Origin of the sequence: Rossellomorea aquimaris (assembly GCF_020172085.1) — a bacterium.
In the GTDB taxonomy this organism is placed as follows: Bacteria; Bacillota; Bacilli; order Bacillales; family Bacillaceae_B; genus Rossellomorea; species Rossellomorea aquimaris_E.
Genome location: NZ_JAIVAT010000003.1, coordinates 1 through 57,671, shown reverse-complemented (window position 1 = coordinate 57,671; position 57,671 = coordinate 1). Strand labels below are relative to the sequence as shown.

Here is a 57,671-nt window from a genome sequence, read left to right as displayed (position 1 = left end):
CACAATCCTTATAATGATTCTTAGCATTGCGGATCATATGCTTAATCGTGCCTTCTTGTTCCATTCCATTTTTACGCATAATCTTTCCAGAGGCTGGATTGTCAATATTATGTGCTGCTGATATTTTGTGAATGTTCATATGTCTAAAAGCAAAATCAATGACAGCTCTCAATGCCTCTGTTCCGTACCCCTTGTTCCACCAGTTATAACCGATTGAATAACCTACTTCACAATTCTCAGTGAGACTATCAAATTGGAAGAGATCAATCGCTCCAATCAATTCACCACTTGTTTTTAGTTCGATACCCCAGTAACAGAACTCTTCTGAATCATACTGACTTACGATTTCTTTTACCCTCTCAATGGTTTCCGACACAGACTTGTGTGCACCTTTAATCAGATTATCCATTACACGATCATCACAAAGCCAATGGTCAAATACACTTTGTGCATCTGAAAGTTCAACCTTTCTTAAAACTAATCGATCTGTTTCTAGTATTGGAGTTCCTAGGTAATGAATCATTTTCTCACCTGCCTTCAACCTACTATTCATTTCTTCATCTTACATAAAAAACCCTTTTAATAATAAGAAAGGTGTACAGCTGAAGATTAGCTGTACACCGTTAGAAAATAGCCGTTGCAATGAAACTAGATTATGATGTCAAAGCATCACGTTTGACTGTAATGTGCAGATCATCTATAACATTGCTCTTCATCTTCATGTTTGGATTTAGTAAGATCGTTCCATCCTGAGACAACTTGTTTACTTTTGACCTTGATATACCTAAGATTTCTGCAATCAGTTTATCTATTCTAAGACCAAAATCATATTTATAGGAAAGTCTAAACGTAACCTCGTTAGATTGTGAATCAAGCTTTTCTTTCTTTAACTCGTATCGTATATCTGTCATGACATCATTACATAGCTTTCTTAATTTGTTGATTTGAAAAGCATAGTTCCAAATGGTCTCTATATCATTATTCATAAACTTTTGAATGAGCACTGAATCAATTTTATTAATATTGACTCTGGATAAAATGGGGTAATTCCAAGTTCCCTCACAATGCGTACAGTTATAAATAAGCCAAATATCCATTATTTTTTGATTCGCATTTACTCTGAATTTTTCACTGCAATAGAATTCTGTGTTCGTTTTACATTTACTACAATTTCGTTTTACAATAGGTGTTTCCTGAGCAATGATCTCATACGTGAATTGATTGTTTACACTCATACACCAGTTCCTCCTATTCATTCAGAGGAACGCAAAAAAACGGTTGAATGGAGAACGATTTCCCACTAAAAAAGCGGAATACCATATAGGTATCCCGCTGGAATGAAAACAACTGACTATCCTGCGTTCCCTGTAATGGTTAAAAATAGGCACACTTCTCCCGTCACTGAACAATGATGTTCAAAAAAGAAATGCACTATTGAGTTGCTTCAACCATTACAAGTATGTTGGCAAAACCAATTCCACCTTCCAAATTTCTCCTGCAACTTTAATATACCTTGTTTTATCAATCATTACCATTATTTTAATGATTTTTTAGTATTACGGTTGCTTCATTCGGTTTTATAACGATTCAAACACCTATTACTTTTATAAAAAATGTTTCTCAATGATATAACGCGCTTTATCCACTAGATTGAAAGGTAAATCTTCCAAAGGGAAAAATTCTAGATTCCTACTCTCATGGTCATTAATAGATAATATTCCACTACTATGGGATGTAGTAAAAACAACCGTTACACCAAATATTTTATCTCCGTTAGGGTAGGTGTGACATTCATTTTTACCCGATAAAATATCAATTAACTTGAATTCTTCTGCTCTTAAGCCCGTTTCTTCAAATAATTCTCTACTGGCGGCTTCCTCTAACGTTTCCCCATATTCCATAACCCCACCAGGCAGTCCCCATATGCGACGTTCAGACCGTTCTTGAAGCAAGACTTCCCTTTTGTCGTTCAAAATAACAACCGTTGCCCCAACGACCATAAGAGGTTGTGTTCCAATTTGTTTTCTCATTTTTTTTACATAATCACTCAAATGAACTACCTCTTTCTTCGTTTCCGCTATTTCAGCGTTATGTACTATTTACTTTGACCTACTAAAAACTCTTCTAAATTAGGAGATTGATTATATTTCATTGCAGCTTGTTTATCCTTATTAAAAATGGCATTTGTTAAATCAATCCCATTAATGCTCGCGATTGCCACTGCGTAGTGGATCACATCCACTAACTCTTTTTCTAATGACGTATTCCCTTCATTTGCTTTTCGACCTTCTAATTGGTTCAGTACTTCTGCTACCTCACCCAATTCTTCTACCAGTTTCATAAATAAAGCAGATGACGAGCGTCCTTCTTTATATTTTAATGCCAGGTAGCTCTGTAACTCATGGAATGTCAGTTGTTTCATATGGAATGCTCTCTTTTACTATTATTAACTCTGATTCTCATAAAAGTTTGATTAAGGTAATTAAACATATAATCGGAATCAATGCGATCCCGAAATATAGGATACTAATCATTTTTCTACCTTGTTTATATCTCATCATTCCGAAATTTACGATCATGCAAATCGATATGACGACAATACCTATAAACATTTGGCCCGTATATTCTCCACCAGGACCTTGAAGAAGGAAAAAGATGAACACCGTAAGCGATATGATAGTCAAAATCGTGTGAATATATAAACCTGATTTCGTGAAATTAGATCTGAACATAAAAGCGCTCCTACCAAAGAAAAATTTTCCAATTACTAACACCTATTATTTCAAAAATCTTCATTTTGAGCAATTCTCATTTCATCCATAAAAAAGACCCAAGAGAGATTAACCCTCCTGAGTCCATTATCCAATCATGTAAACAAATCCATCAACAATTCCCAAAATCCTTTTTCCTTCTTTGGCTCTGCTTTCTTCTCTTTCTTTTCTACCTTTTCGATGCTTTCCGTCTTGATGACGAATTGCACAGATGAGACTTTTTCGTTTTTGGACGAAACGAAGGATACTGGTTTGAAATCGGATTTGTCGTATTCGGACATCATCTTATTGATTTCTTCCTGCATCTTGTCCGGAAGATTTTTCGTTTCCTGATGCAACTTGCTTGTTCCGTCGTGAAGGTCTGCGACGCCGCCTTCCAGTTGATTGGTTCCTCCTGCGAATTCAGCCATTCCCGCATGAAGTTTTCCATATGAAGAGGATAACTGACCTACGCCTTCTGTGTACTTGACCAATCCAGAATGGAACTCACCATAGTTGGCGGAAAGTTCGCCCAGCCCTTTTTGTAGCTTCGCAAGTCCGCTCATATCCGTTTTCTGCAAGGATGCAGACAGATTAGTCGAAATGGAAGTCAGTTGACTGCTCATTTCGTTCACAGAACCACTCACCTGATTCAAGGTCGGTCCGACTGCAGCAAAGGCTTCCTTGACGTTTGCATAGGTCCCTTTTACTTTTTGTGCCGCTTTATGGGACGCCACGAGTTTATCCACGACCTTTGGATCGGCTCCGCTTTTGTATAGTGAGGCAATCTCTTCTTCTGTCAGATTGTTGGCTGGTATTTCGGCCATTGCTCCGTCCAGTGCACTGTATGCTTGAGCGTAATTTGCCTGCAGAGAGGTTAATCCACTTGCTGCTTGGGTCAGGCCATCCGCCAGCTGGTTGAGTCCATCCGGCAGTTCATTCAGTGCGGATAGATCCATGTCAACAGGATTCGCCGACAAGGACTGATTGATGGTCCGCAGTGCTTCGCCGATGGAGTTTGAGGCCCCGACGATTTGAGACGATGAACCATTTAATTCATTGATGCCGTTTTTATACTGTGCTGAACCGTTACGAAGCTGGGCTGCTCCGTTGTTCAATTGGGAGACCCCGCTTTTCAGATCGGCCACCCCGGTATTTAATTTTCCAATGGCATCGGATAGTTCGGACATGTCATCGGTCATATTTTCAGTTCCCGTCGTATCAATGGGAAGTGTGGACGGGACAGCGGCGATTTGAACTCCCTTGAACTCAAAGTCCTTCACATCCGCTTCCACGCTCATCTTTTTCTCTTTACCCGGCATGACGGTAAAGGTGATCTGTTTATCCTTCCCGGCACTAGCTACCATTCCGTCTGCTGCCTCGATGTTTTCATACGTATTCGGCAGGTTCAGGGAAACCTGAAGCAGATAATTATCATAGAAGACAGACCCCGTATGTTTATTTTCAGCGGTATCGATGCTGATGTCGATGTGCCCGCTTTTTCCTGCAAGCTGGGACGGATCGATTTTCTTCCCATCCAAGCTATAGGTAACCGCCACATCCCATGGCAGTTCGGTCTCTTCCTTCATATTTCCTTGATACGTGAACTTTCCTTCAGGGGCGTCCATTTCCACCTTCTGGCCCTCTTGCTCAAGCTTCTTCAAATCCGTCAGATTCTTGACGCTGCTGAAATCCCCGTAATCGAGGATCTTTCCTCCATGTGTCACTTCAAACGTATTCACGACATAAATGTCGTTCAAGTCACCAGCGGCATCAAGGGTCGCGTAAACGACTTCATCCTTCGACGCCACCTTTCCTTCTGTTGCCGCCTGAGCCGGAACAGCCAGAAATGAAGGCAAGAACAGCATCAATGCGAGTGCACTATATGTGAATGTTGTTTTTCTCATCATCATTTCTCCTCATAAAAGTTTGCTTTGATCGTTGTTTTCTTGATCCATCTATCGCATACCAATAACAGTGCCGGCAGGACAAGGAGAACCATGATAAAGGCTAATAATGCCCCTCTCCCCATCAATAAGCCGATGGATCCCACAATCGGATTGGAAGACGTGATCCACAAGATGAATCCGACACTTGATAGGATCGCTGCCGAAATCGAAATCGAGAATGTCTTTTCATCCAGGGTCCGTATCATGGCTGCTTTAGCAGGCATTTCCTTACGATAATGGGTGTAGGCCTCGGTGAATAAGATGCCATAATCCACCGTCGCCGCCAGCTGCACCGTACTGATAATCAAATAGCCGACAAACACGAGAGATGTATTGGTGAAGTATGGGATCGATAGATTGATCCATACCGCCGCTTCAATCGTGATCAGAAGCACAATCGGAATCGAAATCGAGCGGAAGCTGAATAGTAGCACAAGGGCAATCGTCACGACCGTCAGTACGTTTACAACGATATTGTCTTTGTTTACGGTATTTTTTATATCATACAGTGTCACGCTTTCCCCCAGTGCCAATGCTTCATCTCCATAATAATCACTTGCCGCTTTCTCCACCTTTTCAACGATGGAAAACGGAGCGTCGCCTTCCGTCCCTTGATTCGTGTTGATAACGATACGGCTGTAGCTTTCAGAATAAAATTCATCCGTGATGGATTTGTCGAGATACTCAGGTGGGATCTCTGCCCCCACCTGGTTGACATACGCCATGACCCCCGTCACATAGTCAAGGGACTCAATGTCCTCCACGAGCTTCTCTTCCTTTGCCATATCCCCTTTAGGGACCAGCAGGACGATGGGCGTCGTTTCCCCGAACGCCTCCTCGACCTTTTTGAAATCACTTCCGACACGGGTGTTTTCGGGCTGTTCCCCCGTCCCGTAAATGAAGGACGTATTGGTTTGCCCCAGAAATGCCGGGACCAGAATGACCAACACGAAGATCAGGCTTGGAATCTTCAGTTTCAATACTTTGTTCCCGATACCAGTGAAGCTCGGAACAAAACTCTTATGTTTCGTCTTATCCATCCATTTATAAAGAATAAGCGTTAGTGCAGGCAGGAATACCATCACACTGATGAAGCTCAGCACGATCCCCTTCACGAGGTTCACCCCGAGATCCGAACCGATTTGAAATTTCATGAATGTAAGGGCGATGAATCCGAAGAAAGTGGTTGCCGCACTTGCTGTGATCGCCGGGAACGACTTCTTCATGGCAAGCTTCATTGCTTCTTCAGGATCGTCCGTCTCCTTCCGGTAATCGGAGAAGCTGTGAAGCAGGAATACCGCATAATCCAGTGACACCGCGAGCTGCAGGATCGGTGCCACCGATTGGGTGACGAAGGAGACTTCCCCGAGGAAGATATTCGTCCCCAGATTGATAAGGACTGACACCCCGATCGCTGTCAGGAAAAACAATGGTTCGATCCAGGAAGTTGTCGAAACGACCAGGATTAGAATGATGAGGGGAACAAGGAGCATTCCGGCATACATCGATTCATTCCCTGCCATCTTCTGAGAACTTGCCGTATTGGCTGCCTCACCTGCAATCGCACCATCTTCACCGATCAACTCGTAAATCTCATCAGTGATTCGCACCTCATCCCCGGTCCGAACACTGATGGAAAACAGGGCGTTCCTTTCTTTATAGTAATTCTCCACCGTTTCTTTATCCGCCACTTCCAAAGGCGTCTTCAGATCGACCATATCATCTAGCCACATCACATCCGTGACCCCGTCAATGGCTTCCAGTTTCTCTTTATAGGTGAGTGCTTCCTGTATGGACACATCCGTCACCATGACCCTTGTATCCGGAACGGCCCCGGTAAACTCCCTTTCCATGACGTCCAAAGCCTGTGTCGACTGGGCATCATCCGGGAGATAATCGACCATATTATAATTGACCTTCACAAAAAACTGCGCCACCGTTGACAGAACTGTCGCCAGAATAAACGCAATCAATACCGCTTTTTTATGCTTTATGATCCAAGAAGCAATCTTTATCATCCTTCAACCTCTCTTGTCTGTTTCACTTTTTCACCTTATCATTATAATAAACACAGTGTTGGATATTCAACGGACAGTTGTGTAAAGAATGTTCAATACTCAACACATCTTTCACGTGTGTTGGATAACTCGAAGGAACCTGGGAAGGAAGTGGTTCTTTGAACTCGAAAATGGACCGAAGAAAAAAATATACACGCATGGTTTTAAAAGACAGCCTGCTGAAGCTCTTACAGGATAAAACCATTTCAAGCATCACCATCAAAGAAATCTGTGAAACAGCAGACATCAACCGATCCACCTATTATGCCCATTATGCCAATCAGTACGAACTACTGGAAGAAATAGAAGAAGAATTCATCGAAGACCTGACCGTAACACTAGGCCAATACAACTTTTCAAAAGAAGAAGAAGCCCTGCAGATGACCGAGAAGCTATTTGAATACCTTGCAGAAAAACGAGGCATCTGCGAAACGCTCCTCAGCAAGAACACGGATATGTATTTTTTGAAAAAAGGCATGGTAATCACGCATGAATTCATTTTTAAAAACTGGCACACCGATGACAGAATCGACCAGGAAACCTATGACTACATCAACATGTTCATGGTGAGCGGAAGCATTCATGTGATAAAAAACTGGTTGGAAAATGGAATGGATAAGTCGCCTGGTGAAATGGCGGGGATTCTGCACCGGTTCATCAATCGGGGGTTGTCAGGGGTAAAGTAAAAGAGCCTGTTTGAAAACAGGCTCTCCCATTCAGGCTCTTATCAAAACTTTCCCCTCATACTCACGACTCTCGATTAAATCGTGAGCCTGTGCTGCCTCACTCAAATCAAAGATCTTCGCAATAGGTAGTGTGACTTTACCCGATGCAAATAAGTCTATGACCTTTTCAGCTGCCGGCGCCAACACTTCCGGGCGATGTTTCCTCGTCGTCCCAAGACTGAAGCCTTTAACATTTCGGCAGGAGGAATGTACATCGCTTGTTGTAAAATGACCCGCACTGCCGCTGCTGTTGCCGAATTGGACGAGGGTTCCATACAGAACGAGGCATTCCAGGCTGCGGGAGGTGACATCCCCTGCAACGGAATCGAAAATGACATGTGCCCCTTGGCCACTTGTGTGTCGGAGCACTTCATCTGCAAACACGTCATATGTACAAACATGATCTGCTCCCAGCCTCTTTACATAGTCTTCTTTGCTCAAGTTTCCAACTGTTGCGATGATAGTTTCGACTCCGGCTAGCTTTGCTAATTGAATGAGCATAGAACCGACACCCCCGGCTCCGCTATGGACAACGATTGTATCACTCTTTCTCACCTGACCAATTTCATGTAACAGAATATAGGACAAAATCGATACGGTCGGCATGGCAGCCGACTGTTCAAAAGATAGGCTCTCAGGAATTTTATATGTCAGCTGTTTATTGGCTTTCACATATTCAGAGTAGGAACCACCTATAGGAAAAGCGATGACACGGTCCCCGACGTCAAATCCAGTGGATTTCCCTGCTTCAACAATGGTCCCCGCTACATCAAGACCAAGTGTGAAAGGGAATTTCCCCTTCCCTTTGTTCCCTTTCCTTGATTTGATATCGGCATAATTCACACTGGTATATGCCGTTTGAATCAACACTTCATCTTCATCGATTTTCGGACTCTCGACATCCACCAATTGGAGTACCCCAGAATCGCCAAACTCATTTTGAATCACTGCTTTCATGAATAGCCCCCCTCTTCCGATATCTACCTTTCATTTTACTGTAAAAGTGGTAGGGGAGGATAATAGTAAAATCGAAAGGTAGATGATAACCATCGCTTATGTTGACATGGTACTCTAATCTGTGATAGTTTGTACATACAAATGAAAGGGTGTTAATTCAATGAACGAAGAAGAAAGCGTTCTGATTCACTGCTTATACTTCACGGCGAGCCGGTTTGCCAGGAGCATCACCAAGCTTGCGGAAAAATACCTGGATGCCGGAGGACTTGCTCCATCGTATTTTTATATGATTATGGTCATTCACTTTAAACCAGGGATCACACAGAAGGAACTGTGCCAGAAACTGGCCATTGCCCCTTCCACCAGTACACGTTTCATCGATAAACTGGAAAAGAAAAATATCGTCCTGCGGAAAATGTCCGGCAAGCAATCCTTCATTTCTTTAACCGATGAGGGAGAAGAATTGTATCGGGAGTTCCGTGTTTCCATTAAAGAGATGTACGATGATTATTCCCAAACACTTGGGAAGGATTTCAGCCTGGATTTAAGCCGGATGCTGCATGAAGCAAGTTTGAAGCTTGAAAAAGAGTGATCGTAGGTAGGCGCTCTTTTTTTACCCTTTCATTTGCATATACAAATATTAATCATGGAGGAATTCTTTATGAATAAAACGATCGTAATCATAGGCGCTGGAAAAGGCATCAGCTATGAGGCAGCGAAGAATTTTGGGTTAAAAGGATACAAGGTGGCACTCATTTCACGGACACTTTCATCCCTGCAAAAGCTTGAAAATGAGTTGGCAGCTCAAGGTATTACCGCTAAAGGATTTCAAGGAGATGTCTCGTCTGTATCATCCTTGAAGGACGCCCTTTCTGCAGTCAGGGAAGAATTCGGTGATGAAATTGAGATTCTTCTGTACAATGCCGCATCCATCCGACCGGGTCAACCAACGACTATCCTTACGGAAGATTTCATCTTTGATTTTAAGGTGAACGTAGCCGGAGCCCTTTCAGCTGTTCAAGAAGTCCTTCCTTTCATAAAGAAAGAAACAGGATCGATTCTATTGACGGGTGGCGGTTTAGCCCTGCACCCAAATGCTGATGTCGCCTCGCTTTCAGTCGGGAAAGCAGGACTCAGGAACCTGGCTCACAGCCTTCATCAGGAATTGACTCCAAAAGGCGTATATGTTGGGACTCTGACCATCAACGGTTATGTTCAGGAAGACACCTATTTTTCAGGAGATAAGATAGCTGAAGCATTGTTTATGATGCATGAGAATAAAGGCGAGGTTGAGGTGGTATACAGAGAGGCGTGACGTCAACAATGTAAAAAGCCATCACCAGACACGGTACCGTGCTAGTGATGGCTTTTTATACTATCTACTTATCGTATTCTTCGTTTTCATATGTCCCGTACTGACCATTTTCCGTATCGATGACACCGCTCGTATACGAATCCATGATCTGCTGGCTTACCTGCTGATTCGCATTCTCATCATACGTGAACTGTTCTTTCGGATCCCTCTTCTTCATGGTGATGCCCCCTATAAAAATAAGTAGTCTATTCCCCTTTATTGTTCGAAAATTAGCTACAGATATAAGTGGGAAAATATAGTATGATAACTGTAAGGAGGGGATCACAATGAGTTTAAAATATCACAACATATTAGTAGCTGTAGATGGATCAAGGGAAGCAGAATGGGCCTTCAAGAAAGCGATTGCCATCGCCAAACGGAACGACGCAACTCTGTCCTTGATCCACGTCATCGACACCCGCTCTTTCGCCGCCATCGAATCCTATGACCGCACCGTAGGAGAAAGAGCCATCAAGTATGCTGAAGAATTGTTAAACGAGTACAAAGAAGAAGCGACCGAAGCCGGATTGACCAAAGTCAAAACCTATGTCGAGTACGGCTCCCCGAAAGTGATCATCCCAAGAGAAGCAACCAAAAACGTCAAAGCAGACCTCGTCATCTGCGGAGCCACCGGCCTCAACGCCGTCGAACGCTTCCTCATCGGTAGCGTATCAGAACACATCACCAGAGCTGCACACTGCGACGTTCTGGTTGTAAGAACGGAAGAAGTGGAAGATTGATTTATTAACTTCCACAAAAAAAGAACGGATGAAGGAGAATGACCTCCCTTAACCGTTCTTTTTTATGCTTTAAATCAAAACTTTTCAAGTTGATTGAAGCGGAAGGTGCTCGACTCCTTCGGGAAACAACGAAAAGCTGAGGCGGCTTGCTCAGCCCCGACAAGCATAAGATGAATGGGTCGGGAAGGCGTTTTTTGCCTTATTGGACCATTTAGCTTATGACCTCGAGGGGATAGCCGCCGGAGCTGGACAAGGGTAGGACACCTCTTGTAGCCGAGGAGGCTCACCGCCAGCCCCGCGGAAAGCGAGCACCTGAAGCGAAAATCAACAAGCACTCGCTAATCGTTTTGGTTTTGAAATTTTTACGGTTGCGAAATAGCTAAAGACCCCAACTGAGCCTTCCCCTTCCCAATCTGCACCTTCACCTGCTCAAACCCAGTACCGCCATACGAATTCCTTCTCTCAACTGCCGAATAAGGAGTCAAAATCGAATAAATATCCTCCTCAATCAGCGAAGAAAACTCACCATACGTCTCCAAAGAAACATCCTTCAGATAACAGCCCTTCTCAATACAATACAACACAAGCTTCCCAACGATTTCATGTGCCTGTCTAAAAGGAATCCCCTTCGTTGCCAAGTAGTCAGCAAGCTCCGTCGCATTGGAGAAATCATTCCCGACCGCTTCCTTCATCTGTTCACTGTTCACTTTCATCGTCGAAATCATGCCAGTGAAGATCTTAAGAGATCCCACCACGGTCTTCACCGTATCGAACATCCCTTCCTTGTCTTCCTGCATGTCCTTGTTATACGCAAGCGGCAAACCTTTTAACACAGTAAGAAGGGAAATGAGATTTCCATTCACTCTGCCCGTCTTCCCTCTGACAAGCTCCGCCATATCAGGGTTCTTCTTCTGCGGCATGATACTGCTTCCCGTCGTGAAACTATCATCAAGCTCGATGAATCGAAACTCTTCCGTAGACCACAGGATCATCTCTTCCGCAAGGCGTGAAAGATGAGTCATCATGATTGAACTGTTGCTCAGGAATTCCAGGATGAAATCACGGTCACTTACGGCATCTAGACTGTTTTCATAATACGAACCGAAGCCAAGGAGCTCGGCTGAATATTCACGATCGATGGGGAATGTTGTTCCTGCCAGTGCACCGGCACCCAGTGGAGAAATGTCGATTCTTTTGAGCGAATCTTGCAGTCTCTCCTTATCACGGTTCAGCATCCAAAAATAACACATTAAATGATGGGCAAACGAAATCGGCTGGGCACGTTGAAGATGCGTGTACCCCGGAATGATCGTTTCCACATTTTCTTCTGCCTGAACGATGATGGCTTTCTGTAAATCTTCAACGAGCTTAACGACTTCCTCCACTCGTCTTTTTAAAAATAGATGCATGTCGGTCGCAATCTGGTCATTACGGCTTCTTCCTGTATGAAGTTTACCTCCGACCTCTCCAATCAAGTCGATCAGCTGCTTTTCCAGATTCAAATGAATATCTTCATACTCCACGGAAAACTGAAGCTCATTTTTTTCAGCCTTGCCGTACAGCACATGAAGTCCATCGAGAATCTGATCGGCTTCACTTACCGTCAGAATTCCACACTTCTTTAACATCTTCACATGTGCGACGCTGCCTTCAATATCTTCTAACACTAGCTCCTGATCGAATGAGATGGATGCATTGAATTCATCCACCCATTCTTCAGGCTTTTTGGTAAAACGTCCTCCCCACAGCTTGCTCATAGGGTCACTTTCTCTTTCTTTTCAGCATTGACCATGGAAGATACCTTTGTCGGAAGACCCCATAGTTGAATGAATCCAACGGCAGCATCATGATCGAATTCATCTGCTTTTGTATACGTTGCAAGGTTTTCATCATATAAGGAGTTCGGTGATTTCCTTCCTTCCACGATGGCATGGCCTTTGAATAACTTCACGCGTACAACACCATTCACATACACTTGCGTTTGATCCAGAAATGCCTTCAATGCTTTATTTAATGGAGAAAACCATAGTCCCTCATAGATTAATTCAGTCATTTTTTTCTCGATCACCGGTTTGAAATGAGCAATCTCTTTCACCAATGTCAGATCTTCCAGTTCTTTATGTGCCTTCAATAGGGTCATGGCAGCCGGGCATTCATACACTTCACGTGACTTGATTCCAACCAGGCGGTTCTCCACATGGTCGATACGTCCGACTCCATGCTTACCAGCCAACACATTCAGCTTCGCAATGATTTCATCCAGAGAATACGCCACGTGATTCAGTTCCACAGGCACCCCTTTGGAGAACGTGATTTCAACTACATCCGCTTCATTCGGTGATTCTTCAATGCTAGCTGTTAGATCATATGCATCTTCCGGTGGTGCAGCCCAAGGATCCTCAAGGACACCGCACTCATTGCTTCTGCCCCAAAGATTCTGGTCGATGCTGTATGGGGAATCCAGATTGATCGGGATTGGAATCCCCTTCTCTTTCGCATATTCAATTTCCTCTTCACGTGACCATTTCCATTCACGTACCGGGGCGATTACTTCTAAAGATGGATTCAATGCCGCGATGGACACCTCGAATCTTACCTGATCATTTCCTTTTCCCGTACAACCATGTGCCACAGCCGTTGCATTTTCCTGTTCCGCAACCTCCACAAGTTTTTTCGCAATCAACGGTCTTGATAGAGCGGACACCAGTGGATATTTCCCTTCGTACAGTGCATGACTTTGGAGAGCGATAAGCGCGTAATCATTCGCGAATTCTTCTTTCGCATCAATCACATAGCTTTTGGAAGCTCCCACTGTCAATGCCTTTTCTTGTACAAAATCAAGGTCCTTTCCTTCACCCACATCCAGGCAGCATGCAATGACTTCATATCCTTTTTCCTTTAACCATTGAACCGCAACTGACGTATCTAAACCACCTGAATAAGCTAAAACCACTTTTTTACTCATCCGTATCTCCTCCTGTTGATTTTCTATATAAATGAATATTTATTCTTTAAGATGAATTTATATTAGCAGTTTACAAGAAATACATCAATACTTATTCATCAATTTGTATAATTATTTTATGGACAAATTGTGAGATTCCCTTCGGACTGGGCTTACGGGCATAATTGTTGTAGGATGAAAGAAGAATGAAACGTAAGGAGCATCCAGAAAGATGAGGAACGAATTTTTTTCATATGATCGAAGACTTGGAATCCACCTTCCCATTATGCTGAAGGAATGGACGGTGTATTCTTCGGAGGAACAGGAAGTGATTCTCCTTGAGTGGGAGCGTGTACGGGGAACGATTCCGGACCGGATTGGGGAAATCGATGTGGAGATCGAACGCCTACAGGAGGAGTTGGCTCAGGAAGATGATTTTGAACGTTCCTGTAAAATCAACAACGAAATCTCTGAACGGGCTTCGGAAATCAATGATTTATGGCTCTGGTACCGAACTAATCCTGAAAAAACAAAAAGGGAATGATGTGATGACCACATCATTCCCTTTTTATTATTGTTCATTTTTCTTATCACGCAAATAGCGATACTGATAGTACTTTTCCGCAAAATCAGTGATCTTTCTCGAAAGCTGATAATTGGATCCCGCTCCAATAGCAATACTGACGAGAGGCAGACCCGACCACTTCTTTCCTTTAAACATGGTGATCGCCATCGCTTTCAGCGCCTGCTTCATGGACCCTTCCAGCCACGTGTAATCCGTCAGCTGCTCCGATCCATCGTAGAAGTAATTGGAATCCTTCTTGTTCAAGTCTTCCATCAGGTCATCCCACGCAAGGGCCCGCAGTCTTGCCGGCAGGGTCGCTGCATGAAACACCTTCAATGACGTCATCATTTCAAACGGTGTCTGAACATCAAACCCATAGGTAATCGCGATAAGCTGCACCGAACGAAGATTGATGACAAGCATCGCCGGCAAATCCGACCCTAGTGCCACTAAGCCACCGGTCCCCGTCACCCCTCCTTGAAGCAGGGAGTAGATGCGGTGTCGTCCCGCATGCTGTTCCGCTATGTAATGAAGCTGATCAATCGTTAAATAATGCAAATCCTCCACTGTCTGAATGTCCTGATTAAATGCCCGCGCCGTCACCAGAATGCGCTCACGTGCATCATTTTGCATCTGTGAACCTTGAATCAGAGAGTGCATGTGAAACAACCAGCCATCCAGCCGCTGAAAAAATTGCTCCTGAACATCTTCAGGAATCGATTCAAACGCGTAATCCAACCACTTCACATATGTATGCTCCAAATCATTCGCTTCATATTCATATAGTTCATCTCTCCACGCTTTGATCGACTGCCATACCTGCTTATCCCGTTCTGACCAGTTCACTTCTCCCCACTCCTTACATTCCTTGAATTACGTATAGTATATCATATGTGGGTGGGAGAATTCTTTGATTGTGGGGTGAGTGGTGGGAATAGTCTGTAAATTATAATTGTGAGGTAATAAAATCTATTTTTATCCGTTGCATTCGTCTGATTTTGATAAAAAGAGTTTTTTTATAACTAATATACCCCAATTCCATACCCCTGACCCTATACCGGACGTGTGAATACTATTATATAAGCCAGTTTTAAACATTTATAAGCCACTTTTTAAAATTATAAGCCAGAATTTTAATATATGAGCCGGAATCCTAATATATAAGCCGGATATCGATTATTTAAGCTCTTTGTCGAAAAATCTCACTTAGTTTAAAACCACTGACTAATTAATACTAAAAAAAACAGGACCACCATCCAAGGCGGCCCCGTTTCATTTATTAGATATTCCCTTTTTCCACAACATCACGAGCAATCATGACTTCTTCATTCGTAGGAATGATCATAACTTTAACTGGTGAATGTGGGTAGTTGACGAATGCTTCTTTTCCACGTACTTTGTTGCGAGCAGGATCCCAGTATACGCCCATGAATTCCAAGCCTTGAAGGACTTTTTCACGGATTAATGTACTGTTTTCACCGATACCCGCTGTGAAGACAATCGCGTCTACACCATACATACGAGATGCATACGAACCGATGTATTTGTGGATACGGTTGGCGAACACTTCAAGAGCCAGTTCAGCACGCTCGTTACCTTCTGAAGCCTGCTGCTCGATGTCACGAAGGTCACTTGAGAATCCAGATACACCAAGCATACCGGACTTCTTGTTCAGGATGTTTAATACTTCGTCAGCTGTTGATCCCGTTTTCTCCATAATGAACGGGATAAGAGCCGGGTCAATATTACCTGAACGAGTTCCCATGGCAACCCCAGCTAAAGGAGTGAAGCCCATTGACGTATCGATGGATTTACCGCCTTCGATAGCAGCGATACTCGCACCATTTCCAAGGTGACAAGAAATCAGGCGCACTTGCTCTTCCGGACGGCCAAGCATTTCAGCAGCACGCTGAGATACATACTTATGGGACGTACCGTGGAAACCATATTTACGGATTCCGAAATCTTCATAATACTCATAAGGAAGGCTGTATAAGAATGAGCTTTCCGGCATAGATTGGTGGAACGCCGTATCAAACACTGCAACCGCAGGAACATTCGGCAATACGTTTTGGAATGCTTTGATTCCTGTTAAGTTTGCAGGGTTATGAAGTGGAGCCAGGTCAGAAAGCTCCTCGATTTTTGTCACGACTTCGTCTGTGATTAGAACGGAATCATTGAAAACCTCTCCGCCGTGTACAACACGGTGACCGATTCCATCGATTTCATCAAGTGACTTGATGATGCCAAAGCCTGTCAGCTTTTCAAGCAGCATTTTAACGGCTACTTCATGGTTCGGGATATCCGTTACTTCTTCACGTTTTTCATCGTTCACTGTAATATTGAAAACCGCATCGTTCAATCCGATACGTTCAATCAAACCTTTAGTAATGACCGTTTCTTCAGGCATATCAAAAAGCTGAAACTTTAATGAAGAGCTTCCAGCATTAATTGCAATCACTTTTTTTGCCACGTTGTATCGCTCCTTTTGTATTCGATCTATCGACTCTTACTTTATTCTGTTCATTGAATCGTTTTTTATCTCTCAATTCCCCATTAAATCACTGACTCCACCCTATTTCAAGAAAAAGCTTGAAATGACATCGTTTTCATGTTAAATTAAATATTTTCGCAAAAGTTTGAATACGAAAAGCGGAAGGGCTTTGGTCAGAGGCGACAAGCATAAGGCGAGAACACCGGAAAGGCGGCCTTTTGCCTTTTTGGTGTTCTTGACTTATGACCTCGAGCCTCTAAGCCCTGGAGCTGGACCTTCGAAAGGCGGAGACGGCTTGGTCAGGCCCGACAAGCATATGATGAATGGGCCAGAAAGGCGTACTTTGCCTTTTTGGTCCATTTAGCTTATGACCTCGAGGGACTAGCCGTCGGAGCTGGACATGTCGTGGTGTAAGAATCGGTGCAGATTTTGTCGCTTTTCGTAAAACGGTCGATATATTGAAAATACGGTTGATAAAATGAAAAAAAGGTTGATATATTTCTCAAAAGGTCGATAAATCCAGATAACGGTTGATAAATCCAAATGAGAGGTCGATAAACTCCTCATTCTCTGCATACCCCCATCCCCCCTCCAATAAAACACCAACAAAAAAAGACCGCCCAAAGGCAGTCTTTATTTATTCTGTACCAACCATTGATCGATCTTCGATAGGATGTCCTGAAGGGCTCTCTGATTCGAAAGGCTTGGTAGTTGCGCAAGCAGTACCTCTTTAGGAGGCTTGATTCCTTCTTTTTTCTTCTGAAGGATCAGGATGCTCTTCGCCGAGTTTTTATTTTTAAACAGGGAAAGCGGCAGCTGCAGGAAGCCCTGGATGTCAACTTTCTCTTTCAAATACCCTTGAAGCTGTGCGCTGTGCGGGGATTCAAATAATCCGTTTGGCACGATGAAGAACAAGAATCCTCCGTCTTTCGTATGCTTCAGGCTTTGCTCGATGAACAGGTGATGGGCGTATGAATGTCCTTCTCCCGCTTTCAGCTCATAGTCCTGGGCACGCAGGTCATTCGGATAATACCCGATCGGCAGGTCGCAAAGGACGAGGTCGACGGGATCGATGAACAACGGTTCCAGTGAGTCCTGATTAAAGAGCTGCAGTGGATGCTTCTGAAGATCCGCTCCCACATACGCGAGCTTGATGAGCACTTCGTCAATTTCCACACCAATGGACTGGGTTTCTTTTCCCGGCATTTGGTTTAAGACCGTCGTCAAAAGGTTCCCGGTTCCGATCGCAGGGTCCAGTACAGTCAGCTTATTCATATCGGCTGTGAATTTATTGACGAGATAGCTGATGAAAAGTCCAAGTGAGTCCGGCGTCATTTGGTGATTTGGCTGAACGTTTTCTTTCATTCCTTTTAAAATCGCGAATTGAAAGGCTTTGCGGATATTTTCATTCTCAAGTTGAGGAAGATTCACTTCATCATACTTTTTGTTCAGGCGTTTCTTGGTCAGTTCACTGACTTCTTCCTGGAGGACATCCCCCTGAAACAGGTTTTCTCCCGTTTCGGCAACGGCTTCTAAATAACTGCAGGCAAGTTCCTCTTGCAGTAATGTAGCCGTTTCATCTATTATTCCAAATAATGATTCGACTGGCGAATTAATCATCGGCATTCATTCCTTTATCTCAATTTCATTCATCTATTGTACCGTTGTCCCTTGTGTTTGTAAAAAAAACAATGCTGACCATGGGAAAGTCAGGTCAGCATGTCGTGAGAAATATTCTGATTGGACAGGATTATTTCGCGTTTTTCACCGCTTCAACGGCAGCATCGTAATCCGGGTGGTTTGTTGCTTCACTTACATATTCCACATAAGTTACTTCATCATTGCTGTTTACAACGAATACAGCACGTGCAAGAAGACGAAGCTCCTGGATGTGTACGCCGAATGCTTCACCGAATGAAAGGTCGCGGTGATCGGATAACGTTTGGACATTTTCGATTCCGTTCGCTCCGCACCAGCGCTTTTGAGCGAATGGAAGGTCCACTGAAATCGTCAATACTTCTACATTATCAAATTTCGTTGCTTCTTCATTGAATTTACGTGTCTGTGCATCACAAACACCTGTATCGATCGAAGGAACGACACTGATTAAACGTACCTTGCCCTTGGAATCATTCAGTGTGACTTCTGATAGATCATTAGCTAATACTGTGAAGTTGGGTGCTTTGTCCCCTACTTTTACCTCATTACCTAAAAGAGTGACAGGGTTGTTCTTAAACGTGATATTTGCCATTATTTGTTCCTCCTCTATAAATAGTATGTACATTTTCATAGTACAGAAAAAGTCAGGGGGAAAGCAAATCATAGGGGTCACTTCTACAAAAAAAGATGAGCTCACTCATGACGAGTAAGCTCCTTATCCTTTATAGATCCAGCTTATGATTTTGATTGTGTTGACCGTTGTTATCCTGCTTGTTGTCGTCCTTTTTCATCATGCCCTGAATCTTCTCAATGGCACCTGGAGCCAGGTCCAGCAGGCGATCAATCAAGTGAGTGCTTTCATCTAAATGAAGCATTTTGATTCCTTTCGAGCTGACGATCAGGAACGCGATCGGCGTAATGGAGACACCGCCCCCGCTACCTCCGCCAAACGGCTGCTGCTTCTGGGAAGATTGATTGCTTCCGCCATTGCCTCCATCTCCGCCTTTGCCGCTGTCGTCCTTACTTTTACCGTCGATGATAAATTCACTACCACCTGCAGCAAATCCAAATCCTACCTTTGAAACGGTCAGGATGACGCTTCCATCGGGTGTTTCAACGGGATCACCGATGATCGTATTCACGTCGATCATTTCTTTTAAATTTTCCATTGCCGTGGTCATCAGACCTTCAATCGGATGTTCTGACATGTGAAGACCTCCTAGTTAAACTGAATGTTTTTCTCCAGAAATGGTGGAAAGGGGCTTTGTTTTAAACCTGGCCCTGCCGCCTCTCCAGTACCGAAGTATCTTTAAACCTACTAGGATAGCATTCCCTATGCGAAACTGGATAATACATGAAAATTGCGTTTGAATTACCGCATGCTGAAACGTCGGTGTCACTTCGATGACAGGCATGGATTGAAGGCGCATATACCCGCTTAAGATTCCGATGATGCTCCCTTTCATTCCCCAGATCATCCCGGTTAACGCCCCCGTCGATGCTGCATCCCCACTGCCAAATAGAGTCTTCCAATGGACATGGTCCAACTTGACTTTCTTAAGAAAGCCCCTGATGATCCGGTGCATGGACTGGACGTGAAGAACGACTTCCTTTGTATCATTTAAACTCGCAATAAAATCATGGGGCGTAATTTTCTTTTTGGAAGCCTTTTCCTTGGAAGGATTGCTCTCGTTCCCTTTCTTCGTCTCTTGTTCGACGACAACATTCGGGCCATCATCATCAAGCTTCACTAGCGGAATGTCGATGGTATATTTGATCAAACCGAACCAGGCCCTCAGCTTCACCTTGAAATGATCATTATCATTTCCATGGTATAAGGAAATCGTGATGGTCAGCTTCGTGATAATAAGAATGAATAATAGAAAAATAATAAGTGCCGCAATAATGATTAACGTCCAAATCCACCAGCTCATAAATTCACACCCTTCAACCTCTTATTATGGCCTTTGTGGGGGAAAATAAACTTGGTGGGGTGGAATTTGCAGTGAAAAGTGGTTCTTGGGGCAGGGTCCTGAGGAGGATTGCGTCATTTTGGGTGGTGATTGCGTCGTTTTTTGATTAATTGCGTCATTTCGTCCCTTGTTTGCGTCATTATTTCATTAATTGCGTCATTCCACCACGTAATGGCGTCTTTTTCCACATAAAGGTAAAAAAACAAACCCGCCTCATCAGCAGGTTTGCTTCTCTTCCTTACACAGCCGGAGTAAACTCCAGCTTCTTCTTTTCCTGAACCACAGTGGTATCCGCAAACAAATCATGGATTCCTTGCTTCTTATTCGTAAACGCCACGACCACGTATAAAATAAAGACGGTCGTGGAGATGAACCTGCCGATCAGTTCCCTGAACAGGATGGTTCCCCATGAGGGTTTTGCTCCATTCAGCTGAATGACCCGGATGCCAAACACCATTTTCCCGATCGTCTGACTGAAGAATTTCGTCATTAAAACGAAATACCCGTAGAATACGATGCTCGTCAAAATGGAGATCGGGGCAAACATCGAGCCGTCGGATAAGGAAATGTCCAATAGTTTAAAAATCGGATTCACGATCAGTCGCGTTATGCTTCCGATGACGATCAGATCCACAAGATAGGCCCAGAAGCGGATCCAGAATCCTGCCAGGTAATAGCCGTCACGCGGAATTGTGCCTGAATAGTCAGGTGAAGGCGACTGGACTTCTATATGTTCCCGTGTTTCGTTTTGTTCAAAGCTTTCACTCACTTCATTCACCTTCCTTATTCAGAGTATAGATACATCAATCGTGGAGAATTCGGATGCGAAAGAAGCTTCATCAGTGCCGCTGCTTCCATATCCTGACCCATCATTTTTTTTGCACCCATACTGAAGAACTCAGAGAAAGGGTCACCTGCACTATATTCAAATACTTGTGCATCTTTTAGCTTATAATCCTTCTTCATTGCGGCGATGGTATCTTCCACATAACCGAATTCATCAATCAAATTGACTTCCTTCGCCTGGATCCCATCATACACACGTCCGTCTGCGATCTTCTTGACATCCGCTTCCGACATATCACGGCCTTTCGCAATGACATCCACGAAGCCTTCGTAGGAATTGTCGATCATCGATTGAATGATCTTCCGTTCTTCGTCGGTCATTTTACGGGTTGGACTCATGATATCTTTATACGGTCCACTCTTGATCGTGACAAAATCAACTCCGTATTTCTCAGCAAGTTCCGAGTAGTTGATGCTATGCATGATCACACCAAGAGAACCTGTCAGCGTTTCTTTACTGGCGAAGATCTTTGTAGCCGGTGCCGATATGTAATAGCCTCCGGAAGCTGCCGTGCCGCCCATTGATACATAGATCGGCTTCTTCGTCTTTTCCATGATCTCGACCAGCTTCGAGTGGATTTGTGCACTTTCCACCACGCCGCCACCTGGGGAATTCACTTTCAAAATGATCCCTTTAACAGATTTGTCTTTTTCAACGGCATCGAGCTTATCCATAAAAAGCTCATGGTTATAACCCGGGCTTTCAAATAAGGAACTTGCCCCGCCCGTATCCTGGATGACACCTTCCACTTCAAGGACCGCGATCCGTTTGTTCGCATTTCCTTCATCGATGATTTTTTCAGAGAAAGGGGTGTCCGTCCCTCCGAACATGTCTTCAAATGCTTGATTTACATCACCTGTCACAGCAGAGGTCGCAAAGTTGACGATTACTGAAACAAAGAATAATCCACCAGCGATTCCTAATGCCGTCCACCTTTTTGCATTCATCTGTATATTCCTCCCTTGTTTACCCTATCTTATGTAAGGATATGAATATCATTCTCACGCGTAAACATGATAGAATATTCACTAAGTTAGATTCTAGCAAAACTTGATGGAAATTGGAAAAATTATCTTTTATCTATCTGGGAGGTACATACTATGAGTAACCGTCGAAATATTTATTTCTATGCACTGCATCAAGAAGGGATGCAGACAAAACTCGATCAATTGTTTGAATTGGCAAGGCGTTATGATTTCAATATTGTCGAATCTCCAAAAACCGCTAATATCATTGTCAGTATCGGAGGCGACGGAACCTTCCTGCAGGCCGTCCGTCAAACCGGTTTCAGACAAGACTGCCTGTATGCGGGCATTTCAACAGGCGGCACCTTGAGTATGTACTGTGACTTCCATATTAATGACATATCCAAGATGATCGAAGCCATGACAACCGAGCAGATCGAAGTACGCAAATATCCGACCATCGAAGTGACCGTCGATAATCAGACATCCTTTCACTGCCTGAATGAATTCAGCATCCGCTCCGGTATCATCAAGACCTTCGTCATGGACGTCTTCATCGACGACAAACATTTCGAAACATTCAGAGGCGACGGCATGATCTTCGCCACCCCGACGGGAAGCACCGCTTACAATAAATCCGTCAACGGTGCCGTCGTCGATCCGATGCTCCCTTGCATTCAGGTGAGCGAAATGGCTTCCCTGAACAATAACCGTTATCGTACCCTTGGGTCTTCCTTCATCGTGAGCGGTCAGCGCCGCCTGGTTTTGAAGATCGTCCAAGACGGAAACGATTATCCTGCAATGGGAATGGACAATGAAGCGTTAAGCATTCAGCACGTGGAAAAAGTCGAAGCCAAATTGAGTGATAAGATTATTAAAACGGTGAAATTGAAGGATAACTCGTTCTGGGAAAAAGTGAAGCGTTCGTTTTTATAGGTTTTGAGGGGATTGGAGGTTGTGAATGAGTAAGTATGTGCTGAATTTGGGTTGGATTGCGGCAGTTTGAACGGGTTTTGCGGCACTTTGGACTGATGTTGCGGCACTTCGGCTTATTGTTGCGGCACTTTGAATGAGTGTTGCGGTACTTTAATCTTTTGTTGTGCCACTTTCGATCAAACTTGTGCCACTTAACGCCAAACTCGTGCCACTTTCCACCAAACTTGTGCCAGTCTGACCGAAACTCGTGCCACTTCCACCATCTCCCATTAAATCCCACACCAAAAAAGCGCTCCAGTTCTAAAACTGGAGCGTTCTTCATTATGCCGACAACCTCGCCTCTCTTCTCCGCTTCCTCGCATACTGCACCCGCGAAACGGTAAAGATCGTCAATGCCAGCCAGATAAACATGAATGAAACGAGATGGGTCATCGAAAACTCTTCGTGATACATCCAAATGCCGAGGATCAAGGTGATCGTCGGTGCGATGTATTGTAAGAAGCCCACCATATATAAAGGAATCTGCTGGGCGCCTTTTGAAAAGAACAATAATGGGATCGCCGTTGCAGCCCCTGCTCCCATGAGTAAGAGGTCCGTCCCTCCCGATACATGGAACAGGGAAAGGGTTCCTTCATTGTACATGTAGCCAAGGTAGATGAGTGATACAGGCGCGATGGTCATCGTTTCGAGTGTGAGTCCGATGGATGATTCTACCTGGATGAGCTTTTTGGCTAAGCCGTATAGTCCGAATGAGAAGGCGAGTCCGATGGCAATCCAGGGGAATTCGCCGTATGAAATCGTCAGGATCAGAACCCCGATGGCTGCTAATCCGAATGAAACGATTTGAGCCTTGGACAGGCTTTCCTTCAGGATGAATACGCCCAACAGGACGCTGACTAGAGGATTAATATAGTAACCTAGACTTGCTTCGACCATCTGGTTTGTATTCACGGCCCATATATAGATGAACCAGTTCGTACTGATCAATAATGAAGCAAGCAGCAGGGCGAACAGCTGCTTCTTTTTGGTCAGAGATGTTTTTAAATAGCCCGTAAAGTCCTTCCAACGCTTGCTGACAAACAAGAAGAGAAGCATGAACCAGAATGACCAGAAGATGCGATTGGCGAGGATTTCATCTGCCGATACATGATTCAGCCATTTCCAATAGATCGGCAGGATCCCCCACAGAAAATAGGAAAAGGCCGTATACAGGATTCCGGCTTGATCTTGCTTCATAAAAAAACACCCCCAAAACTATTTCTATTTCCGAAATAACTCCATTATATCGGTGAATAGTTTTGGGGGCAACGATTATTTATTTTTTATATACGATGGTTTCGTCCACAATGGTCATGTCGACGACTTTGCCGAGTAATTGATCCTCTTCCACTTGGAATGGATCGATATCCAATACGGTAAAGTCGGCCGTGTAGCCTTCTTTGATTTCTCCACGATCGTCTTCGTGGTGACAGGCATACGCGCTTCCCTTTGTAAAAAGGGATATTGCTTCATACATGGTGAGCTTTTCCTCAGGTCTATACTCGGTTTTCTCAGGATCCAGCGGGTTGGTACGAGTGACGGCTGCATGAATGCCCCATAGCGGGTTGATCGGTTCGATTGGTGCATCCGATCCGCCGGCGCATGGGATCCCTTCTTCCAGGAGGGTTTTCCATGCGTAGTTAAACCTCATATTTTCTTTCCCTAACCGGTCGATCACCCATGGGAAATCCGACGCCACAAATCTCGGTTGGATATCAAGGATGAGTGGCAGCCCTTTGATTTTCTCAATCAATTCTTTACGAAGGATCTGGGCATGGATGAGACGGTCGCGTCTATTATGAACGGATGGCGCCTCTAGTATTGCACCCACAACATTTTCAAAGGCTTGATCCCCGATTGTATGGACCGCGATCGGCAATTCGTACTTTCTTGCCTTTTTCACAAGTTCCAGAAGCCTTTCGTTTGTGTGGATGCTGACACCGTGCGTACTTGGATCATCGGCATACGGATAGCTCAGGAGCGCCGTTCTGCCACCTAAAGCTCCGTCTGCGAAAATTTTCATGGCACCGAATTCAATGAATTCATTTCCTCCAAGGAAGTGATGGCCATCTTCCTTCCAATCTTCAATCACTGCATGATGGACAAGGAGATGGGCCCTGAACTTCTTATCGCTGACGGTTTCAAGAAAAGCATTATACGTTTTCTTGAAGTTTCCGTAGTAACTCAAATCCTCGGTGTGGCCACCGACCAATCCATGTTCCCAGCAGCTTTCGATCCCTTTTGTCAGGGCTTCGACGAGATACTCGGATGAGATGGGCGGCAGGGCATCGATCATCAGGTCCTGTGCCTTATCCTTTAATAATCCATTGAGCGTCCCGTCATCATGTTTTTCGATTAGCCCCCCTGCAGGATTCGCAGTGTGTTCATCGATTCCGGCATTCATCAGTGCCAGCGAGTTTACGACCATGGCATGGCGACAGATCCGCTTCAATAGAACCGGATGATTCGGGACGACTGCGTCAATCTCCTGTTTCGTCAATACGGCCGCATCACTCCACAGGTTTTCATTCCAGCCTTCCCCAATGATCCATTTCCCCTTTTCCAGTCCATCAGCTTTTTCCGTAATAGCGTCCAGTACTTCACGCTTGCTGTTCATACTGGAAAGATCCAGCCTCATCAACGTTTCACCGTGCCCGATCAGATGCATGTGACTATCGACAAATCCAGGGAACATCACTTTCTGATCTAGATCCACCACTGTATCAATCGTAAACTTCTGCTCCAATTCATCAGAAGTGCCTAATCCTTTGATATGGCCATTTTCCGTATAGACCGCTTCCACTTGATGACCTTCTTGCTGCATTGTATAGATGGTTCCGTTTTTCCATAAAGTACCCATGATGCATTTCCTTCTTTCATAAAAGTCTATTGCTCAAATGTATCATATTATAGAAAAATTCTGAAATGGAAAAAACCATAAAAATAGAGAGCCTTATAGGCTCCCTATCGGTGATCAGTTTTTCACTGAACTTAATTCCTTTTGTCTCAGCTCGATCCTTCTAATCTTACCGGACGTCGTTTTCGGCAGTTCCTTCACAAATTCAATCTTACGCGGATATTTATAAGGTGCCGTCAAGCTTTTCACATGCTCTTGAAGGGAAGGGATCAGTTCGGGATCTCCTTGATCCACATCTTCGCGCAATACGACGAATGCCTTTACGATCAATCCCCTTACTTCATCAGGGCTTCCAACAACGGCACATTCCTGTACGGATGGATGCTTGACCAGTGCATCTTCCACTTCGAATGGTCCGATCGTGTAACCTGAGCTGATGATGATGTCATCTCCGCGGCCTTCGAACCAGAAGTAGCCGTCTTCATCCTTCTTAGCTTTGTCTCCAGTAATATAATAATCTCCCCTGAACTGCATGGCCGTGCGTTCAGGATCTTTATAGTAATTTTTGAACAGGGCAGGTGTTTCTACGTGAACCGCGATGTCCCCTACTTCACCGACTTCACATGGATAGCCTTCCTCATTGATGATTTCAACACGGTTTCCTGGTGTCGGTTTCCCCATGGATCCCGGCTTCAGTTCCATGCCCTTCATAATTCCAACAAGGAGCGTGTTTTCGGTTTGCCCGTATCCATCACGGACTTCGATCTGGAAATGTCGCTGGAATGCATCGATGACTTCCCTGTTTAACGGCTCTCCTGCCGAAACGGCGCTGTGCAGGTGATCAAGGTTATAAGTTCCCAGGTTATCCACTTTTGCCATCAGACGATACTCCGTCGGGGTGCAGCACAGAACATTGACTTGATTATCCTGAAGCATCTGAAGGTATTTATTAGGGTCGAACTTCCCTTGATAGACAAGCCCGGTAGCTCCTGAACCAAGGACAGACAGGAAAGGACTCCAGATCCACTTCTGCCAGCCAGGACCTGCCGTCGCCCATACTGTGTCACCTTCTTCAATGCATAACCACTCACGAGCTGCTGTTCTTAAATGAGCGTATGCCCATCCGTGGGTATGTACAACTCCTTTGGGATTCCCCGTCGTTCCTGATGTGTAAGAAAGGAACGCCATGTCATCACGTTTTGTATCAGCAAAGGATAATACGTCAGAAGCGGATTTCATCTCTTCTTGAATCGCAATCCAGCCCTCCTGTTTTTCACCCACTACGAACTTCTTCAGGTTTTCCATACCCCTTACGTTCTCGAACTGTTCTACGAATGGCGAATAAGCTACGATCCCCTTTACGTCTCCATGGTCGATGCGGTATTCCAGATCTTTCGTACGAAGCATTTCAGAGCTAGGAATCACCACGAGCCCGGATTTTAATGCGGCCAGATATACGGCGTACGCCTCGATCAGACGTGGAACCATGACAAGGATGACATCTCCCTTTTCAAGGCCCGCCCCCGAGAAAACGTTTCCAACTTTATTTACATTTTTCAATAATTGCGCATATGTAATGTCTTCTTTATTTCCTTCTTCATTCTCCCATTTGATTGCAAGCTTCTCTTGATCGCTTGCAAACTTCTCTACTTCCTCTACCAGATTGTATTTTTCCGGTGCAATCAATTCTTCCCTCTTCACTTCTGACTCCCCCTTGTTTGTCGATTCTTCTCTATTATACAAAACAATTTAAATTTTTTAAATTGTTTGGTTATATTCGATTACCTTCAAAATGTGAGTTTATTCGACAAAGGGAGCATATCTATATGGGTATGGTGCAATTATTTTCAGCTTTTTAAAAAAAACAATAAAGAAAAAAGCATTAGTACAAGTAGCTAACACAGATCACTTCAATCTCTAAAAATGATGTAATTGGAGTGAGTATAAGAATACACTTGGAAAGTTGATTGGAGCGGAAGGTGCTAGTCCAAGGAGGATCAACGCACGCTCCGCGGAAAGCGAGCACCTGCAGCGGAAATCAACCACTACTCGCTGCTTTAAAGTATTTTGTATAAAAAATAGAAAAGGAGCGGGAATCCCGCTCCTTTGTAGCCATTGTATTTAATTATTTAGAGTATCCGCCACCGATTTGTTGTTCAGCCATTTGAACTAAACGTTTAGTGATTTCACCACCTACAGAACCGTTAGCGCGTGCTGTTGCATCTGGACCAAGTTGTACTCCGAATTCAGAAGCGATTTCGTATTTCATTTGGTCGATTGCTTGTTGAGCTCCTGGAGCTACTAATTGATTTGAACTGTTGTTTGCCATGTGTTTTCACCTCCTTGTTGAATATAGAATGTGTAAAAACACATGGCTTCATACAAGGAATATCGTTGGTAAATTATCCTAAATTTTTAGAGTAATTCGTCAAAGGTTTTTTCTGACTCTGAACCCGTTGAACCGTCGATTGTGATCGTTTCTGTACCGTCTACTGCTTCTTTAAGTAGAGATTCGAAATCAACGAAGCTTTCATAATACTCCACTTTTTCTTTTTTTGGTCTCGTTTTTGGAGCCGGCGGTGTGAAGATCGTACAGCAATCTTCGTATGGAAGAATGGAAATGTCATGGGTATCGATTCTTTGGGCGATATCGATGATTTCCAGTTTGTCCATGGCAATGAGCGGTCTTAATACGGGTGTATTGGTGACAGCGTTGATTGCTTCCATGCTTTCAAGGGTTTGACTTGCCACCTGACCGAGGCTTTCGCCGGTGATCAGCGCGCGTCCTTCATTCTTCTCACGAATGGCGTCCGCGATCTGCAGCATCATTCGTCTCGTCGACGTCATGGTGTAATTTTCCGGGACCTGATCATGGATCGTTTGTTGCACCTTCGTAAACGGGACGATGTGCAGCTTCACTTTTCCACTAAAAGCAGACAGCTTCTTCGAAAGATCGATGACCTTTTGTTTTGCCCGTTCACTTGTAAATGGCGGGCTGTGGAAATGGACCGCTTCGATTTCCACTCCCCTTTTCATCGTAAGGTAACCGGCTACGGGGCTGTCGATTCCTCCAGAAAGCATAAGCATCGCTTTCCCGCTGGCACCGACTGGCATCCCGGTGGATCCCTGGTAAATTTCAGAGGAAAGATAGACTCCCTCTTTTCTTACTTCTACATTGAGCTGGATATCGGGATTCTTCACGTCCACCTTGAGTCCGTCCAGGTTGCGAAGAATGTAGGATCCAACCTCATAATTCAGTTCATTGGTATCCAGTTCAAACTTTTTATCGGCTCTACGGGCAGAGACTTTAAAGGTTGTTCCGGGTGAAAAGCTCTTTTCGACGAGGGCCAGTCCCGCTTTCTTGATTTCCTCTATGTCCTGAGGGACTTTCACGACAGGGCTGAATGACTGGATTCCGAAGATCTTCTGGAGTCTCGGAATGATCTCCTCCCCGTTTTCGTCTCCCAATTGGATATGAAGGCGATCCCTGCTCGCTGAAACGGAAATCGTCGGGAAATCCTTTAATGCTTGAAGTATGTTTTCACGAAGCTTGGCCGTGAACATTTTACGGTTTCGTCCTTTGGTTGAAATTTCACCATATCTTACGAGTATGCGATTATATTTCATCTTGATCTCCTCATTGTGTGTTGTAATAAATCTATTTCATTTTTGAGTAATATAATAAATTCTCTGCATTCTTCTATTGTATTATGGAACGACAGGCTGATCCGGATGGAATTGCTTGCAAGGCTGTCCGGTACTCCCATGGATAAAAGCGTCTGACTCGGTTTACTTTGCTTTGATGAGCAGGCACTTGTTGTCGAGACATACACCCCATGACGATCCAGGGCATGGATCAACACTTCGCCTTTAAAATCCCGAACTGAAAAATTCAAGATGTGTGGAGCATGATCATTTATTGGTGTATGAATCGTCACACCCTCGATTTTCTCCAATTCTCTCCTAAGAAATTGTTGGTTTTCTTCCATTATAACCAACTTCTGTTTACTTTCTTCTGTATGCATCCTGAGTGCCTTTGCAAAGGATACGATCCCACCTGTGTTTTCCGTACCGCTGCGAAGGTTTCCTTCCTGCTCCCCACCAGAAAGGATTGGCGAGAGCTCAAGCCCTTCCCTTACAAATAGCATACCGGTCCCTTTGATACCATGGATTTTATGAGCGGAAATGCTGCATAAATCGATAAGCTTTTCGTCGAGAATAAGAGGGACTTTCCCACATGCCTGAACAGCATCGACATGAAAAAGGACCCTTGGATGTTGTTTAAGGATGTTCGCAATTTCCCTGATGGGCTGAACGCTTCCGATTTCATTATTGACCTGCATGACCGAAACGAGGATCGTATCTTCCTGTATTGCTTTTTCCACGTCGGAGGGACGGACCTTGCCTTGGTCATCCACATCCAGATACGTCGCGCTATACCCGAATGCTTCCAATTGCTTAAACGCGTTGATGACGGAAGGATGCTCGATATTGGTCGTAATGATATGTTTCCCTCTGTGACCGTATTGGAGAGCCGTTCCTTTTATTGCAAGATTATTTGATTCTGTTCCTCCAGAGGTGAAAAATACTTCTTTTCCCTTTATACCTAATAGAGAAGCGACCTGCTCCCTTGATTGTTGAATTAACTTTTCCACCCGGCCACCGAATGAATGGATGGAAGATGGGTTGGCATAATAGCTTTCGTTTACCTTTAGGAACGTGTCCAGGACTTCCTTATATGGTTTGGTTGTCGCACTATTATCAAAATAAATCAACGTATACACCTTCTTCTACATGACACTGACTTTACTCAATCACTAATCTTACCATAAATCATCCCTATCCCAAATGAAATTCATTTCGGCTGGGGGATAAATTATAGTAGAAACAGAATCCAACAAATGGTTCACAATAAATTATTTTTCATTTTCCAAAAATTATTATTGAAAAGTGACAGAATTTTTGCGAGAATCTAAAAGGAAATAAGAGCAGAAGTTATTTAAATATACTAAATTGCAAGACTATTTAGTATTTCGACATTTTTCTACACACTTATGATACGATATCTTTTGCTTATGATAACGATTACAAACGGAGGGGTATATATGAACGAGAAAGCGCTATCATTTAGCCAGATCTTAACGATCGGATTAATGCTCTTCGCTCTATTCCTAGGCGCAGGGAATATGATTTTCCCACCATTTCTGGGACAGCAGGCAGGAGAACATGTATGGACGGGGATCCTTGGCTTTCTTATAACGGGAGTAGGCCTTCCTTTACTTGGCGTCATCGCCATTGCGAAATCCGGAGGTGACCTCCAAACCCTTGCCAACCGGGTACATCCGCTTTTCGGACTTATTTTTACCATTGTTATGTATTTGGCAATTGGGCCGTTCTTCGGAATACCACGTACGGGTACTGTGGCCTATGAAATCGGGGTTATTCCCTTCTTACCAGAAGAGACAGCGAAATACGGCGCTCCTTTACTGATTTACACGATCATCTTCTTTGGATTGACGGCATGGCTTGCGATGAATCCATCTAAGCTCGTGGACCGAATCGGGAAGATCCTGACACCATCCCTGATTGTGATCCTGACCATCTTGGTGGTTAAAAGTATCATTAGTCCGATGGGGGATTTCGGTGCACCTCACGAAGCGTATCAGGATGGGCCATTATTCAAAGGATTCATTGATGGATACCTTACGATGGATACGATCGCAGCCCTTGTGTTCGGGATTGTGGTCATCAACTCCATTAAAGACCGCGGCATCACAAGTAAATCCAGCTTGACTCGCATCACGATCATCGCTGGATTCATCGCGGCTGCCGGACTTGCTCTTGTTTATTTATCCTTAAGCTATATCGGTGCAAGCAGCACAGATTCCATCGGTGCCCAAGCCAACGGTGGAGCGATTCTTTCCGCTGCAGCAAGCCATTTATTCGGATCGATGGGTACGATCATCCTTGGACTGGCGATTACGTTTGCATGCATTACGACATCCGTCGGACTTGTTTCTGCATGTTCACAGTATTTCGCGAAGATCCTTCCAGTATCTTATCCGAAACTGGTCATCATCATCTCTGTATTCAGTATGATCATTGCCAACATCGGATTGACTCAGTTGATTGCGGTATCTTTACCTGTGTTGATCTTCATTTATCCATTGGCCATCGTCTTGATTCTTCTATCGTTCATGCACAATGGATTTAACGGCTACTCCCTCGTTTATGTGGGTGCATTGATCCCAACTGGACTGATCAGTTTGATCGATGGCATCAAAACGGCTGGCGTCGATGTGACAGCTGTCAGTCAATCACTAGAATTCCTGCCATTCTATACACAAGGAATCGGTTGGATCGTTCCGGCCATGATCGGGGCCATCATCGGATTCATCATTGCCGCACTTGCAGGACAAACGAAACGGACAATCGAAGCAAGCTGATTTCCGTCACTTCACGAAAAAAAAGGACTGATGTAGATAAAACTACATCAGTCCTTTTATTTATCATTCACTCTCAAGATCCATCATTTTCTCGATCTTCTTCAAAGCGCCCGGCTCCACTTTCTCAATGGTTGTGGCCGCTTCTTCCAGTGCTTTTCGATAATCATATTGACGGAATGCTTCTTCAGCCGTCTGAAGCCCTTCACGTACGGAGCTGTATTTGCTGCGGTAGCGATTGCCGTATTGAATGATTTTCTCCGATAGGAGGACATTCTCGATCAGGTCTCCTGTTTTCGTATAGAAATGATCGACGGTATCTTCGGCCCCTAGTAATGTTTCCTGTACGAACTTCATATTTAAAGGCTTTTCCGTCAGGCTCGCATTCACCTGTTCGATCTTTCGGTGTACCTCATCCAGAAGATCTTTGTAATCAGCCGGTAATCCAGGTACATTGCTCTTTGAGAGCATGCGGCTTGCTTCCGCAACCTTCTTCTTGAGTTCCTGGATTTTCTCCCTAGTGGCCAATTCATCTTTCCGGAGATTCTGCAGATAGCCGGAGAATTCACTCTGCTGCTGATTCAGCTCTTCGAGTCCATTTCTGATTTCCTTCAGCTCATCACTCAGATTCGAAAACGCGGTAGCATTCGTTTCTTCTTTTTGCATCAGCATTTCATGACGCTTAGAAAGCTGGATGATTTTCTTATCGATCTCATTCGGCGTACTAAGGTCTGTATCATGAAGATGATACCCTTGTTTCACAATACTTACTTCCGATTGAATGTCATCATTATCTTCTTTGGCCTTGATCAGCCCTTCAGTCGTTTGGTCTCTATATTGCTCTACAAAATGCTTGGCATGAACTTCTTTCTCCAGTAAATCATAGAGGTTCTCGACCTTGACTTTGATTTCCTGTATGCCCGCTTCTACTTCTTCTACCTGAAGCTCTTCAAGATTCTTGTTGAATTGTTGCAGCGTTTCATTTAAGGATGCCACTTCTTTGTCCACTTCAATATGGTCAAGGATATAGCCCTGATCTTTCATTTCAATATATCCAGCCTCAAGCTCGGACAGTTCGGAAGGTAGGACATTTTCACAGTCGGTGATCAGTTTCGGCACTGTCTCCATCTTGTAGGAAACTGTTTTTAATTCCTCTGCAAGGCTAAGGACGATTTCCCGTGCATCAAGATAATTCCCCTGTTCAGTCAGATCATTGAATTCATTGATTTGTTCAGAAAGTTGATCGAGGAGATTTTCTATGTGCTTAGCCGTTTGACCGTATGTATGTCGATACGCGAGGAGCTGCTTCTTGCTGTTTCGGAATTCTTCCTGAAGAGCCTGAATTTCTTCACGGTTCTTTTCTTCACTGCCGACCAGTTCATTCAGTTCTTTCAGGATCTGTTCGATCTTCTCTTCGGTTTCGGTCAGAACCTGATCGATTTTGGCGAGGACCTCTTTGGTTTTAGTAAATCGAAATTTATCGGTGTACTCTTCTGCATCGAATAGTAGTTCTTCAACCTCAGGAAGCTGCACAGCAACAATCTCATCCCATCCCTGTCTCCAGCCGTCAAACAATTCTTCTGTCTGACCCGTCATATTCAGTTGCTTTACTCTGGAAAGCTCGTCTGAAACCGGTTTGTTCATAATATCGATTTTCCAGGCTTCATAGCGATCAATTTCAGCGTAATATTTCTTTCTAGAGATAAATCCGATAAGGAATACGATTAAGATAAGTATTATTCCAGCGATGACGTATTGCATCTTAAGCCCCCTGTTCAACTATTCAGTAGACATCTATATGAATGTGAATGTTTCATTAATAATTTGTCATTGTTATAATGATACCATGTTAACGACATTTTTTGACTATTAATTTCTAATTTTTCAGTGATAAAACGTCAATTTTAGCAAATTCAAAAGAAAATGGACATGATTATTTTGTTTGATGCCAAATGTTCACCTTTTTATTAGCAAGTGCTGGTTGATTTCCGCTGCAGGTGCTCGCTTTCCGCGGGGCTGGCGGTGAGCCTCCTCCTGCTTTCAAGATGTCCAGCTGCAGGGCTTAGGGGCTCGAGGTCATAAGTCAAGTCTGTCAAAAAGGCAAAAAACGCCTTTCCGGCAGACTCGTCTTATGCTTGTCGCCCCTGTGCAAAGCCCTTCCGCTTTTCTATTTTCCCGCAGGAGTCGAGCACCTTCCGCTTCAATCAACTCAATTAGAATCCATGATTTCTTTAATACTAAGTTAGTTATCGATAGACGTATTATGAGAGTCTATTTTCTATCAAATTCATTAAGTCTCTGTTCGTTTTCCTTTTAACAGAATAAATTTATAGCAAAAGGAAGTGAAGTCTCATGATAAAAGTCGACGGGCATGTTCATACGCCTTTTTGTCCGCATGGAAGTACGGATTCTTTTGAGATGTATGTTGAGAGGTCGATTTCTCTTGGTTATACTGCCATAACGTTTACGGAGCATGCTCCGCTGCCTGAAGGTTTCTCGGATACGACGCCTGATCAGGACAGTGGGATGGATTTGACCCGCCTTACGGATTATTTCGATGCACTGGACATGTTGAAGGAAAAATATAAAGACAAGATCATCATCCGCTCGGGGCTTGAGGTTGATTATATTGAAGGATTTGAGCATGAAACAAAGGAATTCCTTGCAACCTACGGAGCTCGGATGGATGATAGCATTCTTTCTGTCCATTTTTTACAGCATGAAGGAAAGTGGGACTGCCTGGATTTCAGCCCAGACGTGTTTCATTCGATGATTGGTTATTACGGGTCGGTTGATGCGATTTATTCACGTTATTATGAGACGGTACTGAAATCCATTCGGGCCGACTTAGGCGAATTTAAACCTAAGAGAATCGGGCACATGACCCTTGTAAAGAAATTTCAGCAGCTATACCCAGCTTCCCATTCGTTCTCGGATGAAATGTCGATCATCCTTCGGGAAGTGGCCGATAGAGATCTTGAGCTAGACTATAATGGGGCAGGATTTGTAAAGCCTTATTGCGGTGAGTCCTATCCGCCACTGGAAATCGTGAAAAAAGCCCGTGCGTTGGGAATCAAAACGGTCTATGGTTCTGATGCTCACACTGCGAACGGCCTTGATCAGGGTCGAACCGATATGGATCTATAAAGTGAAAGAACTCTTCTTCAAACGGAGAAGAGTTCTTTTCATTCAAATGATAAGCTCTTTCTTCATGACCTCTTTCGCTTCAGATACGAGGAGGAGATCAATCCATTGATCAATGTTCTTATAATATTGATCGATAAAGTAATATTCCTGCGGGAACATCTGCCACACTTCCCTTAATTGCTGACTGTGAAGAAACGGCATCGTCAGCATCGACTTAAGCTGGATCACGAGAAAGCTCACCGGCTGTTTCTTCAATGCATGGTCCTTCATTCCTTGTTCAAACAGACGTTTCATATAGTGCCTTTCTTTCATTAAATAGGAAGAAATGATTTCACGAACAACCTGTGAATCGATAGACACTTCCCTCCAGATGAAACGTGCCAATTGGTGATTTTCACTTTGGAATTTCAGTATTTTGTAGACCGCCCGTTTCAGGCAGAGATCGGCACTGACATAATTCAACGCTTCCACCTCTTCCTGCAGAAAGCGTAAATACGGCTCGAAGAAATGGGTGAAGCACGCTTCCAATATCCCCTGCTTACCCTTGAAATAATAGGAAATCGTTGCTGGATTTACGTTCGCCCTCTTCGCAATATCCCTGACGGACGTCCCATCAAAACCATGATCATAAAAAAGGTACACTGCCGCTTTAAAAATGGACTCTTTCGTCGACTTGGAGGTATCTAGTTTTTTCATATTTCCCCTTCTTTCGAATATAATAGGCGAATGAAAAAAACAGTGGCGAGAGTGAATATATAAAAACTTCATCAGAAAAAAGAAACGAAATCATTGAAGGTTATGAAGAAATATGCTAAAAATGGTTCAATAGATATTTCTATTATCATTTGTTTACACAAAGAATTCGTGTTTTCGCATGGATTTCCTTTAAGTATTTCTCGACAGGATTTGTTGCTCGGAGGCTTTGCGGAAACATTTTGACATGAAATAACTCACATTTTGTAGAATTGGGGGAGTTTATAGTGTTTCAAGCAGAAAAATATCAAGGTACAAAGGAACAGGGCTTTGGACTTGTTACAAAACAATTGAAGGCTTTATTAGAAGGTGAGCCAAATCAAATCGCGAATTTGAGCAATGCTTCCGCCCTTTTGAATCAATTTATGGATCGCATCAACTGGGTTGGATTTTATTTATATGAAGAAGAAAGCAATCAACTGGTACTCGGGCCTTTCCAAGGACTCCCTGCATGTGTAAGGATTCCTTTAGGAAGAGGAGTATGCGGTACTTCTGCAGGTGAGCAAAAGACGCTTCGAATCGAGGATGTCCATCAATTCCCTGGCCATATCGCATGTGACGCTGCCTCACAGTCGGAAATCGTCATTCCTCTTGTGAAGGAAGGGAAACTGATCGGCGTCCTGGATATCGACAGTCCCGAAAAAGCTAGATTTGATGAAGAAGATCAGAAATATTTAGAAATCTTTGTGGACGAGCTGTTAAGACATATTTAATTTAGATGTTTTTTAAGAAAGACCCCGCCGGGATACAACGTTACCGGCAGGGTCTTTTTTCACTGGGAGAAATTCGGTGACTTGTTAAAAAGTTCACGTTTTCCTCCTTCCATAATAGGGAAAAGAGTAACGTACATGAGAACTTTACACTGGATTATCCCATACAATATCCAGAATAGAGTACGGGTAAAAAGAGGTGTAGTATGAGTGAAAAGAAAAAAGACTTACCCTATTTATTATTTCTGCTGGTGATGCCGGCATTAGGCTATCTGTACACACTATTGAATACGGATGCCCGTGAAGCGGTCATTCTGTCTACAACACTCGACGAATGGATTCCGTTCGTACCGGCGTTCATTGTGCCGTATATTTTGTGGTACGCCTTTATTTTAGGATACCTTTTTTATTTTTGGTTTAAAGACGTCCATACGTTCCTCAAAACACTTGGCATCATTGTCATCGGTGAATTGATTTGTTTTGTGATCTATTTTTATTTTCAGACCACGGTCCCCCGCCCGGAACTTGCGGGAAACGGCTTATTTGTCGACCTCGTCCGGATGATTTACAGTCATGATCAGCCGTATAATGCGTTTCCAAGCATCCATGTCTTAACGACATTTGCCATCATTCTCGGCAATTTCAACATTAGGGATAAACACCTATTCCACTCTGTCTTTGTGCCGATCATGGGATCGTTGATCATCCTGTCGACCCTTTTTGTAAAACAGCATTTCGTTCTCGACATGGTCAGCTCGATTTTCTTGACGGTGTTCATTTACGGTATGATGTTTGAGCTTTATGGGGTCAGTGCGAAGAAATCAAAGCAAGCCTATCTAGAAGAATAAAATTCAAAAACAGGGAGGACCCATTCCATCGGGGACCTTCCTGTTTTTTATCGACTATTCAATTTTGATATAAAACTCTTCCACATATGGATTCTCTGGCTGTTCGACTTTTTCAAACACCGGATTCGTAATGACCGGCATGGTTCGACCATTGAAATCCACGGCATCAATGATTCCACTTACATTTACCCACGTATCTGGTTCCAATGCTGCCATGTCCTGATCTTGAACCAATAAACCGTAGACAGATGCATCCGCTACACAGCAAGATACAACATATCTTGAAATGACCGCCTGGTTCTTCTCAAAGCCCTCATCTTTATAAATGAATCCTGTCAGTTGCACTTCTTTTCCAACATACTGATCGAGCTTTTCATCTACTATACTGAGCGTTTGAACATACTGTTCATCCCGCACGATGATTTTCTCTTTACTCCTGACAATGTCTTTGAGCTTATCAAAGTCTTTCTCAACCGGGAAGTCTTCATATGAATCCAGCGTTGGCTGCAAACCTTGCTTGGAATCTTTCTTTGGCTCCTCGCTATTTTCGGATTGATCTCCAATCGCTGGTGGCGTAGAAAACATCGTATTTCCGATCTTTACCCCTCTTTTCGCCGCTGCAGCACTGTCGAGGACATTATCAGGCAGTAGGAAACCAAGAACGATAGGGAAAACAAACAGGGTGTAGATCATGAAAGACTTCATGACCCCTCTTGGCATCTCATGTCCTTCACAATCACATGAATGACTCTTCATATTCGAGGACGTTCCACGAATGACCTGAATGGCCCCCAATAAAAGAAACACTCCCAATGCAAAATACAGATACCCATTCATTTTCGGGGCTATGAAGTACTGAAGATTGAAGGTTAAAAATAGTTTAAGCAGCAGTAATGCATAGCCAAGTAATATAATTCCCCGTAAATACGTATGAAATCGAACGGATGAATTCACTTACTATCCCTCCCTATAACCAAAATTGAGTAACCAATATACTGAGATAAACGGTAACGGTGACGACTACAATAAATAATAGGACAAATCGCTTTTTAAAATAGGCAAGCATCAATAAAGTATTTTTGAAATCGATCATCGGACCGTATACAAGAAACGCAAGGAGGGACGTAGTTGAGAACAGGTTACCAAATGAAGAAGCAACGAATGCATCGGCTTCAGAGCATAGCGACATAACATATGCAAACCCCATCATAACCCCAGGTCCTGCCCAATCGTTGGAGCCTAATGCCACAATGGCTTCACGATCGATATACGTTTGAAACACGGCTGCCAATAAAGCACCGATGATTAAGAATTTACCCATATCAAAAAATTCATCACTGGCATGAACCAGTGTTTCCATTAATTTATTGCTTGAATGGTCATGATCATGGTCGTGATGATGGTGCTCATGATCGCGGCTACTTTGTTTAAGAGGATTCTGCCTGCCAAATAGCTTGTACAATAATGCCCCAATGATAAGCGCTACGACGAACGCAATCAACATTCTTCCAATCACAACGGTAAGATTATGTTGAAACGCATAGTAGGTCGAAATCAGAACGATCGGGTTCAAGATCGGAGCCGTCACCATTATGACGATGGCGAGGTGTGTCGGCATCCCTTTCTTGATCAGCCTTCTGGCCACTGGTACGATGGCACACTCACAAACCGGCAGCAGGGCACCTACTAAAACCGCAGGGAACAGGGCCAGGTACGGATACCTCTTCGGAACCAGCCTTTGCAATAAACTCTCAGAAACAAATACTTGTATCAGTGCCGATGCAAAAACTCCAATTAATATAAACGGAATGGCCTCTAATAGGATGCTTAAGAAGATCGTGATGACATTAACCAAAGAACTTCCTAATAAAGCATCCGGTACCCACCCTTTAATCCATTCACCACCTAAAAACAATCCGATGATCAGAGTAAAAAGGAAAAGACCCGTCAGGTCCTGTCCTACCTTTTTTAATTTATTCAAAGAACATAAAACCTCCTCTCTCACTAAACGTAATCATTCCGTTTTAACTCTTGCATTACTTCTATTCTTTCTTGATTTACTTTATGATTCATATTTTGATGTTTTTATAAAATCCGTACATTTTTATGTAACTGAAGATCAACTTCAACATAATGGCACGGTGAATTTCAATTAACCTTCTACTATAAATGCAGGAATCGGATCTTTGAATGCAGTCCAATCCTCTTCCATTTCCCTTTCCGTTAACAAACAATGATCTAATGACTTCTCTATTTCTTCTTTGTTCATCTCTAGACCGATAAAAACGATTTCGTTCATTCGATCGCCATACTTCGGATCCCATTTTTCCGCTAATTCTATTTCTTCAGCCAAAATTTCTTTCCTTTCCTGTTCAGGGTAAGCAGCCACCCACTCCCCTGCTCCCTGGATGATAATCGATGGCCCTGCCTGGGATAATAAACCGGTCATGTCGTTTCGGGTTGGTAGCCAAAAGAATCCTTTTGCCCTTACGATATCAACAGGCCATTCCTCCATCCATCTCATGAATCGTTCGGGGTGAAATGGTTTCTTTCGACGATACACAAAGGAAGAAATACCATACTCCTCGGTTTCAGGAGTGTGTTCTTCTTGTAATTCTTTTATCCAACCGGCTGCCTGACTTGCTTTTTCAAAATCGAACAATTTGGTATCCAGTACTTGGTGTAATGGTATATTGGAGTGCGTAGCATGAATGATCCTTGCGTCAGGGTTCAGCTTTTGAAGAATAGCTGTTAATTCGATGACATCCACTTCTTCTACTAAATCAATCTTATTTAACACCACCACATTGGCAAACTCAATTTGATCTATAAGCAAATCCACTACTTCCCTTGTATCTCTCTCATCTGTTGCCTGCTTACGATCCAGCAAGGTTTCTCCACTGGCAAAGTCGTGCCAGAAACGATTGGCGTCCACGACTGTCACCATCGTATCCAGTCTTGTTTTACTTGTAAGATCAATATCCATTTCTTCATCCAAATACGTGAAGGTTTGGGCAACTGGGATCGGTTCAGAAATCCCGGTGGACTCAATGACGATATAATCGATATCCCCCTGATCGACCAACCGCTTGACTTCTATCATTAAATCTTCTCTTAACGTGCAACAGATACAACCATTTTGAAGCTCCACCAATTTTTCCTCCGTCCTGGTAAAACCCCCGCTCTTGACAAGAGCTGCATCAATATTCACCTCACTCATATCATTCACAATAACCGCAATTCTCCGATTTTCCCGATTATGTAAAATATGATTTAATAATGTCGTCTTTCCTGACCCTAAATAACCGCTTAATACTGTTACTGGTACTTTCATGCTGAACAATCCTCCCATATTTAAATCAAAATCGTTACGATTTAAATGACATAGGTTATGATTCTTATGGCTACTCTCCTTACACCCGAAATATTCCGTGAGACTGGACTGATTCCCAACTCGCTATGTAACGATTGAATATCCATGAATACTCCCCCTCAACTATGAACCTTTTTAAAAAATTACTACTACCCTCCACAAAACGTAACGATTTCGTTTTATAAGCACTAAATGTATTTAAACACATGAATGATCGTTGTGCAATGAAAATTTCAAAACAAATCGTAATCATTCTTATTTACAAAACGGAATGATTACGATAAAGTAGTGTGTGAAATCATTAAAAAGGAGTTAACGATGAAAAAATACCTATTCATTTCACTTGTTCTTATTTTATCCATGTTTCTTTCTGCCTGTAATCAGGCTAAAACCACAGGGAATAACTTCGATCAATCTGATGGTAAGGAGTCAATAAACATCATGACTTCCCTCTATCCCCTTCAATATTTTTCCGAACGTATTGGAGGCGATCTCGTAAAGGTAGAGTCCCTGCTTCCCCCTGGTTCTGATGCCCATACCTTTGAACCAACCTCTAAAGATATGATAAGCATCGCAGAATCAGATCTGTTTATTTATAACGGCCTTGGGATGGAGTCTTATGCTGAAAAAATCACTAAATCCCTAGAAAACGAGGATACGATCATGGTAGAGGCGACAAAGGGAGTCGATGTCATCGCAAGCTCTCACGATCACTCTGAAGAAGGAGATCATGAAGAGGGAGAAGCTGCTCATGAAGAGGAACATCACGAAGAGAGCGATGCCGATCATGAAGAGGAACATCATCATGGGGATTATGATCCACACGTCTGGTTAGATCCAAACCGTGCCATTGGATTGGCCGAGAATATCCGTGACGCTCTGATTGATCTTCAACCAGAACATAAAGATGCATTTAACCAGAATTTCAACGATTTAAAAAAAGATTTACAGAGTATTGATGCTGAATTTAAATCATTGGCTCAAGAAAGTGACCATCCAGAGATCCTTGTTTCCCATGCTGCATATGGATATTGGGAGCACGCCTATGGAATTGAACAACTGGCTGTTGCCGGACTCTCTCCTACCGATGAGCCTTCCCAGAAAGAATTGAAGGAAATCATTGAAACTGCCCAAGAGCATTCTATTCATTATGTGATTTTTGAACAAAACGTCACTTCTCGGGTTGCTGAGATCATCCAGAAAGAAATCAATGCAAAGCCATTGCACATTCATAACCTTTCTGTAGTAACAGAATCGGACATTAAAAACGGTGAAAACTACATGACATTGATGAAAAAAAACCTAAAGACCCTCGATCAAGCAATGAATGATGAATGATTTGAACGTCTACAAGCGCATGCCTGTGTATGGCACGCGCTTGTTTCATATATATATAGAATTTAAGCTACTTCCACTATTCCTTACGCCTTATCCAACGCCTGTGATAAATCATTCCAAATATCCTCAGGTGCTTCAAGTCCCACGGAAAGTCTCAGAAGAGAATCATTGATTCCCATGCTCTTTCTAGACTCTTCAGGCACGACGGCGTGAGTCATCGTCGCGGGATGCTGGATCAATGTTTCTGCATCGCCAAGACTGACAGCGATTTTGATCATGTCAAGATCATCCATGAACTTCTGCGCTTCTTCCTTGGAGCCTTTCAGCGTAAAGGAAATCATCCCGCCCGGTTTTTTCATTTGTTTCTTCATGACCCCGTGCTGAGGGTGATTGGCATGTCCAGGGTAGATGACCGTTTCTACCGCGGGATGTCCCGCTAATAAATCGGCAATCTTCTCAGCGCTGTCACAGTGTCGGTCCATGCGCACGGCCAATGTCTTTAACCCTCTAAGCAATAACCATGCATCGAAAGGAGAAATAATTCCACCGATATCCTTTTGAGTGGTCATCCGGATTTCCGCCATTTTCTCCTGCGAGCCGACGACAAGACCTGCAACAACATCCCCATGCCCACCAATATATTTCGTTGCGCTGTGGATGACAATGTCACACCCTAGCTCAAGCGGACGTTGAAGATACGGAGAACAGAATGTGTTATCCACTACGACTGGAATCCCCTTTTCCTTCGCAACCTTCACAACGAGCTCAAGATCAATGAGCTGCATGGTCGGGTTGATCGGAGTTTCCACATAAATGCAGCTTGTGTTTTCCGTTATTTTCCCCCGGATTTCTTCCTCTGTATCCATGGAAGAGAAATCATGACCGATGGCAAATTTCTCTTGAAGGAGCTCAAGAAGACCGAACGTACAGCCGTACACCCCTTGAGAACATAGGATATGATCCCCTGATTTTGTCAGCGAAAACAGAACCGCGCTGACAGCTGCCATACCGGAACCAAAGGCAAGAGCAGCTTCCCCGCCTTCCAATGAAGCCATCCGTTCTTCCAAAATGGATACTGTCGGATTTCCCAGTCTTGAATATATATATCCTTCTTCTTCACCTGCAAATCGATTTTCCCCTTGTTTCGCATTTGCAAAGGTATAAGTTGAAGTTTGGTATAAAGGGGGCGCTAAACTATCAAAATGTTGAGACGATTGATACCCCTCGTGAATCACCCGTGTTTCAAAACGTTTCTCTTCTTTCATTCAGTATTCCTCCCAGTATTCCCTTTAAGTCTAAGTAACTACTATTCTAGAATATGATAACTACGGAGAAAAAGAAAGCGGTTACATTAAAGTGGTAAAGGGAAATGTGGTGTTTTTCATTTAAAACTGATTTGTTAACACTGCTACTTATGTAGTGAGGAGTTGGTTGATTTCCGCAACCGGCGATCGATTCCTATACCTAAAAAGCAATGCAATTAGTTACATTTACTGTGTCTCGGTGCTTTTAAACACCAATCTTCATGATGAGCTAATTAAAAAGGAAGAACCAAAAATGGCTCTTCCCGATTCATTCTTTATCCAGCATTACTTCAATCACAATCTTTCACTACCTGGTTCTTTCCGTTATTCTTCGCAAGGTAGAGCGCTTCGTCCGCTTTTTTTACTAGTTCCTTCACGGACTTCGGACATGTGTCATCATTTTTTCTCCAAATGGATAAGCCGCATGACAGGGTGACGGATGGATCGGTTTTCAGAGGGGCTTCTTTTATGATGCGCCGGGCGATTTCAAGGCCCTCTTCACGTCCAATGGAAGGGAGATAGGCCGCCAATTCTTCCCCTCCCCATCTGGCAACAAAGCCATGATGACTGACAATGCTTTTGATCAGGTTTGCCACTTCGATGATTACTTCATCACCAATTTGATGGCCATACGTGTCATTGATTGATTTGAAATCATCTATATCAATCAGGAGTAATGTACCCAGTTCATCCTGATTCATGGAGATTTCCATTGTGTCATCCAAATAGTTCCGCGCGAATAATTTGGTCATATGATCGGTGATGACCATATGCTCAAGTTTTTCACGAAGAGTGGCATTGGTGATGGCAAGGGTCGAATGATGGATGAATGACTGCAGAAGCTTATACATATCGAAAGAGAACATATAAGGGTCTTTATGCAGAACCACACAGAATCCGATCAGGGCTTCATTTTGGATCATGGGAGCGGCCATGATCGAAGGGAAGTCTGCCTTTTCGAATCGGTCGCTGACATCTCCTAAAAAGATGGCATCCCTTTCCTTTTCGATGCGTTGCTTTACGTACGAAATATAGTTCCTGCCTTTTTCTTCAAAAAAGACAGACGAGCTTTCGTCCATAATGGTGTACTCCCCTTTTTTCAGGAGTACAAATCCAATGGCGGATGCCTGAAAAGAACGCTTAATCTGTTTCTTTAAGAACATGACGGTTTCCGACAACCGTAAATTCAAATTCAATTGATGGGACGTTTCATTGATGAGTTGAAGATCGGTGATGAGCCTTTTCGACTGTTCATAGAGTTTGGCATTCTCCAGGGCACTCCCCGCCGTATACGCAAGCAGGCGAATGAACTCAATCTTATGATCTGTAAAAGTGTCATGGGACACGGACTTCACTTCAAGGACCCCATAAATCCCCTGCTTTCCTTTTAAAGGTGCGTACAGGACATCCTCTTCCCCTGATTCGATGCTGCCATTCACAAATGCCTGCATGGCTGATTCGTTTGCTTCCTCAAAGTCGAAATTCTTAATAGGGAGTTCCCCGAACTCATACCGGTCATTCGACAATAATAAGTGGAACTCATCTACCGGGAATACCTCTCTCAGCGTCTCGATGATCTGTACGAGAAGCGTGCGCACATCCCTGGTTGAATGGAAAATCTCCGTCACTTTGAATAGTTCCCGATATCTCCTTTCGTCTTCCAGTACAGTCTGGATACCCCCAATATGCTGTAAAAACTGATTGCTCACTTTCCAAAAAGAATGCATCCAGTTTTCATCTGCCCACTCGCCTGTATTCTCTTTTTTCACTAAAAGGATCGCCAGTGGACTTCCATCCTTTTTCGTAAAGTGGAACTTAATGGATGAACGGTCCCTTTTTTCTATTGAAATGGGACGGAGAATATACTCCTCCTTCACTTCAGCAAGTGTAAAGGGAGCCTCCGAATTCTGATCGGGATGATACAGGAAATAAGTCGAGCCTGAATAAAAATATAAAAAAGCCCGATCGATCCCGAGGCAGTCCTTCACAACCGTCAGCCACTTCTGCAATTGAACAGACTGATCTGCGTCCGACGACATTTCTTCATATATTAAATCGAATAGCTTTGACTTGTATTCGTGCAAAGCATGTTGAATTACGTACATATTTCTCACCCACACCTGAAAGGTTTGTGAAACGATTTACTTCATTGGCTCCTGGCCAATACCAGATCCTTTTGAAAGACAACCATCCATATTGAATCGTCTACTGATAAAGAATGAATATCATTCGGTTTCCCGCTTCTATTTGATAGGTTTAGTCGGAGTGATTCCCCTTCATCCCGGGGAATGCCGATGAATCCGTCTTCTTCTATATTAAAAGGATGCCGACTTGTCGTAACGGATGATGGGCCATCCTCCCTTTCTTGCAAAACCTCCAAAGATTCGGAAAACAACACCCAGTTCTTCTCTTCCAACTGGACCCAGATTCCATTATGTTCCTTTGCAATGCTCATTGTTTTCACTGTATTCTGTAACGATACGCTATGTAATACCTTAAAGAAAAATTGGTTATTTCGATCAAGTTCGTATATGACAAGAACCGGCTGCTCCTCGACCATCTTCGCCACCGCGATGACAGGGTTCTCTGTTTCGCTGCCTTTGGACAGGACTTCGGCTTGAATGGAAGATGTTTTCCCATCAACTTTTTTTGATGAGTTGGAGGAGTATAGGAATCCTCCCAAAACGACCAGGAGACACAGACCGATCAATAGAAATCGAAGACGTTTCTCTCTCTTTGATTCTTGCAAATCTGCTCACCTATTTAACATAATTTTCTTCTTTCATTATATCACAACAAATGACTTATGGACTATTTTGTTTTTAGACTTCAAGGAAATTTGAAATACTCTCTTGACTTCCAATCTATCGCGTCATATAATATTCTTTGTGTAAAATAATGCAGCTTCAGTGAAGTCCTTTATGGTCGTATTTTGTTCCTCTACGTTGAGGTGTATCTTGTAACCCTCTGCTGCTAGGGCGAAGGTACATGAAAACAAAATGCACATAATTGTTTATTCACAGGTGTTTTTATTTTACAACAAAATAAAAACAATAAAGGAGGAGTCTCTCATGGCTCGATATACTGGCCCAAGCTGGAAATTATCTCGTCGTCTTGGAATCTCTCTAAGCGGTACGGGTAAAGAATTAGAAAAGCGTCCTTACGCTCCAGGACAACACGGTCCTAACCAACGTAAAAAAATCTCTGAGTACGGTTTACAACTTCAAGAGAAGCAAAAACTTCGTCACATGTACGGAGTAACTGAGCGTCAATTCCGTAACCTATTTGACCAAGCTGGCAAATTACAAGGTAAACACGGTGAAAACTTCATGGCGCTACTTGAGTGCCGCCTGGATAACGTTGTTTATCGTTTAGGTCTTGCTCGTACTCGTCGTCAAGCACGTCAACTTGTTAACCACGGTCACGTTACAGTGAACGGATCTCGCGTAGACATCCCTTCATTCCGCGTTCTTCCTGGTCAAACAATCTCAGTTCGTGAAAAATCACGTAACCTTGACATCATCAAAGAAGCGATGGAAGTGAACAGCTTTGTTCCTGAATTCCTAACTTTCGATGCTGACAAATTAGAAGGTACTTTCACACGCGTTCCTGAGCGTTCTGAATTACCAGCTGAAATTAACGAAGCTCTTATCGTTGAGTTCTACTCTCGTTAATCTTTGTGAAAGAGACACTGTCCATTTTATGGGCAGTGTTTTTTTTGTATGGCTATTTTCATAACATTGTTACTTCTGAATGTAGCGAGTAGTGGTTGATTTCCGCTGAAGGTGCTCGCTTTCCGCGGGGCTGGCGGTGAGCCTCCTCGGGCTAAAGCCCTGTGGGGTCTCACCTGTCCAGCGTTCCCCGCAGGAGTCGAGCACCTTCAGCTCCAATCAACTTTCCAAGCGTAAGTGCCTCACTATAACAGTTATAAATATGTTGAGATTACACACAAAAACAATTTTTCTAATAGTTGCAGAGACCAATTAAAGTTAACAGGCCACTACTCTCCCTTAATTGATATTTCTGAACCATTTTGCTCTGTCAACACTTTCATCACCCTCCGGCATAACCTAAATCACAGAGCTAACTATAGTCTGTACATGAATAAGAAAAATCTTTGCCAGAAGAGCTTTTTACTTTAAGGGTAGGAGAAGCATATATTTTCAAATCCAACACTTTTAATTCAATTTCTCAACTTTACTTTCAAATCTAACACTTTTATTTTCAATTCCGACTTTTCCCCACACAAAAAAAGTACGGCACCCGCTCCACAAAAAGAGAAACGGATACCGCACTGATAGATTCTATTTTCTATTATACGTACTGAACTCTGAAATATTTCTTCTTTCCGCGGCGGATGATCGTAAATTGTCCTTCGATCATATCACCTTCACCCATTACATGCTGAAGATCTGTTACACGCTCTCCATTGATGTAAATAGCACCGTTCCCAACATCTTCACGTGCCTGACGCTTCGATGGGGAGATTTTCGCATTGACGAGTAGATCGATCAATCCGATTTCTTCCCCTTTTGATTGTTCAAAGGATGGGACATCTTTGAATCCTTCCATTATTTCAGAAGCTGATAATGACTTGATCTCTCCGCTGAATAAAGCTTGAGTGATACGGATCGCCTGATCAAGCGCTTCTTCCCCGTGGATCTGCTTTGTCATTTCTTCAGCAAGCGTCTTTTGTGCCTTTCGAAGATGAGGCTCTGTTTCAACGGAAGCAGCAAGCGCATCGATTTCTTCGTGAGAAAGGAATGTGAAGTACTTCAAGTATTTCATCACATCCGCGTCGGCCGCATTGATCCAGAATTGATAGAACTCGTACGGAGACGTCTTCTTCGGATCGAGCCAAACTGCTCCGCTTTCCGTTTTTCCGAATTTACTTCCGTCAGCTTTCGTTACCAGTGGAATCGTGAAGCCAAATGCCTTCGTCTCTTCCTCATGTGTACGTCTGATCAGTTCAAGACCAGTCGTGATATTCCCCCACTGGTCGCTTCCACCGATCTGAAGCTTACAATTGTAGTGATCGTATAAGTGATTGAAGTCCATTGCTTGTAGAATCGTATACGTAAATTCAGTGAAAGAAATACCTGATTCCAAACGGGATGCGATCGTATCTTTCGCCAGCATGTAATTAACACCCACATGCTTACCGAAATCACGAAGGAATGTCACGACATCCATCGCTCCAATCCAGTCATAGTTATTCACCATTACGGCACCGTTTTCCCCTTCGAAATCAAAGATGCTTTGGAGCTGCCCTTTAATGCTTTCCACATTCCCCTGGATTGCTTCCACGGTCTGCAGTTTACGCTCTTCATTTTTCCCGCTCGGGTCTCCGATCAAGCCCGTTGCCCCTCCAACTAAAACAAGAGGACGGTGCCCTTGATTCTGGAAACGGCGAAGCGTCAGGAATGGCAGCAGATGCCCGATGTGCATGCTGTCCGCTGTCGGATCGATTCCGCAGTAAATCGAAATGCTTTCTTTATTCAATAAATCCTTCAATCCTTCTGCATCTGTTTGCTGATACGTGATCCCACGCCATTCCAAGTCTTTAAGTAAATCCATCTCTTTTTCCTCCTTTAGATAAACAAGTAAACAACAAAAAAGTCCCTGCATATATGCAGGGACGCTGTCGCGCGGTACCACCCAAATTAAGGAATAACATCCTTCACTCATTCAAGATAACGGCTTTCACCGTTTGCTGCTACTATCAGGTTCACAGCAAAAGCTCCAGGATGTAATTCATCGGCCATTTGTGTCAGTTCACAGCAACCACTGACTCTCTTCATAACAGGGAAGGCAGACTACTTATTCCTCTCATTGCGTTTATGTTTTGTACAGAAATCCGAACTTATGACGGATTATCATTCATTTCACTATACTAGGTTTTTACCATATTCCAAAATAATAGTCAACTAAACGCGAAACAAATGACCATTTTATTTGACTTTTTACGACAGTCTTCCTGTTATTATGCTATAATGGGAATGTTCTGGGGGGAATGATATATGAAGGAAAAATGGAACAAATTTCTCGAAAAAATAGACCCTGCAATCAGGTTCTTTTCAAATACTAGATTTCAAAAACGAGCAAGAATTACATACGGAGTATTCTGGAACCTGTCACTGATCGTGGTCGTAATTTTTGTATTGGGGTTTGCCTTTGCAGGAGGAGTCGGAGCGGGTTATTTCGCTTCACTTGTCAAGGAAGAACCGATCCGTCCTTATGGCCAAATGAAAAAGGACATCTACAACTATGAGGAAACCTCACGTCTTTACTTCTCTGATGACGTGTATCTGGGGAAACTTCGGACAGACCTGGAACGTGAAGAAGTAAAGCTTGAAGATATTTCGGAAGATCTTCAACATGCCGTCATTGCCACTGAAGATGAATACTTCAACGAACATAACGGTGTCGTACCGAAAGCGATCATGCGTGCCGTACTACAGGAATTCACGAATTCCTCTACCCAATCGGGCGGAAGTACACTCACTCAACAGCTGATCAAAAACCAAATCCTCACGAATGAAGTATCATTTGAGAGAAAGGCGAAAGAAATCCTTCTCGCTCTACGATTGGAAAGATTTTTTGATAAAGATGAAATCCTGGAAGCCTATCTGAATGTGGCGACTCTGGGAAGAAATTCTTCCGGTCAAAACATCGCAGGCGTTCAATCGGCTGCTAAAGGAATCTTCGGAGTGGAAGCAAAGGATTTGTCCCTGCCACAGGCAGCTTTCATCGCCGGTCTTCCGCAGGCTCCATTCTCTTACACACCATTTAAGAATAATGGAGAAGTGAAAGAGAATCTCGAAGCCGGGATGAACCGTAAAAACACGGTCCTCTACCGGATGCACCGTGAAGGATATATTACGCAAAAGCAATATGATGATGCCGTTGCGTATGATATCTCAAAAGATTTTGTAAAGCCGAAGCCATCACCACAGGAGCAATATCCATGGCTGACTGCCGAACTTGAAAGCCGGGCAGTGGATATCATGAAAAATGTTCTTGCCAAAAAAGATGGTTACTCTGAACAGGATCTCGAGAACAATGATGAGCTTGAAGACAAGTACCATACCTTGGCTGACCGCAATGTCCGTCAAAGCGGGTATGAAATTCACTCGACCATCAACAAGAAGATTTATGATCAAATGCAGAAGACAAAAGACGCGTATGATATGTACGGTCCTACAAAAACCATCACGAAAAAAGATCCTGAAACAGGTGAAGATGTAGAAGTGCCCCAACCGGTTCAAGTTGGCGCCGTGATGATTGAGAATAAAACGGGCCGCATCATCAGCTTCATCGGCGGACGTGATTTCAAATTGGAACAGATCAACCATGCCACACAATCACATCGATCAAACGGATCTACTATGAAACCTTTGCTCGCGTATGCGCCTGCATTGGAATACGGTTATATTTCACCAGGCTCACCTATTCCTGATGTTGCTGTCAACATCAATGGCTGGCAACCGGAAAACTACTCGTTCAGAGAGCGCGGACTTTTCCCTGCAAGGTTCGCCCTTGCAGAATCCTTGAATATTCCTGCCGTAAGAACGTATGCGAATATTTATAACCGGAATCCATTTAAAGAGTTTCTACTGAAAATGGGATTCACTTCCCTTTCAAGCAGGTATGACAATAACCTTTCCCTTACTCTCGGGGCAACCACGACGGGTGTCACCGTCGAAGAAAACGTGAATGCCTATACGACGTTCGCAAATGGTGGAAAATTCATCGATGCGTTCATGATTGATAAAATCGTCGATAAAGATGGCACGGTCGTCTATGAGCACAAGGTAGACCCGGTGGATGTCTTCAGTCCCCAAACTGCCTACTTAACCATTGATATGATGAGGGATACACTGGATCATAACCTTGGTACCGGACGATATGCCAAAACATTCTTGAATTTCAGTTCGGACTGGGCCGGTAAATCCGGAACGAGTCAGGATTACAAAGACCACTGGTTTGTGGCAACGAATCCGAGCATCACCTTCGGGACCTGGTTCGGTTACGACACACCTTCGTCCTTGAATACAGCTGCATCCAGAGCTCAATACGGACATTACGGATTACGTAATATCCGTTTATGGTCTTATTTACTGAATGATGTTCGAGACCTGGCTCCAGATCTCATCGATCCCGATGCGTCGTTCCAGCAGCCTGAAGGAGTTGTTAGAAGGTCCTTCTGTTCGATCTCTGGACTGCTTCCATCAGAAGCTTGCAGTCAGGCAGGACTCGTAAAGAGTGATTTATTCAATGCAAAATATGTCCCAACCAAAACGGATGACAGCTTACTCATGAGCCGATACGTGATGGTGAACGGAAAGAAATACTTGGCTCTGCCAAATACACCTGAAGAGTTTTCACAGCCTGGAGTCATCTTGAACCCTGACTTTGTGAAAAACATCTTTGGTTCTGTACCTGGAGATCCAGATAAACTGATTCCGGATGGGGATGAACGATTTAAAAATGTCCTTATCGCGGAAAACAAGATTTCTGATGACGGAGCTGCTCCAGGAACCGTCAAAGCAAGCGGTAACGGTAACAAAATAACCTGGACAGCTTCTGCAAGCGGCGATGTCGTCGGATACCGCGTTTACAGCACATCCGGCAGTAAGGTCGGAAGCGTCAAGTCCGGATCCAGTTATGCTGTATCCGTTGGAAATGGTGAATACTTTGTTGTTGCAGTCGATGTAGCAGGCAAAGAGTCCGCTCATTCCAACACGGTACAAATTGGAACACCGAAACCGAAACCGGATCCTAAACCAGAGAAACCGGGTACAGATCCGAAACCGCCTGGGGACAAACCAACTGATCCCCCGCCAAAACCGGACAAGCCGGACAAACCAGAGCCGCCACCACCAGAGGATGATGGCGGAGGTGACGGAGGCGGAGGCGATGGCGGAACAGAACCGCCGACAGAACCGGGTGAACCACCAGCGCAGAACTAAATCGTGTTGAAAAGAGGGAAACGTGATGACGTTTCCCTCTTTTTTGTTTGTGTGATTAGGCGGTGATGGGGTATTCGTGCCGTTTGGGAGATTTATCTGCCATATTTACGATATATCTGCCGAAAATTCAGGTTATCTGCCATTTATTATTTTTATCTGCCAATTTCCCGATTTATCTGCCATTCGACATAAACCGACCACCTCTACTCCCTCCTCTCCCTCTTCCCCACAACAAAAAAACCCCCACTCATCAAGAGCAGGGGTCCATCTATTAATCTTCCATCGTACTCAAATCACCTGTAGGCAGGTCTAACTCCCATGCCTTCAAGACGCGGCGCATGATTTTTCCGCTTCGTGTTTTCGGCAGTTTGTCACGGAATTCGATTTCCCTCGGTGCCGCGTGGGCTGCTAACCCTTTTTTCACAAACTGGCGGATTTCTTCCTTGAGTTCGTCTGTCACTTCATATCCGTCACGAAGGGCGATGAATGCTTTGATCACTTCACCACGGACTGGATCAGGCTTCCCGATGACACCTGCTTCAGCGACAGCCGGATGTTCAACGAGCTTACTCTCCACTTCGAAAGGACCTACCCTTTCTCCGGACGTCATGATGACATCATCAATCCGGCCCTGGAACCAGAAGTATCCGTCTTCATCCATGTAAGCAGAATCCCCTGATACATACCAATCGCCCGGCATGAAGTATGATTCATATTTCTGAGGGTTATTCCAGATCTGGTTCATCATCGATGGCCAGCCTTTTTTGATAGCCAGGTTCCCCATTCTGTAAGGAGCCACTTCATTTCCTTGGTCATCGACGATCGCGGCTTTGATACCAGGGAATGGTTTCCCCATGGAGCCTGGTTTGATCTCCAAGCTCGGATAGTTACAGATCAACTGTCCGCCTGTTTCTGTCATCCACCACGTATCATGGATGCGAAGGTTGAAGACTTTCATCCCCCAACGGACGACCTCCGGATTTAACGGTTCTCCTACGCTCAGGATGTGACGAAGCGAACTCAGGTCGAATTGCTTTACGACTTCATCCCCTGCACCCATCAGCATTCTAAAGGCAGTCGGTGCACTGTACCAGACCGTCACACCATAGTCTTCAATCGTTTTATACCAGTTCTCGGGCTTGAAGCGTCCCCCTACGATGACATTGGAGGCACCTGTCAGCCATGGACCGAAAATACCGTACGAAGTCCCTGTGACCCAGCCTGGATCCGCCGTACACCAGTACACATCTTCTTCCTGAAGATCCAGTACCCATTTGGACGTTTGATAATGTTGGATCATCGCGTTATGAACGTGAAGGACCCCTTTAGGCTTACCTGTCGAGCCTGATGTATAGTGAAGGATCAGTCCATCGTTCCGGTCCACCCACTCCACAGAAAGCTTATCGCTCGCTTCTGCAAATTTACTCATAAAGTCCACATGAACATCGTCTTCCTCGACATCTTCCCCAACCAAGAAGACATGCTTCAGATTCGGCAGTTCGCTTACGGGTACTCTCTTCAACAGTTCAGGAGTGGTGATCAGTACTTTTGCTTCACTGTCCTCCAGGCGATCCCGGACGGCCCCTTCCATGAAGGCTTCAAACAATGGCCCCACGATGGCCCCCAGTTTGATTGCCCCAAGTACGGAGAAATATAGTTCAGGAGATCTCGGCATAAAGATGAAGACACGGTCACCTTTTTCAACATCCCCGAATCGCTTTAATACATTCCCAGCTTTATTCGACATCTTCTTCATATCAGAGTACGTATATTTTTCATCACGTTCTGCATCTCGGTAATAAAGAGCGACTTTATTTTTCCTGAAAGATACTGCATGTCGGTCGATCGCTTCATGTGCCAGATTGACCCGACCTGTTTCCGCCCATGAAAATTCTTTCTCGACGTCTTTCCAATCGAATGATTCGTACGTATTTTCATAGTTTTCAAGATTATAGTTTCCCTTTGTCACTGGTAACGCTTCCACTTTCATATACCGCATCCCCCTTATGTAAGAAATTACAATCTTATTATAGTATAAAACCGATATTTTCTCAATTTTTTAAAAAATCTGCCATGTAGTGTATTTCGATGATTTTTGCTAAAAACCCCTTTAGAATGCTGTCTTCTATAGGTATTCCAGAATAACATCTCCCATCAAAACGTCTGAATTTTTCGTGAAAGCGCTCTCTCTTTTTTAATTTCATGTATAATGAAATGGAGGAATATCTTTAGGTGGTGTCCAGATGAAATTGAAAAAAACCTATAATGCAACAGAATTAAAAACGTCAAAAGGAAACATCATTATTGAAGGTCCGATTTCGGCGGAGGAATTATCCCGTCTTGATTTCCATGAGGACCTGGTCGCTTTCAGACCTCCTGCCCAGCAGCACAAAGCACTTGTAGAAATCGCTAGTTTACCAGAAGGGCGAATCCTGATTGCCAGGGACAATCATACGATCGTCGGGTATGTTACATATTTATATCCTGATCCCCTTGAACGTTGGTCACAGGGAAAAATGGAGAATCTGATCGAGCTTGGTGCAATCGAAGTCATTCCTAAATTCCGCGGGGCGGCCGTCGGAAAGAATCTATTAAAGGTATCCATGATGGATGATCATATGGAAGACTTCATCGTCATTACAACTGAATATTACTGGCACTGGGACCTCAAAGGAACCGGTTTGAACGTATGGGAATACCGGAAAGTGATGGAGAAGATGATGAACGCCGGCGGATTGGAATATTATGCAACCGATGACCCTGAAATCAGCTCCCATCCGGCAAATTGTTTAATGGCGAGGATCGGAAAAAGGGTGGATGCAGATTCCATTCAACGCTTCGACCAGCTGCGGTTTATGAATCGTTTCATGTATTAACGTAACAGTTTTCTAGAAGGGGTGGAGAACGTGATTGTAGAAGAAATAATGAAAACGACAATCGAAACATTGAAAGCCGACGATACGATTGAATCGGCCATCAAATTGATGCGGGACAAAAAAATCAAGCACATCCCGATCACCAATGACGATATGGAAGTCGTCGGAATCGTGAGTGACCGTGATGTGAAGGACGGGACGCCTTCCATTTTTCATGATGGGCCAAGTACTTCCGAGTTACAAAACCCTCTTAAATTCATCATGAAGACGGAAGTGATCACGGGACATCCACTGGATTTCGTCGAAGAGGTCGCGGCTCTTTTTTATGAGCATCATATCAGCTGCCTTCCGATCCTAAAGGAGAACAAACTCGTCGGGATCATTACCGAAACAGACCTGCTGTATACGCTTATCCAATTGACCGGCGCCCATCAGCCCGGCTCTCAAATCGAAGTGAAGGTCCCCCATAAGGCGGGCATCCTCTATGAAGTGGCAGGAATCATCAGACGGAACAATTCCAATATCCAGAGCGTCCTCGTTTATCCGGATAAAAAGGACGAAGCATTTAAAATCCTTGTATTCCGGGTACGGACGATGAATCCGATGAACGTGATCAGCGATCTTAAGAAAGAAGGATATGACGTGTTATGGCCAAACATGCCGGGAATCTCATCATGACCAAGGATGCGGTCTTTATCTATTCAGATGAGCTCCTCGGGTACCGGTTCTCTGATGAGCATCCCTTCAATCAAACCCGGATCACGTTGACGATGGATTTGCTGAAAGAAGTGAATGCCCTTCAACCGGATGAGATCGTCCCCCCGAGGATGGCTACAGATGAAGAGTTATTCCTTAATCATGATCCAAGCTATGTAAACGCTGTCAGGAGAGCAAGTTCAGGCCAGCTTTCTCAAGACCAGGCTGAAGGATTCGGAATCGGAACAGAGGATACCCCGATGTTTCAAGGCATGCATGAAGCGAGTGCCTATTTAGTTGGGGGTACGTTGACGGCAGTAGATCAGGTCATGACCGGTAAAGCAAAGCATGCCCTTCATCTCGGGGGCGGTTTGCATCACGGCTTCAAAGGAAAGGCATCGGGCTTCTGTATTTATAACGACAGCTCCGTAGCCATCCGCTATCTACAGGAAAAGTACGGGGCAAGAGTTCTGTATGTCGATACCGATGCCCATCATGGGGACGGGGTTCAGTGGTCATTCTATGACGATCCGACTGTCTGCACCCTGTCCATTCATGAGACTGGGCGATACCTCTTCCCCGGGACAGGCAACATTAATGAGCGCGGTCACGGAAAAGGCTACGGGTATTCATTCAATATCCCTCTCGATGCCTTCACCGAAAATGAATCGTGGCTCGATGCGTATGAAACGTCTTTCCGGGAAGTGATGGAATACTTTAAGCCCGACGTCATCCTAACCCAGAACGGGGCAGATGCACACTATTATGATCCCCTTACCCACCTTTCGGCCACCATGGATATTTACCGGGAAATCCCCCGCATCGCACATGAACTAGCACATGAGTATTGTGACGGAAAATGGATTGCCGTTGGTGGCGGAGGCTATGACATATGGCGGGTCGTGCCGAGAGCGTGGAGTCTGATATGGCTGGAAATGACCGGCAGGATGAACCACACCTCTTCCTTCCCTGAGAAATGGATTGAACGTTGGCAGAATAAAGCAGGCGTCCCCTTACCAACACAATGGACGGACGCCCCTGACATCTACAAGCCAATACCGAGGAAAGATGAAATCACTGAAAAGAATAAACAGACCGTTGAAAAAGCCCTTTATTCCATTCGGCAACAAATGAGACAAAAACCAACTAGTTAAAAGAAAAGCGGAGGCGGCTTGGTCAGGCCCGACAAGCATAAGACGAACCAACCGGAAAGGCGCTTTTTGCCTTTTTGGTTGGTTTGACTTATGACCTCGAGGGACTAGCCGCCGGAGCTGGACAACAGAAAAGCGGAGGCGGCTTGGTCAGGCCCGACAAGCATAAGACGAACCAACCGGAAAGGCGCTTTTTGCCTTTTTGGTTGGTTTGACTTATGACCTCGAGGGACTAGCCGCCGGAGCTGG

General features: G+C 43.9%; 50 protein-coding genes and 1 other annotated feature (1 of these 51 running past the window's edge). Of the genes, 16 read left to right on the top strand and 34 right to left on the bottom strand.

Annotated features, from left to right (window positions below):
• The 6 genes from LCL96_RS00875 to LCL96_RS00850 all read right to left on the bottom strand — a co-directional run.
• Positions 1–553: the 5' portion of a GNAT family N-acetyltransferase gene (locus LCL96_RS00875; protein WP_224939614.1), read on the bottom strand. 47 nt of this gene lie to the left of the window's left edge; 553 of the gene's 600 nt are visible here — the first part of the coding sequence; it begins with the start codon at positions 551–553; its stop codon lies off the left edge, out of view.
• A 100-nt stretch (positions 554–653) separates the two neighbouring features.
• Positions 654–1,235, bottom strand: a complete 582-nt coding sequence (locus LCL96_RS00870; protein WP_224939613.1) for a DUF1062 domain-containing protein — start codon at positions 1,233–1,235, stop codon at positions 654–656.
• A gap of 369 nt (positions 1,236–1,604) precedes the next feature.
• Positions 1,605–2,051 (bottom strand): NUDIX hydrolase, encoded by a 447-nt coding sequence (locus LCL96_RS00865; RefSeq protein ID WP_412103507.1) that lies wholly within the window; start codon positions 2,049–2,051, stop codon positions 1,605–1,607.
• A 44-nt stretch (positions 2,052–2,095) separates the two neighbouring features.
• Entirely contained in the window at positions 2,096–2,422 is a 327-nt protein-coding gene (locus tag LCL96_RS00860) for a MazG nucleotide pyrophosphohydrolase domain-containing protein (protein WP_224939612.1), read from the bottom strand.
• Positions 2,423–2,866: 444 nt separating this feature from the next.
• A complete protein-coding gene (locus tag LCL96_RS00855; protein WP_224939611.1) occupies positions 2,867–4,657 on the bottom strand; it encodes a YhgE/Pip domain-containing protein in 1,791 nt (596 codons plus the stop codon).
• 2 nt (positions 4,658–4,659) lie between these two features.
• Entirely contained in the window at positions 4,660–6,717 is a 2,058-nt protein-coding gene (locus LCL96_RS00850; protein WP_224939610.1) for an efflux RND transporter permease subunit, read from the bottom strand.
• A gap of 158 nt (positions 6,718–6,875) precedes the next feature.
• On the opposite strand from LCL96_RS00850, the gene LCL96_RS00845 reads away from it, so the two are divergent.
• Positions 6,876–7,442 (top strand): TetR/AcrR family transcriptional regulator, encoded by a 567-nt coding sequence (locus tag LCL96_RS00845; protein ID WP_224939609.1) that lies wholly within the window; start codon positions 6,876–6,878, stop codon positions 7,440–7,442.
• 30 nt (positions 7,443–7,472) lie between these two features.
• Here the strand turns inward: LCL96_RS00845 and LCL96_RS00840 are convergent, their stop codons facing one another.
• A complete protein-coding gene (locus LCL96_RS00840; RefSeq protein ID WP_224939608.1) occupies positions 7,473–8,438 on the bottom strand; it encodes a quinone oxidoreductase family protein in 966 nt (321 codons plus the stop codon).
• A 160-nt stretch (positions 8,439–8,598) separates the two neighbouring features.
• Here LCL96_RS00840 and LCL96_RS00835 point away from each other — a divergent pair, with 160 nt between their 5' ends.
• Both LCL96_RS00835 and LCL96_RS00830 read left to right on the top strand, forming a co-directional pair.
• Entirely contained in the window at positions 8,599–9,030 is a 432-nt protein-coding gene (locus LCL96_RS00835; RefSeq protein WP_224939607.1) for a MarR family winged helix-turn-helix transcriptional regulator, read from the top strand.
• A gap of 69 nt (positions 9,031–9,099) precedes the next feature.
• Positions 9,100–9,753, top strand: coding sequence for an SDR family NAD(P)-dependent oxidoreductase (locus tag LCL96_RS00830; RefSeq protein ID WP_224939606.1), 654 nt, complete (start codon positions 9,100–9,102; stop codon positions 9,751–9,753).
• Positions 9,754–9,817: 64 nt separating this feature from the next.
• On the opposite strand, the gene LCL96_RS00825 is transcribed toward LCL96_RS00830, so the two are convergent.
• A complete protein-coding gene (locus tag LCL96_RS00825; protein WP_224939605.1) occupies positions 9,818–9,970 on the bottom strand; it encodes a hypothetical protein in 153 nt (50 codons plus the stop codon).
• Between the two features lie 109 nt (positions 9,971–10,079).
• On the opposite strand from LCL96_RS00825, the gene LCL96_RS00820 reads away from it, so the two are divergent.
• Positions 10,080–10,532, top strand: coding sequence for a universal stress protein (locus LCL96_RS00820; RefSeq protein WP_219166502.1), 453 nt, complete (start codon positions 10,080–10,082; stop codon positions 10,530–10,532).
• A 362-nt stretch (positions 10,533–10,894) separates the two neighbouring features.
• Here LCL96_RS00820 and argH read toward each other — a convergent pair whose 3' ends face one another.
• Both argH and LCL96_RS00810 read right to left on the bottom strand, forming a co-directional pair.
• A complete protein-coding gene (gene argH / locus LCL96_RS00815; protein WP_224939604.1) occupies positions 10,895–12,289 on the bottom strand; it encodes an argininosuccinate lyase in 1,395 nt (464 codons plus the stop codon).
• A complete protein-coding gene (locus LCL96_RS00810; RefSeq protein WP_224939603.1) occupies positions 12,286–13,497 on the bottom strand; it encodes an argininosuccinate synthase in 1,212 nt (403 codons plus the stop codon). Before LCL96_RS00810 ends, argH begins: the two co-directional genes overlap by 4 nt.
• Positions 13,498–13,708: 211 nt before the next feature.
• Here LCL96_RS00810 and LCL96_RS00805 point away from each other — a divergent pair, with 211 nt between their 5' ends.
• Complete coding sequence (locus LCL96_RS00805) at positions 13,709–14,020, top strand: hypothetical protein (protein ID WP_224939602.1); 312 nt, start codon at positions 13,709–13,711, stop codon at positions 14,018–14,020.
• A gap of 27 nt (positions 14,021–14,047) precedes the next feature.
• Here the strand turns inward: LCL96_RS00805 and LCL96_RS00800 are convergent, their stop codons facing one another.
• From LCL96_RS00800 to sppA, 8 genes are all read right to left on the bottom strand, one after another.
• On the bottom strand, positions 14,048–14,887 hold the full coding sequence (locus LCL96_RS00800; protein WP_224939601.1) for an EcsC family protein: 840 nt from the start codon (positions 14,885–14,887) through the stop codon (positions 14,048–14,050).
• Positions 14,888–15,320: 433 nt separating this feature from the next.
• Positions 15,321–16,514 carry an acetate kinase gene (locus LCL96_RS00795; protein ID WP_224939600.1) on the bottom strand — a complete coding sequence of 398 codons (1,194 nt, stop codon included), beginning with the start codon at positions 16,512–16,514 and terminating at the stop codon, positions 15,321–15,323.
• 654 nt (positions 16,515–17,168) lie between these two features.
• Positions 17,169–18,152 carry a class I SAM-dependent methyltransferase gene (locus LCL96_RS00790; protein ID WP_224941248.1) on the bottom strand — a complete coding sequence of 328 codons (984 nt, stop codon included), beginning with the start codon at positions 18,150–18,152 and terminating at the stop codon, positions 17,169–17,171.
• A 133-nt stretch (positions 18,153–18,285) separates the two neighbouring features.
• Positions 18,286–18,786, bottom strand: coding sequence for a thiol peroxidase (gene tpx / locus LCL96_RS00785; protein WP_148996118.1), 501 nt, complete (start codon positions 18,784–18,786; stop codon positions 18,286–18,288).
• Between the two features lie 130 nt (positions 18,787–18,916).
• Positions 18,917–19,402 (bottom strand): GerW family sporulation protein, encoded by a 486-nt coding sequence (gene ytfJ / locus LCL96_RS00780; RefSeq protein WP_224939599.1) that lies wholly within the window; start codon positions 19,400–19,402, stop codon positions 18,917–18,919.
• Positions 19,403–19,417: 15 nt separating this feature from the next.
• On the bottom strand, positions 19,418–20,128 hold the full coding sequence (locus LCL96_RS00775; protein WP_224939598.1) for a DUF2953 domain-containing protein: 711 nt from the start codon (positions 20,126–20,128) through the stop codon (positions 19,418–19,420).
• 277 nt (positions 20,129–20,405) lie between these two features.
• On the bottom strand, positions 20,406–20,945 hold the full coding sequence (locus tag LCL96_RS00770) for an RDD family protein (RefSeq protein ID WP_412103506.1): 540 nt from the start codon (positions 20,943–20,945) through the stop codon (positions 20,406–20,408).
• A 5-nt stretch (positions 20,946–20,950) separates the two neighbouring features.
• On the bottom strand, positions 20,951–21,961 hold the full coding sequence (gene sppA / locus LCL96_RS00765) for a signal peptide peptidase SppA (protein ID WP_224939597.1): 1,011 nt from the start codon (positions 21,959–21,961) through the stop codon (positions 20,951–20,953).
• 153 nt (positions 21,962–22,114) lie between these two features.
• On the opposite strand from sppA, the gene LCL96_RS00760 reads away from it, so the two are divergent.
• Positions 22,115–22,915 carry an NAD kinase gene (locus LCL96_RS00760; RefSeq protein ID WP_224939596.1) on the top strand — a complete coding sequence of 267 codons (801 nt, stop codon included), beginning with the start codon at positions 22,115–22,117 and terminating at the stop codon, positions 22,913–22,915.
• A gap of 321 nt (positions 22,916–23,236) precedes the next feature.
• Here the strand turns inward: LCL96_RS00760 and rarD are convergent, their stop codons facing one another.
• The 6 genes from rarD to LCL96_RS00730 all read right to left on the bottom strand — a co-directional run bounded on the left by rarD (position 23,237) and on the right by LCL96_RS00730 (position 30,586).
• A complete protein-coding gene (gene rarD / locus LCL96_RS00755; RefSeq protein ID WP_224939595.1) occupies positions 23,237–24,151 on the bottom strand; it encodes an EamA family transporter RarD in 915 nt (304 codons plus the stop codon).
• Positions 24,152–24,230: 79 nt separating this feature from the next.
• Positions 24,231–25,814: an amidohydrolase gene (locus LCL96_RS00750; protein WP_224939594.1), complete on the bottom strand. Its 1,584-nt coding sequence runs from the start codon at positions 25,812–25,814 to the stop codon at positions 24,231–24,233.
• Positions 25,815–25,928: 114 nt separating this feature from the next.
• On the bottom strand, positions 25,929–27,512 hold the full coding sequence (mbcS, locus tag LCL96_RS00745; protein ID WP_224939593.1) for an acyl-CoA synthetase MbcS: 1,584 nt from the start codon (positions 27,510–27,512) through the stop codon (positions 25,929–25,931).
• 424 nt (positions 27,513–27,936) lie between these two features.
• Positions 27,937–28,140, bottom strand: coding sequence for an alpha/beta-type small acid-soluble spore protein (locus LCL96_RS00740; protein ID WP_034765764.1), 204 nt, complete (start codon positions 28,138–28,140; stop codon positions 27,937–27,939).
• 86 nt (positions 28,141–28,226) lie between these two features.
• Positions 28,227–29,438: a tRNA uracil 4-sulfurtransferase ThiI gene (gene thiI / locus LCL96_RS00735; protein WP_224939592.1), complete on the bottom strand. Its 1,212-nt coding sequence runs from the start codon at positions 29,436–29,438 to the stop codon at positions 28,227–28,229.
• The gene (locus LCL96_RS00730) at positions 29,435–30,586 is read right to left on the bottom strand and encodes a cysteine desulfurase family protein (protein ID WP_224939591.1); all 1,152 of its coding nucleotides are present in this window, start codon (positions 30,584–30,586) and stop codon (positions 29,435–29,437) included. The genes thiI and LCL96_RS00730 overlap by 4 nt, the downstream gene beginning before the upstream one ends.
• A gap of 330 nt (positions 30,587–30,916) precedes the next feature.
• Between LCL96_RS00730 and brnQ the strand changes: the two genes are divergently transcribed.
• Positions 30,917–32,257, top strand: a complete 1,341-nt coding sequence (brnQ, locus tag LCL96_RS00725; protein WP_224939590.1) for a branched-chain amino acid transport system II carrier protein — start codon at positions 30,917–30,919, stop codon at positions 32,255–32,257.
• A 63-nt stretch (positions 32,258–32,320) separates the two neighbouring features.
• Here brnQ and ezrA read toward each other — a convergent pair whose 3' ends face one another.
• Positions 32,321–34,015 (bottom strand): septation ring formation regulator EzrA, encoded by a 1,695-nt coding sequence (gene ezrA / locus LCL96_RS00720; RefSeq protein WP_224939589.1) that lies wholly within the window; start codon positions 34,013–34,015, stop codon positions 32,321–32,323.
• A gap of 591 nt (positions 34,016–34,606) precedes the next feature.
• Here ezrA and hisJ point away from each other — a divergent pair.
• On the top strand, positions 34,607–35,401 hold the full coding sequence (gene hisJ, locus LCL96_RS00715; protein WP_224939588.1) for a histidinol-phosphatase HisJ: 795 nt from the start codon (positions 34,607–34,609) through the stop codon (positions 35,399–35,401).
• A 42-nt stretch (positions 35,402–35,443) separates the two neighbouring features.
• On the opposite strand, the gene refZ is transcribed toward hisJ, so the two are convergent.
• Complete coding sequence (gene refZ, locus LCL96_RS00710) at positions 35,444–36,097, bottom strand: forespore capture DNA-binding protein RefZ (protein ID WP_224939587.1); 654 nt, start codon at positions 36,095–36,097, stop codon at positions 35,444–35,446.
• A gap of 284 nt (positions 36,098–36,381) precedes the next feature.
• Here refZ and LCL96_RS00705 point away from each other — a divergent pair, with 284 nt between their 5' ends.
• On the top strand, positions 36,382–36,867 hold the full coding sequence (locus LCL96_RS00705) for a GAF domain-containing protein (protein WP_224939586.1): 486 nt from the start codon (positions 36,382–36,384) through the stop codon (positions 36,865–36,867).
• Between the two features lie 203 nt (positions 36,868–37,070).
• Positions 37,071–37,712: a phosphatase PAP2 family protein gene (locus LCL96_RS00700; RefSeq protein ID WP_224939585.1), complete on the top strand. Its 642-nt coding sequence runs from the start codon at positions 37,071–37,073 to the stop codon at positions 37,710–37,712.
• Positions 37,713–37,766: 54 nt separating this feature from the next.
• Here the strand turns inward: LCL96_RS00700 and LCL96_RS00695 are convergent, their stop codons facing one another.
• The 3 genes from LCL96_RS00695 to LCL96_RS00685 all read right to left on the bottom strand — a co-directional run bounded on the left by LCL96_RS00695 (position 37,767) and on the right by LCL96_RS00685 (position 41,046).
• Complete coding sequence (locus LCL96_RS00695; RefSeq protein ID WP_224939584.1) at positions 37,767–38,666, bottom strand: TIGR03943 family putative permease subunit; 900 nt, start codon at positions 38,664–38,666, stop codon at positions 37,767–37,769.
• Between the two features lie 13 nt (positions 38,667–38,679).
• Positions 38,680–39,693: a permease gene (locus tag LCL96_RS00690; RefSeq protein ID WP_224939583.1), complete on the bottom strand. Its 1,014-nt coding sequence runs from the start codon at positions 39,691–39,693 to the stop codon at positions 38,680–38,682.
• 171 nt (positions 39,694–39,864) lie between these two features.
• A complete protein-coding gene (locus tag LCL96_RS00685; protein ID WP_224939582.1) occupies positions 39,865–41,046 on the bottom strand; it encodes a GTP-binding protein in 1,182 nt (393 codons plus the stop codon).
• A gap of 357 nt (positions 41,047–41,403) precedes the next feature.
• On the opposite strand from LCL96_RS00685, the gene LCL96_RS00680 reads away from it, so the two are divergent.
• Positions 41,404–42,423, top strand: a complete 1,020-nt coding sequence (locus LCL96_RS00680; RefSeq protein WP_224939581.1) for a metal ABC transporter substrate-binding protein — start codon at positions 41,404–41,406, stop codon at positions 42,421–42,423.
• An 83-nt stretch (positions 42,424–42,506) separates the two neighbouring features.
• On the opposite strand, the gene megL is transcribed toward LCL96_RS00680, so the two are convergent.
• From megL to LCL96_RS00665, 3 genes are all read right to left on the bottom strand, one after another.
• Complete coding sequence (megL, locus tag LCL96_RS00675; protein ID WP_224939580.1) at positions 42,507–43,688, bottom strand: methionine gamma-lyase; 1,182 nt, start codon at positions 43,686–43,688, stop codon at positions 42,507–42,509.
• A 329-nt stretch (positions 43,689–44,017) separates the two neighbouring features.
• Positions 44,018–45,832 (bottom strand): sensor domain-containing diguanylate cyclase, encoded by a 1,815-nt coding sequence (locus LCL96_RS00670; RefSeq protein WP_224939579.1) that lies wholly within the window; start codon positions 45,830–45,832, stop codon positions 44,018–44,020.
• 41 nt (positions 45,833–45,873) lie between these two features.
• Positions 45,874–46,476 carry a hypothetical protein gene (locus LCL96_RS00665; RefSeq protein WP_224939578.1) on the bottom strand — a complete coding sequence of 201 codons (603 nt, stop codon included), beginning with the start codon at positions 46,474–46,476 and terminating at the stop codon, positions 45,874–45,876.
• A 322-nt stretch (positions 46,477–46,798) separates the two neighbouring features.
• Between LCL96_RS00665 and rpsD the strand changes: the two genes are divergently transcribed.
• Entirely contained in the window at positions 46,799–47,401 is a 603-nt protein-coding gene (gene rpsD / locus LCL96_RS00660) for a 30S ribosomal protein S4 (RefSeq protein ID WP_034765742.1), read from the top strand.
• A gap of 640 nt (positions 47,402–48,041) precedes the next feature.
• Here rpsD and tyrS read toward each other — a convergent pair.
• Entirely contained in the window at positions 48,042–49,304 is a 1,263-nt protein-coding gene (gene tyrS, locus LCL96_RS00655; RefSeq protein ID WP_224939577.1) for a tyrosine--tRNA ligase, read from the bottom strand.
• 54 nt (positions 49,305–49,358) lie between these two features.
• Positions 49,359–49,569, bottom strand: a binding site (T-box leader).
• Positions 49,570–49,747: 178 nt separating this feature from the next.
• On the opposite strand from tyrS, the gene LCL96_RS00650 reads away from it, so the two are divergent.
• Positions 49,748–52,699 carry a transglycosylase domain-containing protein gene (locus LCL96_RS00650; protein ID WP_224939576.1) on the top strand — a complete coding sequence of 984 codons (2,952 nt, stop codon included), beginning with the start codon at positions 49,748–49,750 and terminating at the stop codon, positions 52,697–52,699.
• 271 nt (positions 52,700–52,970) lie between these two features.
• Here the strand turns inward: LCL96_RS00650 and acsA are convergent, their stop codons facing one another.
• Complete coding sequence (gene acsA, locus LCL96_RS00645; RefSeq protein ID WP_224939575.1) at positions 52,971–54,689, bottom strand: acetate--CoA ligase; 1,719 nt, start codon at positions 54,687–54,689, stop codon at positions 52,971–52,973.
• Positions 54,690–54,942: 253 nt separating this feature from the next.
• On the opposite strand from acsA, the gene LCL96_RS00640 reads away from it, so the two are divergent.
• From LCL96_RS00640 to LCL96_RS00630, 3 genes are read left to right on the top strand one after another with little or no spacing between them, the layout of a single operon-like run.
• Positions 54,943–55,575, top strand: a complete 633-nt coding sequence (locus LCL96_RS00640) for a GNAT family N-acetyltransferase (protein ID WP_224939574.1) — start codon at positions 54,943–54,945, stop codon at positions 55,573–55,575.
• 30 nt (positions 55,576–55,605) lie between these two features.
• Positions 55,606–56,253: an acetoin utilization AcuB family protein gene (locus tag LCL96_RS00635; protein ID WP_224939573.1), complete on the top strand. Its 648-nt coding sequence runs from the start codon at positions 55,606–55,608 to the stop codon at positions 56,251–56,253.
• Positions 56,250–57,425, top strand: a complete 1,176-nt coding sequence (locus LCL96_RS00630) for an acetoin utilization protein AcuC (protein ID WP_224941246.1) — start codon at positions 56,250–56,252, stop codon at positions 57,423–57,425. Before LCL96_RS00635 ends, LCL96_RS00630 begins: the two co-directional genes overlap by 4 nt.
• Positions 57,426–57,671: the final 246 nt, after the last annotated feature.

What these genes read in the sequence shown, in the direction of transcription:
- tpx (WP_148996118.1), bottom strand. Translation starts at nt 18,786, where the DNA reads ATGGCAAATATCACGTTTAAGAACAACCCTGTCACTCTTTTAGGTAAT.
- LCL96_RS00640 (WP_224939574.1), top strand. Translation starts at nt 54,943, where the DNA reads ATGAAATTGAAAAAAACCTATAATGCAACAGAATTAAAAACGTCAAAA.
- ytfJ (WP_224939599.1), bottom strand. Translation starts at nt 19,402, where the DNA reads ATGTCAGAACATCCGATTGAAGGTCTGATGACCACGGCAATGGAAAAT.
- sppA (WP_224939597.1), bottom strand. Translation starts at nt 21,961, where the DNA reads ATGAATGCAAAAAGGTGGACGGCATTAGGAATCGCTGGTGGATTATTC.
- argH (WP_224939604.1), bottom strand. Translation starts at nt 12,289, where the DNA reads ATGAGCAAGCTGTGGGGAGGACGTTTTACCAAAAAGCCTGAAGAATGG.
- LCL96_RS00855 (WP_224939611.1), bottom strand. Translation starts at nt 4,657, where the DNA reads ATGAGAAAAACAACATTCACATATAGTGCACTCGCATTGATGCTGTTC.
- LCL96_RS00685 (WP_224939582.1), bottom strand. Translation starts at nt 41,046, where the DNA reads ATGAAAGTACCAGTAACAGTATTAAGCGGTTATTTAGGGTCAGGAAAG.
- LCL96_RS00820 (WP_219166502.1), top strand. Translation starts at nt 10,080, where the DNA reads ATGAGTTTAAAATATCACAACATATTAGTAGCTGTAGATGGATCAAGG.
- acsA (WP_224939575.1), bottom strand. Translation starts at nt 54,689, where the DNA reads ATGAAAGTGGAAGCGTTACCAGTGACAAAGGGAAACTATAATCTTGAA.
- LCL96_RS00870 (WP_224939613.1), bottom strand. Translation starts at nt 1,235, where the DNA reads ATGAGTGTAAACAATCAATTCACGTATGAGATCATTGCTCAGGAAACA.
- refZ (WP_224939587.1), bottom strand. Translation starts at nt 36,097, where the DNA reads ATGAAAAAACTAGATACCTCCAAGTCGACGAAAGAGTCCATTTTTAAA.
- LCL96_RS00835 (WP_224939607.1), top strand. Translation starts at nt 8,599, where the DNA reads ATGAACGAAGAAGAAAGCGTTCTGATTCACTGCTTATACTTCACGGCG.
- megL (WP_224939580.1), bottom strand. Translation starts at nt 43,688, where the DNA reads ATGAAAGAAGAGAAACGTTTTGAAACACGGGTGATTCACGAGGGGTAT.
- LCL96_RS00825 (WP_224939605.1), bottom strand. Translation starts at nt 9,970, where the DNA reads ATGAAGAAGAGGGATCCGAAAGAACAGTTCACGTATGATGAGAATGCG.
- LCL96_RS00805 (WP_224939602.1), top strand. Translation starts at nt 13,709, where the DNA reads ATGAGGAACGAATTTTTTTCATATGATCGAAGACTTGGAATCCACCTT.
- LCL96_RS00740 (WP_034765764.1), bottom strand. Translation starts at nt 28,140, where the DNA reads ATGGCAAACAACAGTTCAAATCAATTAGTAGCTCCAGGAGCTCAACAA.
- LCL96_RS00700 (WP_224939585.1), top strand. Translation starts at nt 37,071, where the DNA reads ATGAGTGAAAAGAAAAAAGACTTACCCTATTTATTATTTCTGCTGGTG.
- brnQ (WP_224939590.1), top strand. Translation starts at nt 30,917, where the DNA reads ATGAACGAGAAAGCGCTATCATTTAGCCAGATCTTAACGATCGGATTA.
- hisJ (WP_224939588.1), top strand. Translation starts at nt 34,607, where the DNA reads ATGATAAAAGTCGACGGGCATGTTCATACGCCTTTTTGTCCGCATGGA.
- rarD (WP_224939595.1), bottom strand. Translation starts at nt 24,151, where the DNA reads ATGAAGCAAGATCAAGCCGGAATCCTGTATACGGCCTTTTCCTATTTT.
- LCL96_RS00750 (WP_224939594.1), bottom strand. Translation starts at nt 25,814, where the DNA reads ATGGGTACTTTATGGAAAAACGGAACCATCTATACAATGCAGCAAGAA.
- LCL96_RS00775 (WP_224939598.1), bottom strand. Translation starts at nt 20,128, where the DNA reads ATGAGCTGGTGGATTTGGACGTTAATCATTATTGCGGCACTTATTATT.
- LCL96_RS00810 (WP_224939603.1), bottom strand. Translation starts at nt 13,497, where the DNA reads ATGAGTAAAAAAGTGGTTTTAGCTTATTCAGGTGGTTTAGATACGTCA.
- LCL96_RS00680 (WP_224939581.1), top strand. Translation starts at nt 41,404, where the DNA reads ATGAAAAAATACCTATTCATTTCACTTGTTCTTATTTTATCCATGTTT.
- LCL96_RS00760 (WP_224939596.1), top strand. Translation starts at nt 22,115, where the DNA reads ATGAGTAACCGTCGAAATATTTATTTCTATGCACTGCATCAAGAAGGG.
- LCL96_RS00630 (WP_224941246.1), top strand. Translation starts at nt 56,250, where the DNA reads ATGACCAAGGATGCGGTCTTTATCTATTCAGATGAGCTCCTCGGGTAC.
- rpsD (WP_034765742.1), top strand. Translation starts at nt 46,799, where the DNA reads ATGGCTCGATATACTGGCCCAAGCTGGAAATTATCTCGTCGTCTTGGA.
- thiI (WP_224939592.1), bottom strand. Translation starts at nt 29,438, where the DNA reads ATGAAATATAATCGCATACTCGTAAGATATGGTGAAATTTCAACCAAA.
- LCL96_RS00850 (WP_224939610.1), bottom strand. Translation starts at nt 6,717, where the DNA reads ATGATAAAGATTGCTTCTTGGATCATAAAGCATAAAAAAGCGGTATTG.
- LCL96_RS00860 (WP_224939612.1), bottom strand. Translation starts at nt 2,422, where the DNA reads ATGAAACAACTGACATTCCATGAGTTACAGAGCTACCTGGCATTAAAA.
- LCL96_RS00840 (WP_224939608.1), bottom strand. Translation starts at nt 8,438, where the DNA reads ATGAAAGCAGTGATTCAAAATGAGTTTGGCGATTCTGGGGTACTCCAA.
- ezrA (WP_224939589.1), bottom strand. Translation starts at nt 34,015, where the DNA reads ATGCAATACGTCATCGCTGGAATAATACTTATCTTAATCGTATTCCTT.
- tyrS (WP_224939577.1), bottom strand. Translation starts at nt 49,304, where the DNA reads ATGGATTTACTTAAAGACTTGGAATGGCGTGGGATCACGTATCAGCAA.
- LCL96_RS00830 (WP_224939606.1), top strand. Translation starts at nt 9,100, where the DNA reads ATGAATAAAACGATCGTAATCATAGGCGCTGGAAAAGGCATCAGCTAT.
- LCL96_RS00670 (WP_224939579.1), bottom strand. Translation starts at nt 45,832, where the DNA reads ATGTACGTAATTCAACATGCTTTGCACGAATACAAGTCAAAGCTATTC.
- LCL96_RS00650 (WP_224939576.1), top strand. Translation starts at nt 49,748, where the DNA reads ATGAAGGAAAAATGGAACAAATTTCTCGAAAAAATAGACCCTGCAATC.